Annotated in this window: 36 protein-coding genes and 1 pseudogene (2 of these 37 only partly in view); 28 read left to right on the forward strand and 9 right to left on the reverse strand. The window is 73.4% G+C overall.

Annotation, left to right across the window (positions count from 1 at the left end):
• The 7 genes and pseudogenes from AC0665_RS21300 to AC0665_RS21330 form a co-directional block, all read left to right on the forward strand.
• Nucleotides 1-3441, forward strand: the final stretch of a protein-coding gene (locus AC0665_RS21300) for a type I polyketide synthase (protein WP_478705576.1). 10245 nt of this gene lie to the left of the window's left edge; 3441 of the gene's 13686 nt are visible here — the last part of the coding sequence; its start codon lies beyond the left edge, outside the window; its stop codon occupies nt 3439-3441.
• A gap of 75 nt (nt 3442-3516) precedes the next feature.
• Nucleotides 3517-6822: pseudogene (locus tag AC0665_RS21305) on the forward strand (type I polyketide synthase); the annotation flags it as partial.
• 61 nt (nt 6823-6883) lie between these two features.
• Nucleotides 6884-13390: a thioester reductase domain-containing protein gene (locus tag AC0665_RS21310; RefSeq protein ID WP_478705577.1), complete on the forward strand. Its 6507-nt coding sequence runs from the start codon at nt 6884-6886 to the stop codon at nt 13388-13390.
• A gap of 117 nt (nt 13391-13507) precedes the next feature.
• A complete protein-coding gene (locus AC0665_RS21315) occupies nt 13508-14086 on the forward strand; it encodes a pyridoxamine 5'-phosphate oxidase family protein (RefSeq protein ID WP_478604248.1) in 579 nt (192 codons plus the stop codon).
• Between the two features lie 394 nt (nt 14087-14480).
• Entirely contained in the window at nt 14481-15542 is a 1062-nt protein-coding gene (locus tag AC0665_RS21320; RefSeq protein WP_478705578.1) for a peptidoglycan recognition protein family protein, read from the forward strand.
• A 130-nt stretch (nt 15543-15672) separates the two neighbouring features.
• Nucleotides 15673-15903, forward strand: a complete 231-nt coding sequence (locus AC0665_RS21325; protein ID WP_468402731.1) for a hypervirulence associated TUDOR domain-containing protein — start codon at nt 15673-15675, stop codon at nt 15901-15903.
• A 4-nt stretch (nt 15904-15907) separates the two neighbouring features.
• On the forward strand, nt 15908-16243 hold the full coding sequence (locus tag AC0665_RS21330; protein ID WP_478604239.1) for a DUF3140 domain-containing protein: 336 nt from the start codon (nt 15908-15910) through the stop codon (nt 16241-16243).
• Nucleotides 16244-16297: 54 nt separating this feature from the next.
• On the opposite strand, the gene AC0665_RS21335 is transcribed toward AC0665_RS21330, so the two are convergent.
• The 6 genes from AC0665_RS21335 to AC0665_RS21360 all read right to left on the reverse strand — a co-directional run bounded on the left by AC0665_RS21335 (nt 16298) and on the right by AC0665_RS21360 (nt 25960).
• A complete protein-coding gene (locus AC0665_RS21335) occupies nt 16298-16468 on the reverse strand; it encodes a hypothetical protein (RefSeq protein WP_468631520.1) in 171 nt (56 codons plus the stop codon).
• Nucleotides 16469-16714: 246 nt separating this feature from the next.
• Nucleotides 16715-16945, reverse strand: coding sequence for a hypothetical protein (locus AC0665_RS21340; RefSeq protein ID WP_363122391.1), 231 nt, complete (start codon nt 16943-16945; stop codon nt 16715-16717).
• A 387-nt stretch (nt 16946-17332) separates the two neighbouring features.
• Entirely contained in the window at nt 17333-18355 is a 1023-nt protein-coding gene (locus AC0665_RS21345; RefSeq protein ID WP_468402738.1) for a hemolysin family protein, read from the reverse strand.
• A complete protein-coding gene (locus tag AC0665_RS21350; RefSeq protein ID WP_478705579.1) occupies nt 18352-19704 on the reverse strand; it encodes a hemolysin family protein in 1353 nt (450 codons plus the stop codon). The genes AC0665_RS21345 and AC0665_RS21350 overlap by 4 nt, the downstream gene beginning before the upstream one ends.
• A gap of 385 nt (nt 19705-20089) precedes the next feature.
• Nucleotides 20090-21811 (reverse strand): hypothetical protein, encoded by a 1722-nt coding sequence (locus AC0665_RS21355; protein ID WP_478705710.1) that lies wholly within the window; start codon nt 21809-21811, stop codon nt 20090-20092.
• 123 nt (nt 21812-21934) lie between these two features.
• Complete coding sequence (locus tag AC0665_RS21360; protein ID WP_478705580.1) at nt 21935-25960, reverse strand: molybdopterin-dependent oxidoreductase; 4026 nt, start codon at nt 25958-25960, stop codon at nt 21935-21937.
• Nucleotides 25961-26153: 193 nt separating this feature from the next.
• Here AC0665_RS21360 and AC0665_RS21365 point away from each other — a divergent pair, with 193 nt between their 5' ends.
• The 4 genes from AC0665_RS21365 (at nt 26154) to AC0665_RS21380 (ending at nt 28822) form a co-directional block, all read left to right on the forward strand.
• Nucleotides 26154-26549, forward strand: a complete 396-nt coding sequence (locus AC0665_RS21365; protein ID WP_478705581.1) for a cell division protein SepF — start codon at nt 26154-26156, stop codon at nt 26547-26549.
• 118 nt (nt 26550-26667) lie between these two features.
• Nucleotides 26668-27801, forward strand: coding sequence for an AAA family ATPase (locus tag AC0665_RS21370; RefSeq protein WP_478705582.1), 1134 nt, complete (start codon nt 26668-26670; stop codon nt 27799-27801).
• Nucleotides 27794-28153, forward strand: coding sequence for a nucleotide pyrophosphohydrolase (locus AC0665_RS21375; protein ID WP_468631529.1), 360 nt, complete (start codon nt 27794-27796; stop codon nt 28151-28153). The genes AC0665_RS21370 and AC0665_RS21375 overlap by 8 nt, the downstream gene beginning before the upstream one ends.
• Before the next feature lie 198 nt (nt 28154-28351).
• Nucleotides 28352-28822: a DUF6099 family protein gene (locus AC0665_RS21380; protein ID WP_363122399.1), complete on the forward strand. Its 471-nt coding sequence runs from the start codon at nt 28352-28354 to the stop codon at nt 28820-28822.
• Between the two features lie 61 nt (nt 28823-28883).
• Here the strand turns inward: AC0665_RS21380 and AC0665_RS21385 are convergent, their stop codons facing one another.
• Nucleotides 28884-29057 (reverse strand): hypothetical protein, encoded by a 174-nt coding sequence (locus tag AC0665_RS21385; protein ID WP_350709086.1) that lies wholly within the window; start codon nt 29055-29057, stop codon nt 28884-28886.
• Between the two features lie 372 nt (nt 29058-29429).
• Between AC0665_RS21385 and AC0665_RS21390 the strand changes: the two genes are divergently transcribed.
• The 6 genes from AC0665_RS21390 (at nt 29430) to fxsT (ending at nt 41891) form a co-directional block, all read left to right on the forward strand.
• Nucleotides 29430-30350, forward strand: coding sequence for an LLM class F420-dependent oxidoreductase (locus AC0665_RS21390; protein ID WP_468402750.1), 921 nt, complete (start codon nt 29430-29432; stop codon nt 30348-30350).
• A 152-nt stretch (nt 30351-30502) separates the two neighbouring features.
• The gene (locus AC0665_RS21395; RefSeq protein WP_478705583.1) at nt 30503-31966 is read left to right on the forward strand and encodes a 3' terminal RNA ribose 2'-O-methyltransferase Hen1; all 1464 of its coding nucleotides are present in this window, start codon (nt 30503-30505) and stop codon (nt 31964-31966) included.
• Nucleotides 31963-34539: a polynucleotide kinase-phosphatase gene (locus tag AC0665_RS21400; protein ID WP_478705584.1), complete on the forward strand. Its 2577-nt coding sequence runs from the start codon at nt 31963-31965 to the stop codon at nt 34537-34539. The genes AC0665_RS21395 and AC0665_RS21400 overlap by 4 nt, the downstream gene beginning before the upstream one ends.
• A 156-nt stretch (nt 34540-34695) precedes the next feature.
• Nucleotides 34696-36246, forward strand: coding sequence for a VMAP-C domain-containing protein (locus tag AC0665_RS21405; protein WP_478604219.1), 1551 nt, complete (start codon nt 34696-34698; stop codon nt 36244-36246).
• Nucleotides 36243-37340 carry an AAA family ATPase gene (locus AC0665_RS21410; RefSeq protein WP_478604216.1) on the forward strand — a complete coding sequence of 366 codons (1098 nt, stop codon included), beginning with the start codon at nt 36243-36245 and terminating at the stop codon, nt 37338-37340. The genes AC0665_RS21405 and AC0665_RS21410 overlap by 4 nt, the downstream gene beginning before the upstream one ends.
• Complete coding sequence (gene fxsT / locus AC0665_RS21415) at nt 37341-41891, forward strand: FxSxx-COOH system tetratricopeptide repeat protein (protein WP_478604213.1); 4551 nt, start codon at nt 37341-37343, stop codon at nt 41889-41891.
• Between the two features lie 45 nt (nt 41892-41936).
• Here fxsT and AC0665_RS21420 read toward each other — a convergent pair whose 3' ends face one another.
• Nucleotides 41937-43265 carry a cation:proton antiporter gene (locus tag AC0665_RS21420; protein WP_478604210.1) on the reverse strand — a complete coding sequence of 443 codons (1329 nt, stop codon included), beginning with the start codon at nt 43263-43265 and terminating at the stop codon, nt 41937-41939.
• 220 nt (nt 43266-43485) lie between these two features.
• On the opposite strand from AC0665_RS21420, the gene AC0665_RS21425 reads away from it, so the two are divergent.
• The 7 genes from AC0665_RS21425 to AC0665_RS21455 all read left to right on the forward strand — a co-directional run bounded on the left by AC0665_RS21425 (nt 43486) and on the right by AC0665_RS21455 (nt 51784).
• Nucleotides 43486-44583, forward strand: coding sequence for a hypothetical protein (locus AC0665_RS21425; protein ID WP_478705585.1), 1098 nt, complete (start codon nt 43486-43488; stop codon nt 44581-44583).
• A complete protein-coding gene (locus AC0665_RS21430; RefSeq protein ID WP_478705586.1) occupies nt 44580-45686 on the forward strand; it encodes an effector-associated domain 2-containing protein in 1107 nt (368 codons plus the stop codon). The genes AC0665_RS21425 and AC0665_RS21430 overlap by 4 nt, the downstream gene beginning before the upstream one ends.
• 104 nt (nt 45687-45790) lie before the next feature.
• Complete coding sequence (locus tag AC0665_RS21435; protein ID WP_468402768.1) at nt 45791-46018, forward strand: hypothetical protein; 228 nt, start codon at nt 45791-45793, stop codon at nt 46016-46018.
• A gap of 85 nt (nt 46019-46103) precedes the next feature.
• Complete coding sequence (locus tag AC0665_RS21440) at nt 46104-47804, forward strand: HEXXH motif domain-containing protein (RefSeq protein ID WP_478705587.1); 1701 nt, start codon at nt 46104-46106, stop codon at nt 47802-47804.
• Between the two features lie 97 nt (nt 47805-47901).
• Nucleotides 47902-49125: an arginine deiminase gene (locus AC0665_RS21445; RefSeq protein ID WP_478604198.1), complete on the forward strand. Its 1224-nt coding sequence runs from the start codon at nt 47902-47904 to the stop codon at nt 49123-49125.
• A gap of 110 nt (nt 49126-49235) precedes the next feature.
• On the forward strand, nt 49236-50243 hold the full coding sequence (gene argF, locus AC0665_RS21450; RefSeq protein WP_478604196.1) for an ornithine carbamoyltransferase: 1008 nt from the start codon (nt 49236-49238) through the stop codon (nt 50241-50243).
• A 104-nt stretch (nt 50244-50347) separates the two neighbouring features.
• Nucleotides 50348-51784 (forward strand): amino acid permease, encoded by a 1437-nt coding sequence (locus AC0665_RS21455; protein ID WP_478604193.1) that lies wholly within the window; start codon nt 50348-50350, stop codon nt 51782-51784.
• Here AC0665_RS21455 and AC0665_RS21460 read toward each other — a convergent pair.
• A complete protein-coding gene (locus AC0665_RS21460; protein ID WP_478604190.1) occupies nt 51741-52196 on the reverse strand; it encodes an ATP-binding protein in 456 nt (151 codons plus the stop codon). The two genes, AC0665_RS21455 and AC0665_RS21460, sit on opposite strands and share 44 nt — an antisense overlap.
• Nucleotides 52197-52516: 320 nt before the next feature.
• Between AC0665_RS21460 and AC0665_RS21465 the strand changes: the two genes are divergently transcribed.
• The 4 genes from AC0665_RS21465 to AC0665_RS21480 all read left to right on the forward strand — a co-directional run.
• Nucleotides 52517-53344 (forward strand): enoyl-CoA hydratase family protein, encoded by an 828-nt coding sequence (locus AC0665_RS21465; RefSeq protein ID WP_468402778.1) that lies wholly within the window; start codon nt 52517-52519, stop codon nt 53342-53344.
• Entirely contained in the window at nt 53329-55704 is a 2376-nt protein-coding gene (locus AC0665_RS21470) for a bifunctional salicylyl-CoA 5-hydroxylase/oxidoreductase (protein WP_478705588.1), read from the forward strand. The genes AC0665_RS21465 and AC0665_RS21470 overlap by 16 nt, the downstream gene beginning before the upstream one ends.
• Before the next feature lie 10 nt (nt 55705-55714).
• Complete coding sequence (gene sigJ, locus AC0665_RS21475) at nt 55715-56665, forward strand: RNA polymerase sigma factor SigJ (protein ID WP_478604183.1); 951 nt, start codon at nt 55715-55717, stop codon at nt 56663-56665.
• A gap of 113 nt (nt 56666-56778) precedes the next feature.
• Nucleotides 56779-57671: the 5' portion of an NAD(P)/FAD-dependent oxidoreductase gene (locus AC0665_RS21480; RefSeq protein WP_478705589.1), read on the forward strand. The gene runs 325 nt beyond the window's last position; 893 of the gene's 1218 nt are visible here — the first part of the coding sequence; it begins with the start codon at nt 56779-56781; the stop codon falls past the right edge of the window.

The following is a 57671-nucleotide window of genomic DNA, read 5'->3' on the forward strand; positions in this document are numbered from 1 at the left end:
GGCGACCGCGTCGCGGTGGCCGGCGTCAACGGACCGCGCGCCACGGTCATCTCCGGCGACGCCGGCGCCGTGGACGAACTCACCGCCCGGTTCAAGAAGGACGGGGCACGGGTCAAGCGGCTCCCGGTCAGCCACGCCTTCCACTCGCCCCACATGGACGAGATCCTGGACGAGTTCCGCGCGATCGCCGCGGACCTCACCTTCCACGAACCGCGCATCCCCGTCGTCTCCAACGTCACCGGCCGACTGGCCACGGCCGAGGACCTCGCCTCGCCCGACTACTGGGCGCGCCACATCCGGCAAGCCGTCCGCTTCCTCGACGGCGTGCGTCTCCTGGAGGCGGCCGGGGTCACCGAGTGGCTGGAACTCGGTCCCGACGGGGTGCTGAGCGCCCTGGTCGCCGAGTCCCTGGAGCAGACCCCCGGGACCGTGACCCCGGCCCTGCGCAGGGGACGCCCCGAGCCGGAGGTGTTCACCGCCGCCCTCGGCACGCTGGCCGCTCGCGGCGCCGAGGTGCGCTGGGAGACCGTCTTCCCCGGCGCGCGGGGCACCGACCTCCCGCTCTACGCGTTCCAGCGGCAGCGCTACTGGCTCGACGCGCCCACGACCGTCACGGACGCCGCGGGCTTCGGACTCGTGGCGGCCGACCACCCGCTGCTCGGCGCGGCCGTCCCGCTGGCCGACCGTGACGAACACGTCCTCACCGGACGCCTGTCACGCGGCACGCACCCCTGGCTGACCGAGCACACCGTCTCCGGAACGGTGCTCGTGCCCGGCACCGGACTGCTCGAACTCGCCCTGAGGGCAGGCGAACAGCTCGGCGCGGCCACGGTCGAGGAACTCACCCTGGCGGCCCCACTGGTGCTGCCCGAGCGCGGCGGCGTGCACCTCCAGGTGTCCGTCGGCGCCGAGGACACCGACGGGACCCGCCCGGTGCGCATCCACGCCCGGCCCCACGGCGACCCCGACCACGACGGGACCTGGACCCTCCACGCCCACGGCACGCTGGGCACCGGCCCCGGCACGACCGCCGAGGCGCTCACGGTCTGGCCCCCCGCCGGAGCCCGCGAGATCGACCTCACCGGCGCCTACGAGCGGCTCGCCGAGCAGGGGTACGGCTACGGGCCCGCGTTCCGCAACCTGCGCCGCCTGTGGAGGGCCGGGGACGACCTCTGCGCCGAGGTCGCCCTCGACGAGGACCGGCGCACCGAGGCACGCCGGTTCACCCTCCACCCGGCACTGCTCGACGCCGCCCTGCACCCGCTGCTTCCGGGGGTCGCCGGTGACGAGGGCCGGCCGTTGCTGCCGTTCTCCTGGGCCGGGGTGAGCACGAGTGGCGCCGGAGCGTCCGTACTGCGCGTCCGGCTCGCCGGAGCCGCGGCACCGGCCGCCGCGAACGGCGGCTCCACGACGGTCGCGCTCACCGTGGCCGACGGGTCGGGCGCACCGGTCGCCGACGTGGCGGAGCTGACCCTGCGCCCGCTGTCCGCCCAGTCGCTGCGCGCCGCGGACACCGGCTCCGCCGACGGCCTGCTCAGGGTCGAATGGACCCGGCCGGCCGCCGAGGAGACCACGGCCGACCTCTCCACCTGGGCCGTCCTCGGCCGCGCGTCGGACCTCGGCCTGCCGGACGGCGCGGTCCGCTCCTGGACCGGCCTCGACGAGCTGGCCCGAGCCCTCGACGCGGGCGCGCCCACCCCCGCGATCGTCCTCGCTCCCCACGTCCCGGCACCCACCGGCGACCCGATGCCGGACACCGCGCGGGAGGCGGCGCACCGGGCGCTCGTCCAGGTGCGGTCCTGGCTCACGGACGACCGGTTCGCGAGCTCCCGTCTCGTCGTCGTCACCCGGGGCGCTGTCGCCACCGCGGCCGACGAGGACGTCACCGACCTGGCGCACGCCCCGCTGTGGGGCCTGCTGCGCACGGTACAGACCGAGAACCCGGGCCGCATCCAGCTCCTGGACCTTGACGCCACGGACACGACGGCCCTCACCGCCGCTGTCGCTTCGGGTGAGGCGCAGGTGGCGGTGCGGTCGGGTGGGTTGGTGGTGCCCAGGTTGCGGCGGGCTGTGCCGGGTGATGCCGGTGAGGTCGTGTGGGGTGAGGGTCCGGTGCTGGTGACCGGTGGTACCGGGGGTCTGGGTGCTGTGGTGGCTCGTCATCTCGTGGGGGTTCATGGGGTGCGGTCGCTGGTGCTGGTGAGCCGGCGTGGTGAGGCGGCTCCGGGTGCGGGGGAGTTGCGGTCGGAGTTGGAGGCCGCGGGTGCTTCGGTGACGGTGGCGGCCTGTGATGTGACGGACCGGTCGGCGCTGGCCGGACTGCTGGCCGGGGTGGGTGTGTTGTCGGGTGTGGTGCATACGGCGGGTGTGCTGGACGACGTGACGGTGGAGGGGTTGACCGCTGAGCGGTTGCACGCGGTGTTGCGTCCGAAGGTGGACGCGGCGTGGCATCTTCACGAGCTGACCCGGGGTATGGGTGTGAAGGCGTTCGTGTTGTATTCGTCGGTGTCGGGTCTGCTGGGGACGGCGGGGCAGGCGAACTACGCGGCGGGCAATGCGTTCCTGGACGCGTTGGCGGCGCATCGCCGGGCTGCCGGACTGGCCGCGACCTCCCTGGCCTGGGGCCTCTGGGAGGAGACCAGCACCATCACCGGTCACCTCGCCGAAGCGGACCTGCGCCGCCTGGCCCGCTCCGGCCTGCTGCCGCTGGCCACCGACGACGCGATGGCCCTCTTCGACGCCGCCCCGGCCACCGGTGAGAGCCTGCTCGCCGTCACCCGGCTCGACACCCGGGCGATCCGCGCCCTGGGAGACCGGGTGCCGCCCCTGCTCGCCGGGCTCGTCCGCGGACCAGGCGCCCGCCGCACGGCGACGCCGGGGGACACGTCCCCCGGCCGCCCCGAGGGCCAGGGTCTCGCCGAACGGCTCGCCGCCCTGTCCGCGACCGACCGGGAACGGGCCCTGGTGGATCTCGTGCGCGGCCGCGTGGCCGCCGTCCTCGGACACGCCGACCACACGGCCATCGACGCCGACCGGCCGGTCCAGGAGCTCGGTTTCGACTCCCTGACCGCCGTCGAGCTGCGCAACCAGCTCGCCGCCGAGACGGCACTGCGGCTGCCGACCACCCTGGTCTTCGACCAGCCCACCCCCAGGGCGCTCGCCGGCTACCTGGCCGATCGCCTCACCGTCGAGGAGACCGTGCCGGACGAGCCGGTGCTCGCGGAACTGGCCCGGCTCGAGGCCGCCATCGAGGCGGCCGCCACGGACGCCTCCGCCCACAGCCGGATCACCGCCCGCCTGCGGGAACTCCTCGACACCGCCGACAGCGCGGCCGGGGCGTCGGCCGGAACCCCGACCGGGGCATCGGGCCAGGACCCGGACGACGACCTGGACTCGGCGACCGACGACGAACTGTTCGCGCTCGTCGACGAGCTGAACTGAGCCACCGCCCCCTTCGACACCGATCACCACACGACACACGGGAGTTGACACACCATGGCGGGCGAGGACAAGCTCCGCGACTACCTCAAGAAGGCCGTCGCCGATGCCCGTGAGGCACGCCGACAGCTGCGGGACATCGAGGACAGGCGGCGCGAGCCGATCGCGATCGTGGGCATGGCCTGCCGCTACCCCGGCGGCGTGTCCTCGCCCGACGACCTCTGGCGCCTCGTGGCCGACGGCACCGACGCCGTCGGCGGCTTCCCCGGCAACCGGGGCTGGGACGTGGACGGCCTCTACGACCCCGACCCCGACCGCACGGGCACCTCGTACGCCCGCGAAGGCGGCTTCCTGTACGACGCCGACCGGTTCGACCCGGCGTTCTTCGGGATGTCGCCGCGCGAGGCCATGGCGATCGATCCGCAGCAGCGGCTGCTGCTGGAGACGGCCTGGGAGGCGTTCGAACACGCCGGCGTCGACGCGACCGCCCTGCGCGGCTCCGACACCGGCGTGTTCACCGGCCAGATGTACAACGACTACGGCTCACGCCCCCATCTGCCGCCGGAGGACTTCGAGGGGTACCTGTACAGCGGCAGTGCCGGCAGCATCGCCGTCGGCCGGCTCTCGTACACCTACGGTTTCGAGGGCCCGGCGGTCTCCGTCGACACGGCCTGCTCGTCCTCCCTGGTCGCCCTGCACCTGGCGGTGAACGCGCTGCGCAACGGCGAGTGCTCGCTCGCCCTCGCCGGCGGCGTCACGGTCATGTCGACACCGGTGGCCTTCCTGGAGTTCTCCCGCCTGCGCGGCCTTTCCCCCGACGGCCGCTGCAAGTCCTTCGCGGCGGCGGCCGACGGTGTGGCCTGGTCGGAGGGTGTGGGCCTGCTGGTCGTGGAGCGCCTGTCCGACGCGGTGCGCAACGGGCACCGGGTGCTGGCGGTCGTGCGGGGAAGCGCGGTCAATCAGGACGGTGCGTCGAACGGTCTGACGGCGCCCAACGGGCCTTCGCAGGAGCGTGTCATCCGGCAGGCGCTGCGTAACGCCCGTCTCGCGCCGGCTGACGTGGACGCGGTGGAGGCGCACGGCACGGGCACCCGGCTGGGTGACCCGATCGAGGCGCAGGCGTTGCTGGCGACGTACGGCCAGGACCGTGAACGGCCTTTGTTGCTGGGGTCGTTGAAGTCGAACATCGGGCATGCGCAGGCGGCTGCCGGTGTCGGTGGTGTGATCAAGATGGTGCAGGCGATGCGGCACGGTGTGCTGCCGCGGACGTTGCACGTGGATGAGCCGTCGCCGTTCGTGGAGTGGGACACGGGTGCGGTCGAGTTGCTGACCGAGGAGCGCGAGTGGGCCGCCCGCGAGGGCGCGCCGCGCCGTGCGGGTGTCTCCTCCTTCGGCTTCGGCGGGACGAACGCGCACGTCATCCTCGAAGAGGCCCCGGCCGCCCCGCCCGCCGAGACCACCGGCGCCCGCACCCTGCCCGCTCTGCCGTGGCTCCTGTCCGCCCGCACACCCCAGGCGCTCACCGCCCAGGCCGAACGGCTCCAGGCCTTCGCCTCGGCTCCCGGCGCCCCCGGCCCCCTGGACATCGCCTACTCCCTCGCCACCACCCGCGCCGCCCTCCCGTACCGCGCAGCGGCCGTGGGCGACGGACCCGCCGAACTCCTCGACGGCCTCCGTCACCTGACCCCGGTCAGCCCCTCGAACGGGCCGCTGGCGGTGGTGTTTTCGGGTCAGGGTGCTCAGCGGGTGGGGATGGGGCGTGAGTTGTATGGGGCGTTTCCGGTGTTCGCGGGGGCGTTGGACGAGGTGTGTGGGGTGTTGGATCCGTTGTTGGGTGGGTCGTTGAGGGAGGTGTTGTTCGCGGCTGGGGGGTCGTTGCTGTCGCAGACGGGGTGGACGCAGCCGGCGTTGTTCGCGTTCGAGGTGGCGTTGTTCCGGTTGGTGGAGTCGTGGGGGGTGCGGCCTGATGTGGTGGCGGGTCATTCGGTGGGGGAGTTGGTGGCGGCGTATGTGGCGGGGGTGATGGGGCTGGGTGATGCGGCTCGGTTGGTGGTGGCGCGTGCGGGGTTGATGCAGGCGTTGCCGGGTGGGGGTGTGATGGTCGCGGTGGAGGCCTCGGAGGGTGAGGTGCTGGCGGCGATCGGTGGGTGTGGTGGTGCGGTGGGTGTGGCGGCGGTGAATGGTCCGTCGGCGGTGGTGGTGTCGGGTGCGCGGGAGGCGGTGGAGGGGGTGCTGGGGGCTTTGCCGGGTCGGCGTGTGCGGCGGTTGGAGGTGTCGCATGCGTTTCATTCGCCGTTGATGGATCCGATGTTGGAGGAGTTCCGTTCGGTGGCGAAGGAGGTGCGTTACGAGGCGCCGGGGATGGCGGTGGTCTCGACGGTGACGGGCCGGTTGGCCGAGGGGGAGGATCTGCGGTCGGCCGATTACTGGGTGACCCAGGTACGGCAGGCGGTCCGCTACGCCGACGCCGTCACCACCCTGGAGTCCGAGGGCGTCACCACACTCCTGGAACTCGGCCCCGGCGGCGTCCTCGCCGCCCTCGCCGCCCAGGCCGTCCGCGACCCCGACGCCCTGACCGCCACCGTCGCCACCCGTGCGGGACGCCCCGAGCCGGAGACCCTGGTCGAGGCACTCACCACCCTGCACGCCCGGGGCGTGAGCGTCGACTGGGAGGCGTTCTTCGCCGGCACCGGAGCCCGCCGGGTCCCCCTGCCCACCTATGCCTTCCAGCGTCAGCGGTACTGGCTCGACGAAGTCGCCCCCGACGGCCCTCACCCGAGCCCCGTCTCACCCGTGGTGCCCGCCGCCCCGGAGGAGGCGCCCCGGGTCGTGACCCTGGCCGAGCGGCTCGGACCGCTGAGCGACCCGCAGCGGGAGCAGTACCTCCTGACCCTCGTCACGGAACTGGTCGCCAAGGTGCTCAAGCACCCCGACACCTCGGCCGTCGTGCCCCATCGCCCCTTCCAGGAGCTGGGCTTCGACTCCCTGACCGGTGTCGAACTGCGCAACCGGCTGGGTGCAGAGACCGGGCTCGCCCTGCCGGCCACCGTCGTCTTCGACCATCCGACCCCCTCCGCGCTCGCCGCTCACCTCCGGGCACAGGCCGCCGCATCCGGGGCCGGGGACGCGCCGGCTCGCTCCGCGGCCGAGGAACTGGACCGGCTGGAAGCGTCCGTGGACGCCCTGGCCACCGCGAGCCCGCCCCGGGACGAGACCCGCCTGGCACTGTCCGCGCGCCTGCGGGCGCTGGCCGACCGTCTCGCGGAACCCGCCGGCCCGGCTTCCCCCTCCACGGCCGACGCGGAGGTCACGGACCTCACCGGCGCGTCCGCGGACGAGATCTTCGACTTCATCGACACCCAGCTCGGCCGGGCCGCGGACTGACGCCGCCTGCTCGCCATCCCGCCCCACCACCCTTCCGGTACCGAGGAGAGACTGATTCCGCATGTCCGCTGACATGTCCCGCGCGCAGGACCAGGCCCAGACCAGGGAACAGAAGCTCGTCGACTACCTGAAGTGGGTCACCGCCGACCTGCGGAAGGCGCGCGAGCGCATCGAGACGCTCGAGTCGGCCGCCACGGAGCCGGTCGCCATCGTCGGCATGGCCTGCCGCTTCCCGGGCGGCGTCACCTCACCGGAGGACCTGTGGCGCCTCGCCGCCGAGGGCCGGGACGCCATCAGCCCGTTCCCGACGGACCGCGGCTGGGACCTCGACGCGCTGTACAGCACGGACCGCGACCAGCCCGGCACGTCGTACACCAAAGAGGGGGGATTCCTCGACGGAGCCGCCCTGTTCGATGCCGACTTCTTCGGCATCTCGCCCCGCGAGGCCCGCGCGATGGACCCCCAGCAGCGCGTGCTGCTGGAGACCGCGTGGGAGGCGTTCGAGGACGCCGGGATCGACCCCGCCACGCTGCGCGGAAGCCGGACCGCCGTGTTCGCCGGCGTGATAGAGCAGAGCTACCTCGGACTCGAAGGGCCCGCCGAGCTGGAGGGCCACCTCATGACCGGCAAGCTCAGCAGTGTCGCCTCCGGCCGCATCTCCTACACCTTCGGACTGGAGGGCCCGGCCGTCTCGATCGACACGGCCTGCTCGTCCTCCCTGGTCGCCCTGCACCTCGCGGTGGAGTCGGTCCGCCGCGGGGAGTCCACCCTCGCGCTCGCCGGCGGCGCGACGATCACCGCGACCCCGGGCGGATTCGTGGACTTCTCCCGCCAGGGCGGACTCGCCCCCGACGGGCGGATCAAGTCGTTCGCGGCCGCCGCCGACGGCACCTCATGGTCGGAGGGTGTCGGTCTGCTGGTGGTGGAGCGGTTGTCGGACGCGGTGCGCAACGGGCACCGGGTGCTGGCGGTGGTGCGGGGCAGTGCGGTGAACCAGGACGGTGCGTCGAACGGTCTGACGGCGCCCAACGGGCCTTCGCAGGAGCGTGTCATCCGGGAGGCGCTGCGTAACGCCCGTCTCGCGCCGGCTGACGTGGACGCGGTGGAGGCTCACGGCACGGGCACCCGGCTGGGCGACCCCATCGAGGCACAGGCGCTGCTGGCGACGTACGGCCAGGACCGCGAACAGCCCCTGCTGCTCGGCTCGTTGAAGTCCAACATCGGCCACACCGTCGCCGCCGCGGGAGTCGGCGGTGTCATCAAGATGGTGCAGGCGATGCGGCACGGCCTGCTGCCCAGGACCTTGCACGTCGACCGGCCCACCCCCATGGTCGACTGGAGCTCCGGCGCGGTCGAGCTGCTCACCGAGGCCCGCGCATGGCCCGCCCGCGGGACGGCCCCGCGCCGCGCCGCTGTCTCGGCGTTCGGCGTGAGCGGCACCAACGCCCACGTCATCCTGGAGGAGGCTCCTGAGACGGAGGACACCGGTCCCGAGCCGACCCGGACGCTCCCGGCCGTGCCCTGGATGCTCTCCGCACCCGACGAGGACGCCCTGCGCGCCCAGGCCCGACGCCTCCACGAGCACGTCGCCGCCCACCCCGAGCAGTCCGCCGCCGACCTCGCCTACTCCCTGGCCACCACCCGCACCCTCCACGACCGCCGCGCCGTCCTGACCGGAGCCGGCCGCGACGACCTGTCCGATGCCCTCCGGCAACTCGCCGAGACGCCCACGAGCTTCGCGGCACCGACCCGGCCCGGGCCGCTGGCGGTGGTGTTTTCGGGTCAGGGTGCTCAGCGGGTGGGGATGGGGCGTGAGTTGTATGGGGCGTTTCCGGTGTTCGCGGGGGCGTTGGACGAGGTGTGTGGGGTGTTGGATCCGTTGTTGGGTGGGTCGTTGAGGGAGGTGTTGTTCGCGGCTGGGGGGTCGTTGCTGTCGCAGACGGGGTGGACGCAGCCGGCGTTGTTCGCGTTCGAGGTGGCGTTGTTCCGGTTGGTGGAGTCGTGGGGGGTGCGGCCTGATGTGGTGGCGGGTCATTCGGTGGGGGAGTTGGTGGCGGCGTATGTGGCGGGGGTGATGGGGCTGGGTGATGCGGCTCGGTTGGTGGTGGCGCGTGCGGGGTTGATGCAGGCGTTGCCGGGTGGGGGTGTGATGGTCGCGGTGGAGGCCTCGGAGGGTGAGGTGCTGGCGGCGATCGGTGGGTGTGGTGGTGCGGTGGGTGTGGCGGCGGTGAATGGTCCGTCGGCGGTGGTGGTGTCGGGTGCGCGGGAGGCGGTGGAGGGGGTGCTGGGGGCTTTGCCGGGTCGGCGTGTGCGGCGGTTGGAGGTGTCGCATGCGTTTCATTCGCCGTTGATGGATCCGATGTTGGAGGAGTTCCGTTCGGTGGCGAAGGAGGTGCGTTACGAGGCGCCGGGGATGGCGGTGGTCTCGACGGTGACGGGCCGGTTGGCCGAGGGGGAGGATCTGCGGTCGGCCGATTACTGGGTGACCCAGGTACGGCAGGCGGTCCGCTACGCCGACGCCGTCACCACCCTGGCCGACCAGGGAGTGCGCACCGTGGTCGAGGTCGGACCCGGCGGCGTCCTCACCGCCCTCACCCGAACGGTGCTCGCCGACCGGGACGACATCACCGTCCAGGCCCTCCAGCGGGCCGACCGGCCCGAACCCTCCGCGCTGGCCGACGGCATCGGCACCCTGCACGCCCGGGGCGTGAGCGTCGACTGGGAGGCGTTCTTCGCCGGCACCGGGGCCCGCCGGGTCCCCCTGCCCGCCTACGCCTTCCGCCACCAGCGGTACTGGGCCGACGCGCTCGCGGCCGGACGCCGTGACGCCGGCGGGTTCGGCCTGGACAGCACCGATCACCCCCTCATCGGGGCCGCGCTGTTCCCCGGAGACCGCGACGAGGCGGTGTTCACCACACGCCTGTCGGCCCGTACGGACCACCTCCTGGCCGCCCACACCGTCGCCGGACAGACCGTCGTGCCCAGCACGGTCCTCGCCGAACTGGCCGTCCGGGCAGGGGACGAGACCGGCTGCACGACCCTGGACGAACTCGTCGTCGACACGCCCCTGGTGCTGCCGGGCGACGGAGCCCTGCACCTCCAGGTCCGCGTCGGCGAGCCGGACACCGAGGGCCGGCGCACCCTCACCGTCCACGCCCGGCCCGACGAGGGCGAAGCGTCCTGGACGCGCCACGCCCACGGCCTGCTCAGCGACGCACCGCTCGTCCCGCCGGCCGGCACCGAGCCGGCCACGGCGTGGCCGCCGGCCGGCACCGAGCCACTCCGGGACGCCGACCAGGACGACGAACTCCCGCAGGCACCGGACGAGTTCTACGAGCGCTTCGCCGCCGCCGGAGTGCACTACGGGCCCGTGTACCGGGGCCTCACCCGGATGTGGCGGCGCACCGGCGAGCTGTACGCCGAAGTGACTCTGGCCTCGGACAGCGACCAGCCCGCCGAGGGCTTCGGACTCCACCCGGCCCTGCTCGAGGCCGCCCTTCAGCCGCTGTACGCCGCCGGACCGGCCGGGCCGCCGTCCACGGCGACCCGGTGGCGCGGACTGCGGCTGTACGCCGTCGGCGCGGACGCCCTGCGCGTGCACCTCGCCCCGCTCCCCGGTGCCGGCGACAGCTACGCGGTGCGCCTCACCGACCCGGCCGGACAGGTGGTCGCGGTGGCCGACGCCGTCACCGTGGGCCCCCTGCGCGCGGAAGCGCTGCGGGCCGCCCGCTCCCGGCAGCGGGACGCCCTGCACCACGTGGAGTGGACCGCCCGGCCCCTGCCCGCCGCCTCCTTGAACTGGCTAGCCCTCGGCTCCACCGACCACCCCGACGTACCCGCCGTCGCGGCCGCCGTGGCCGGCGGGCACCACGGGGCCGTACGCCTCGACCTGACCACCCCCGACGGACACACCGCGCAGGACGCCGTCCGGGACACCGTGGGCCGGGCCCTGTCGTGGGCGCGGCAGTGGCTCGCCGAGGAGAGCCTGGCCGCGACGCCGCTGGTCGTCGTCACCCGCGGCGCCGTCGCCGTCACGGGCGACGAGGACGTCACCGACCCGGCCGCCGCTGCCGCCTGGGGCCTGCTGCGCTCGGCGCAGTCGGAGACGCCCGGACGGATCGTCCTGGTGGACGCGGACGGCGAACCCGGCCCCGAGGCGCTGTCCGCCGTGGTCGCCTCCGGCGAACCCCAGGCCGCGATCCGCGGCACCGGCCCCGGCACCGCGCCCCGGATCCACGCACCGCGCCTGCGGCGCACCCCGGTGCCGCAGCCGGCGGCCGACGGCCCCCGCACGGTGTGGGATCCGGACGGCACCGTCCTCGTCACCGGCGGTACGGGGTCGCTCGGCGCCCACTTCGCCCGCCACCTGGTCACGCGTCACGGGGTGCGCCACCTGCTGCTGGTCAGCCGGCGCGGCCCGGACGCCCCGGGCGCCACGGCGCTGCGCTCCGAACTGCGGGCGCTGGGCGCCTCGGTGACCCTGGCCGCCGCGGACGTCGCCGACCGTGCCGCCCTCGCGCAGGTACTGGCCTCGGTGCCGGCCGCGCACCCGCTGCGCGGTGTCGTCCACACCGCGGGCGTCCTCGACGACGGCGTCATCGCCGCGCAGACGCCCCAGCGGCTCGACGCCGTGCTGCGGCCCAAGGCCGACGCGGCCTGGAACCTGCACGAGCTGACCCGGGGCGCCGACCTGACGGCGTTCGTGCTCTTCTCGTCCGTGGCCGCCGCCGTCGGCGGCCCCGGCCAGTCCACCTACGCCGCGGCCAACGCCCACCTGGACGCCCTCGCCCAGCACCGCGCCGCGTCCGGCCTCCCCGCCACGTCCATCGCCTGGGGCCTGTGGGAGCAGGCGACCGGGCTGACCGGCGGACTGACCGAGACGGACCTGAAGCGGATCGCCCGCAGCGGCTTCCGCACCGTCCCGCAGGAACTCGGCACGGCCCTGTTCGACCTGGCCCTGGACACCGGCCACCCGTACCTCGTGGCCACCCCGCTCGACCTCCCCGTCCTGCGCCGCCAGCCGCAGGTCCCGGTGCTGCTGAGGTCCCTGGTGCGGGTGCCGGTCCGGGCCACGGCGCGCGGCGCGGCCGACTCCGGGCCCGCCCTCGGCGACCGGCTCGCCGGACTCGACGAGGCCGCCCAGCACACCCTCGTCCTCGACACCGTGTCCGCCGAGATCGCGCGTGTCCTCGGCCGCACCGGCACCGTCGACCCCGAACGACCCCTGCAGAACAGCGGTTTCGACTCTCTCACCTCCGTGGAACTGCGCAACCGGCTCGCCGCCGTCACCGGCCTGCGGCTGCCCGCCACCCTGGTCTTCGACCATCCGACCCCCCGGGCCCTGGCGACGTACCTGCGCGCCGAACTCCTCGCGCCCGAGGACGGCACCGAGCCGGGCCCCGCACCCGACTACGCCGCCGACCTGGACCTGCCCGCCGACATCCGCCCGGCCGACGAGGTCGTGCACACCGTCACCGACCCGTCCGACCTGCTGATCACCGGCGCGAGCGGGTTCCTCGGCGCTTTCCTGGTACGTGACTTGATGCGCACCACCACCGCCCGCCTGCACTGCCTGGTGCGCGGCGCCGACGACGCGGCGGCGTACGAGCGGCTGCGCTCCAGCCTCACCTGGTACCGGGTGTGGGACGAGGTCGACGAGAGCCGGCTGCGGGTGCTCGCCGGTGACCTGGCCGAGGAGCGACTCGGCCTGAGCGAGGGGGACTTCGACGGTCTCGCCCGCACCGTGGACGCCGTCTACCACGCGGGCGCCACCGTCCACTGGCTGCACCCCTACGAGGCGCTGCGCGCGGCCAACGTCCACGGCACCCGGGAGATCCTGCGCCTGGCGGCCCGCCACCGCACGGTCCCGGTGCACTACATCTCCACCGTCGGCGTCTTCAACGGCCCGGTCACACCCGGCGTCCCGCTGAAGGTCACCGACCCGACCGGCCCCGCCGAGGTGCTGCCCAGCGGCTACCTCCAGTCCAAGTGGGTCGCCGAACAGCTCGTCGGCCTCGCCCGGGAGCGGGGACTGCCGGTGTCGGTGCACCGCGTCGACGTCATCTCAGGCGACACCCGCAACGGCGCCTGCCAGACACGTGACTTCGTCTGGCTCAGCCTCAAGGGCCTCCTCCAGGCGCAGGCCGCCCCGGCCGGGGTCGGCGGCCGCTTCCATCTGCTGCCCGTCGACTACGTCAGTGCCGCCATCGTCGGGATCTCCCGGCGCGAACGGGCCGGCGGCACCTTCCACCTGTTCAACCGGAGCTCGCTGAGCCTCGCCGACTGCGTGTCGTACCTGCGCGGACTCGGGTACCGGCTCGACGAGACGGAATGGGAGCAGTGGAGCGCCGCGGTGCGGTCCGACCGGGACAACGCCCTGCTGCCGCTGCTGCACGCGTTCGAGATGATGACGTCCGACACCGACGGCTTCTACCCGCCCCTGGACACGGCCGAGACGGAGGCGGCGCTGACCGGCACGGGCATCGCCTGCCCGCCGCTGACGCGTGAACTCTTCGCCAGGTACGTGGAGTTCTTCGTCCAGGAAGGGCACTTCCCGCCCGCCCCGTGACCCGTGAGGTCCTCCGACCGGGCACCACGGGCCGCCCGGCCGCTCCCCCCGAGCGGCCGGGCGGCCCGGCCCTGTCCCCCTGTTCAAGCCGCCGCGTAGGGAATCCGAGGTATCGCCATGGGCGCCGCACAGGTGCGTTCCTTCTCCGAGATCGAGGCCGCCTTCGTCGAGTACGTCCAGCGGACCGTCTACTGCACGATGGTCACCGTCGACCGCCACAACCGGCCCCGGGCCCGTGTCGTCCAGCCCGTCTGGGAGACCGTCGGCGAACGCCCGGTCGGGTGGCTGGCGGTCTTCCGCACCCCGGTGAAGGCCGCCCACCTGGCGAACAACCCCCACACCACCTACGCGTACTGGCACCCCTGCCAGGACGCGGTGTTCGTCGACAGCGTCTCGGCCTGGGCGCACGACCGGGACACCAAACTCCGTGCCTGGGAGCTGTACCGCCGCAACAGTCCGCCGGGCGTCGGCTACGACCCGCACCTGTACTGGAGCGCCGGACCCGACAGCCCCGACTACCACCTGCTGCGCATCGACCCCTGGCGCGTGCAGGTCCTGCGCGGTGCGGACCTGAGCAGCCGCATCTGGACGGTCGAGGCCCCGCGGAACTCCGTGAACCGTTCGGCTCCCGGCCGCCCGCCTCCGCCCCCGGTCCCCTCGCGCGGCGATCCGGACGGAGCGGCGCCCCGGTCGTGACCCCGCGGCGGGCGTCGACCCTCGCCGGGAACCGGCAAGTCCACCCGGGGGCGGTCGGATTCAGGTCGTCCGTGACGGAGTGCACCGCCCGGGGTTCGGATCTCGTCCCGGCCGGCGGGGAGCCGGCCGTGCCGCGGACCGGCGCACACATAGGGAGGCGGCCCGCCCGCCCCGGCGCACCGGCGTCGTAATCGCGCCGATTTCACGGACCTGCCTACGGCGAGGTGAGCGAGGGGGGGAGCGGCGCGAGAATGGTGAGGGCCGGGGGCAGCGGGCTCCGGGGACCGGCACGCCGCTGCGTCACCCGGCACGCTCCGAGTTCAGGCACGCTCCCCAGATGTGATGGACCGTCTTCAGACCGGCATCCCCCCACGCCGGAACGGAGGACCGACACATGGCCACCCCGCTCACCGCCTCCCGGCTCGTCGCCGCGTTGCAGGCCGAGGGCTGCGCCGTTCGCGAAGTCAGCGGATGGCGCACCAACAACCGCAATCACAAAGGCCCTTGGGGGCCCGTGCACGGGGTGGTGATCCACCACACCGTCACCGGGCCCGGCACGGACGTCGTCAGCCTGATCTACCACGGTCACAGCGCCCTGCCCGGCCCGCTCGCCACCGGCTGCATCACCAAGGACGGCGTCGTCCATCTCACCGGCAACGGCCGGGCCAACCACGCCGGCGGCGGTGACGGCGACGTGCTGAACGCCGTCATCGGCGAGTCCTACGGCACGTATCCGCCCCCGACGCACGAGCACGACGGCTCGCCCGGCGCGGTCGACGGCAACGCCCGCTTCTACGGCTGGGAATGCGAGAACAAGGGGGACGGCAGGGACCCGTGGCCCCCCGTCCAGTACACCGCCATGGTCAAGGCCACCGCCGCGGTGTGCCGCGCCCACGGCTGGGGCCCCAAGAGCGCCATAGGGCACCTGGAATGGAGCGACTGGAAGGTCGACCCGCGCGGATTCGACATGGCCGGCTTCCGCCGCGACGTCGCCGACGCCCTGGCCCACCCGGCGGGCCGGTGGGAAGGAGAGGACCCCATGCCCCAGTACGTCAACCTCGGCGCCGCCGAGCCGTACGCCCTCGAACCCGGCACCTGGGACTCGGTCGAGTTCACCGAGGAGTGGACCGACGAGACCGGCGACCACGCCACCGGCGGGAGCGTCTTCGCCCGCGGCCCGGCCCGCTTCAGCGGCGCCCTCAGCCTCCACCTCGACGGCCTGCCCGCGGGCGCGGTCGTGCAGGCGCGCATGTCCGAGTACCAGGACGACGAGCTCCGCGCGGACCACCCGATCCACGAGATCACCGGGACGGGCGGCGGCACCTTCGTGGTCCTGCCCCTGACCAAACGGATCGCGTCGGGCCGCAGCATGCGGGTGCGGCTGCTGAACCAGGCCGCCGTCCCGGTCACCGTCGCGAGCGCCGTGCTGACCGTGCTGGTGTGGAAGGAACCGTGAGGAGACGATCACCCGCCTCGGCCTGTGCCTGACGCCGCCGGCACCCCGGCCGAGCGGGGCCGAGCTGCGCCCTGACCGCCGAGCCCGCACGCTGGGAAGACAGCACACTTCACCGCGAGGGAGCACCGGCATGGCGAAGGGCCGCAGCGGCAGCGGGAAGCCGGAGAAGGGCGACAAGGTCACCTGGAGCAGTCACGGCAACCGGGTCGAGGGCGAGGTGGAGAAGGAGATCACCGAGCGGACCGAGGCATCCGGCCGCACGGTCGACGCCTCACCGGACGACCCGCAGTACGAAGTGCGCAGCGACAAGTCCGGCCGGACCGCGGTGCACAAGCCGTCCGCGCTCAAGAAGAAGAAGTGACGGCGTGGACGCCGAGGAGCGCGAGGAGACCTGGAACGACTTCCGTGAGCTGGTGAACATGACACCGGCCGGTCTGGAGAAGTGGCTGGCCACCGACGAATCGCGAAGCGCCGGGCAGCACCAGGACGGGGGCGAGTCCACCGGGCACGCCTCCGGCCGGCGGATCGTGGAGATCCTGCGGGCCGACAAGGGCGACCTCACGGACGACGACTACCGGCACATGCGCAAGGTCGTCGGCTACGTCCGCCGTCACCTGGCCCAGCGTCCCTCCGGGGACGTACGGGACACGCGGTGGCGGCACTCCCTGATGAACTGGGGCCACGACCCGCTCGGCGGGTGACGGCCGGAGCCCGGGGAGCGTCATGCCGACAGGAGGCCGGACGGCCTCCGGGTGTCACTGCGCGTCGGTGTCCTGGGGAGCCGGGGCGACGCCGTTCAGCGCCTGGGTCAGCTGGTGCTGCGTCTCCTCGGCCACCACACGGGCCTCCTCGACGACATCGCCTCGTTCACGGATGAGGCTCTCGTAGATCGGCAGTTCTTCGGTTCGCGTCGAGTCCGCTATCACGGCTTTTTCCAATCGCTTTGCATCAGGGATCTGAAGGGTCCGAGTAAGTCTGCGTCACGGCCCGCCACCGCGTTACTCACCCCCGGGGTGTCCAGATTTCCATCACGTGCTTCGCAAATTCCACACGTGTGCGAGCCCGGCCCCGCATCCGCAGCCGCGCATGCCCCGCACCCGCAGCCGCACCTGCCGGCGCGCACACGGAAGGGCCCCGGGAAGCGCTTCCCGGGGCCCTTCGCGTGTATCGCGTCAGAGCGACGTCGTGTGCACGCCCGCGCTCGCGCCGGCGGCCGCGCCCTCCGGCGAGAGGACCGCCTGGACGGTGGCGCAGGCCTCGCCGGTCAGGGGGCCGACCAGGCCGGCGGACAGGCCGCCCACCAGGCCCGCGGAGACACCGGCGCCGCCCGCGTTGCCACCGGCGACGGCGTCCAGGTCGGCGTCGGAGAGCTCGGCGGTGTCGACCCGAGAGGTGAGGTTCATGGGGGTGTTTCCCTTCGCGTGAATGTCTCGCAGGGGCGGTGAGCGTGGGGGAAGCCGGAGTTCGGGACCGTGGTCCCGCCCCGGCCGCTTCCGCCGTGGGCAGGATGAAAGCACTCCCCGCAGATGAGAGCCAACCGCCCGGCGTCGCCGTACGGCTCCGTTCCGCGATCGTCTTCACCGCTGTGACCGCCCGGTCACGGGATGCGCCCACTCCTTCACACAGCCCGTCGCCCGGTCCGGCGCGGGAGGGTTGCGCCCCGGTTCCCGAAGCGGGCACTTCACCGCCAAGCTCCCATGCCCTCGCGCGGGCTTCGCGGCGGGCCCGGCACTTCACCGCCCCTCGGCGCGCGGTGTGCAGAAATGCTGGATGTTCGGGCCCCGGGCCCGTCAGGCCGCCGCGGCCGGCTGCATCAGACGGGCCAGCAGGTCGTCGAGGGTGACCAGGCCGGTGAGCCGGCCCGAGCCGTCGCGCACCACGGCCAGGGACGAGCGGCGGCGGCGCAGCACCTCGATCGCCTCGGCGACCGTGGCGCTCTCCGTGAGCTCGGGCACCGGCCGGGCGAGATCCCGCGCGGTCCCGGCCCGGCCCCGGGCCCGGGCCACCAGGGCGTCGCGCGCGTGCACCGAGCCGAGGACGGCGCCGTGCTCCCGGACCAGCAGCCGGGTGCGGTCGTGCTCGGCGGCGAACCGCAGCAGCGCGTCGACGTCCGCGCCGCCCTCCACCCAGGTGATCTCGGCGGCCGGGATGCGCAACGCGGCGACCGGCGTGTCCGGCTCGGTCAGCGAGCGGGTCAGCAGCTCCGAGTCGGTCGCGCTGATCAGGCCCAGCCGCTCCGACTCCTCCACCAGGTGCGTCAGCTGCTCCCGGTTGTGCACCGAGGCCAGCTCGTCGCGCGGGGCGACCCGGCACAACCGCACCAGGGCGTTGCTCACCCGGTTGAGCAGCCGGATCAGCGGCCGCACGGCCCGCACCACGGCCCGGAAGGGCGGCGACAGCAGCATCGCCGACCGCTCGGGGTGGGCGATCGCCCAGGACTTGGGCGCCATCTCGCCCACCACCATGTGCAGGAACACCACCACGACCATGGCGACGGCGAACGCCACGCCGTAGCTGACCGCACCGGGCAGGCCCAGCGCGTGCAGCAGCGGATCCAGCTCGTGGGAGATCGCCGGCTTGGACACCGAGCCCAGGCCCAGGGTGCACACGGTGATGCCGAGCTGGGCACCGGCGAGCATCAGCGACAGCTCGCGCATCCCGGCCAGGGCCGCCCCGGCACCCCGCCGCCCCTCGGCCGCCGCCTTCTCCATGCGGTGCCGCTTGGCGGCGACCAGCGCGAACTCGGCCGCCACGAAGAATCCGCTGCCGATCAGCAGCAGCACGGTCACGAAGACCGCCATCGGGAAACTCACGCCATCTCCTCGGCTTCCGCGGCTTCCTCGGCCGTCACGAGCGGGCTGATCCGGACCCGGTCGGCCACATGCCGGTCCAGGGTGCGGACGTCGATCAGGACCCGCCCGCCCCCGGGCAGCTCGACCGTGACCCGGTCGCCGACCGTCGGGAAGCGGCCGAGCCGGTCCACGACCAGTCCGGCCACCGTGTCGTAGTCGTCGCCCTCCGGCAGTCCGACACCGGTCGCCTCGGCCACCTCGTCCACCCGGCGGCCGGCGTCCACCAGCCAGCCGTCGCCGTCGGGGGCGGCGAGCACGGTGACCTTGTCGGACTCGTCGGCGATGTCACCGACCAGCTCCTCGGCGATGTCCTCGTAGGTGACGATGCCGGCCACGCCGCCGTGTTCGTCGAGGACGACCGCGAACTCGTCGTCCTGCTCCCGCATCCGTGCCACCGCGTCGGGCAGCGCGAGCGTGTCCGGCAGCAGCAGCGGCCGCCGGGCCACCTCACCGGCCCGCGCGCCCGCCAGACGGCTCGCGGGCAGCGCCATCAGCTCGCGCACGCCCAGCACGCCCACGATGTCGTCCGGGTGGTCGCCGAGCACCGGGTAGTTGGAGTGGCCGTGCCGGGCGATCAGACCGACCGCCTCCTCGGCGCCGGCGTCCTTGCGGACGAACACGGCGTCGGCGCGCGGCACCATCACCTCGTCGAGGGCGCGCTCGGAGAACTCCAGCGCGTGGTCCAGCAGCGCGGCGGTGTCCTCGGGCAGCTCGCCCCGCTCGTGGGACTCTCCGATGAGGTGCCCCAGCTCCTCCAGCGTGGCGCCGTGGTGCAGCTCCTCGACGGGCTCGATGCCGGCCTTGCGCAGCAACCGGTCGGCAGCGCTGTCGAAGATCCGTACGACAGGGCCGACGATCTTCAGGTAGGCCAGCGTCGAGGGGGCCAGCGCCTTCGCCAGCCGCTCGGGCACGGCGATGGCGAGGTTCTTCGGCGCGAGCTCGCCCAGCACCATCTGCACGACCGTGGCCAGCACGAAGGCGAGCACGACGGCGACGGTGCCGACGGCCGCCTCGGGCAGGCCGATCCCCGACAGGGCGGGCCTGAGCAGAGCGGACACCGAGGGCTCGGCGATGAAGCCGACGACCAGTCCGGTGACGGTGATGCCGAGCTGCGCGCCGGACAGCATGAACGACAGCCGCTCCAGCACCGTGAGGGCGCGGGCGGCTCGGCGGTCCCCGGCCTCGGCCTCGCGCGCGAGAGTGAGCCGGTCGGCGGAGACGTAGGCGAACTCCTGGGCGACGAAGTAGCCGGTGCCGGCGGTCAGCACGAACACGGCCAGCAGGCCCAGCAGGGCTTCGGCGGCACTCATCGAACACCACCCCGCCGTGTGCCGCGATCACGCATGTCGTGGCGGGATGGTCGGGGACTGTGCCCCGGAGGGTCCGTCGGACTGGCGGACAAGAACGCGCTCCTTAGAGGTGTGGTGTGTCTCCGGTACAACGCTCGCCGCCGCGCCGGTGTTCCCGGATTCTACGGCCGTGTAGATGAAGCCGCCCGGAGCGCGGGGCGCGGCGGTCACCGGTACCGGCCCGCTCCACCACCGAAGCGGGCAGCGCCGGCGCGTCCGGCATGATCACGCCGGGTACAGGCGTACGGGCGTGTTCGGCGGACCGCCGGTAAGACTCGCCCGTGGCCGGGCCACGGTCACCGCGACTCTCAACCCCCCCGTGCCGCCCCGCCGCCCGCCCCCGCCGTCACCTCGTCGCTCTCACGGACCCCCGCACGACGGACTCCTGCACATCCGTGCTCGACAGAGTCTGCGGCGACGCGGTGAACGCGCGCAGCCGGATCCGGGCGCCCGGCCGGGGGAGGAGGAAGCGCCCTCCGGGCGCCCGGAGTTCGTAACGGGCCGTGCCGTGAGCGGGCACGGTCCGCGGGCCCCGGACCACGCGCCAGTACGGGTCCATGCCCTGGCCCGTCGTCAGGGTGAAGTGCGGGGCGAGGGCCGTGTCGCCGGTGTTGGCCACCTGGAGGGTGAGCCTGGACACGGCCCCCGGGGAGGGGTGCCGGGCCTGCGTGACCCGCATGCGCAGGGGCGGTGTGCCCGTCGCCGCCACCGCCGCACAGGCCAGCGCCGGCGCGAGCAGCAGGGCCGTCGCCGCGATCCGGGCCGGGCGGCGGTGCGGCCCGGACAGCGGGCGGATACGGGGCTGCCAGGCCCGGGCGAAGGCCGACGCCGGAGCGGTCACCGCGGCCGCCAGCCACAGCGGCGTCATCAGCAGGTAGTAGCCGTCCTGCGACCGGGTCGCCAGATAGAAGGCGCACCAGGGCAGCACGGTCGCGGCCGGGCCGAGCCGCCGCACGAACAGCACCAGCAGCACGAGGAGACCGGCGAGGAGCAGCAGGCTCGCGCGGGAGTACCAGACGATCCGGTCGCTGCCGTCGGTCAGGTACAGCGAGATGCCGACCACGCCCTGGCCGTGCAGCACCGCCCCCTGCGTCAGCGGCAGGGCGACCCCCTGCAGCCAGCGTCCCGGCTCGCTCACGACGAAGTACGCGTTGATCAGCAGCCACACCCCGGCCGCTGTCCCGGCGTACCCGAGCACGACCGGCGCCGCCCGCCCGCCCGGCTCACAGCGCCGCACCGCGTAGATCCCCACCAGCAGGAACGGCGCCAGGAACCACGGGAGCTGCTGCGCCGCGCACGCCGCACCCAGACACGCGGCCCGTGCCAGACCTCCCGCACCGAGCCGCCCGCCCGCACCGGTGCGGGTCCAGCGCACCACCACCGGCACCAGCAGCGCCAGGGCCACGATCGCCGGGTAGCCGAGCCGTCCGTACGACGGCAGCATGCCGAAGCCCAGACACACCAGCGTCGCCGCCGGCCGCCACGGCGCCGGCAGCATCCGCCACAGCGCGACCGTCCCGGCGATCAGCGCGCCCGTGCTCACCGCCGTCGCGGGGGCGCCGCCGTGCCCCAGCCACAGGAAGGGCACGGTCAGCAGCGGCGCCAGCGGCGGATAACCGTAGGTGAGGTCGTAGCCGCCGGTCACCGTCGGGGTGAGGGCCACGCCGTGGCCGAAGAGCCAGGGCCACGGCTGCCCGTACACCGGGTGCCCCGCGGCCAGCTCGCGTGCCGCCTGGGTGGTGAGAAGGGCCTCGTCGGAGCCGTTGTGGAGCATGATCCAGGCGCACAGGGTGAGCGTCACGCCCGTCACCAGCACGCACAGGTCCACCCGGGCCAGCGACCGGGCCCGGCGGACGACCAGGGCCAGCACCCCGCACACCAGGATCGAGGCGTAGCACAGCGAGATCACCGCGGCCACCGGCGGACGGTGGCCGGCCGCCGACGTCCACACCGCACGCGTGCCGATCATCAGACCGATGTCGGCGAGCAGGGTCAGGACGCGGTGCCACTGGGCCGGGGAAGCCGGCGGCGCGGATCCCGCCGACTGCGTGCGCGGGCCGGGCACCACCAGCGTGGTTTCTGCCGAGTACACGCCGCAGGACGCTAATCGCCTCCGGTGAGCGGGGCCCGGACGGAGGTGAAGATTCCGGTGTGGACCCGGTAAGCGGCCCGTCGGCTGCCCGGCGGCGGGTCAGTACACGTCCCGCACGTACCGCTTCTCCGCCGCCAGCTGCTTCACGAACACCGCCGCCTCCGTCTCGCCCAGCCCGCCGTGCGTCATCGCGATCTCCCGCAGCGCACGGTCCACGTCCTTCGCCATCCGGGAGGCGTCGCCGCAGACGTAGAAGCGGGCCCCGTCGCGCAGCCAGTGCCACAGCTCCGGCCCGTGCTCGCGCATCCGGTCCTGCACGTACACCTTGTTGCGCTGGTCCCGGGAGAACGCGGTGTCCAGCCGGGTGAGGGTGCCCTCGGCGAGCAGCGCCGTCAGTTCGTCCTCGTAGTAGAAGTCCGTCGCCCGGTGCTGCTCGCCGAAGAACAGCCAGTTGGGGGCCCGGTGGCCGAGCGCCCGCCGCTCCTGGAGGAAGCCGACGAAGGGCGCCACGCCGGTGCCGGGGCCGACCATGATCATCGGTGTGGAGGCGTCGGCCGGGGGACGGAAATGCGGCGAGCGCTGCACGAACACCGGCACCTGCGTGTCCGGTTCGGCGTCCGCGAGGAACGGCGAGCAGACCCCGCCGCGCGCCCGGCCGTGCCGGTTCTCGTACCGCACCACGGACACCGTCAACGACACCCGGTGGGGGTCGGCCAGCGGGCTGGACGATATGGAGTACAGCCGCGGCTGGAGCCTGCGCAGCACCCCGGCCCACTCCTCGGCGCTCGCCCGCACCGCGTACTCGGCGAGCACGTCCACGGCCTGCCGCCCCCAGCTCCACTGCGCCAGCCCGTCCTTGTTGTCGGGCCGCAGCAGCCTGCGCAACTCATGCCGGTCCCGGGCGCGTTCGGCCACGAAGCGCAGCAGGTCGGGGGTGATCCGGGTGATGTCGAGATGCCGGTGCAGCGCCTCCCCGAACGGCACCTCCCCGACCCCGTCGACCGGTACGGCCGCCCCGGCGTCCACGCCGGTCACCGCGAGCCACTCCTCCACGAGCGCGGGCGCGTTGACCGGCCGCACCCCGAGCGCGTCACCGGCCTCGTAGGACAGGTCCGTCCCGCTCGTGTCGAAGGTGAACCGCCGGACCTCCTTGCCCGCTCCGGCCCCGCTGAGCAGCCGGTTGCCGACGAGCCGGGCCGTGGTGAGGGGTTTCGGCCTGGCCCTGGGTTCGGCCGCGGGTGCGGCAGCCGTGCCGCCGAGCGCCGAGAGGACCTGGTCGAGCCACTGCCCGGCGGACGGCTCGAAGTCCGGCTCGCAGTCCGTGCGCGGGGCCAGCCGCACCCCGCCCAGCTCGTCGAGGCGCGCGTCCAGCCGCCGCCCGTGCCCGCAGAAGTCGTCGTACGAGGAGTCGCCGAGGGCCAGCACCGCGTACCGCACCCCGTCCAGCCGCGGGGCCCGCTCGCCGCTGAGCGCGTCCCAGAAGCCCGAGCCGTTGTCGGGCGCGTCGCCGTCGCCGAAGGTGCTCGTGATGAACAGCAGGTCCGCCGTGCGGGCGAGCGTCGTGACGTCGGCGTCGTCCATGCCGAGCAGCGTCGTACGGTGCCCGGTCGAGGTCAGCCGCTCGGCGGCGGCGGTGGCGAACTCCTCCGCGTTCCCGGTCTGCGAGGCCCACAGCACGACGACCTCACGTCCGGGCCTCTCCTGCGGCGCCGCCGTCCCCGTCCGCGAGTACATGCCGGCCAGGACGCCGTTCACCCACAGCGCGTGCTCCGGGGAGAAGGGCGCGTCCGGCGGCAGCACCGGCACCCCGGGGGCGCCCGCGCCGAGCCCGGCGAGGAAGCCGGTGAGGTACCGGCGCTCCTGGGCGGAGAGCACCGGGGGAGGGGAGGGTTCGAGGCCGAAGGGGTCCGCGGTGCCCGGCGCCACCGCCGTGGGCGTCAGGACCGGGGCCTGCGGCGCGGGCGCCGCGGACGCCACTTTCGCCAGCGACACCGCGCACACCTTGAACTCCGGCTGGAACGACAGCGGATCCACCGCGTCGTTCGTCACCGCGTTGACGCTCAGGTACTCGCCGAACAGGTCGTTCCAGTGGAACGGCGCGAAACAGCACCCGGGCCGCACCCGGTCCGTGACCACCGCGGGCAGCACCGCCCGCCCGCGCCGCGAGGCCACCTCGACGAGGTCACCCTCGGCGACGCCGAGCGCCGAGGCGTCCCCGGGATGCAGCTCCACGAACGGCCCGGGATTCAGCTTGGTGAGCTTGGCGACCTTCCCGGTCTTGGTGAGCGTGTGCCACTGGTGCTGCACCCGCCCGGTGTTGAGCACGAACGGGTAGTCGTCGTCGGGCAGTTCGGCGGCGGGCAGATGCGGCCGCGCGAAGAACACCGCCCGCCCCGACGCCGTCGGGAAGCGCAGCCCCTCCTCACCGACGTACCGGATCGGATTGCGCGCCGGTCCGTCCTCCCGCGCCGCGGGCCACTGCACGGGCGTCTCGCGCAGCCGCTCGTAGGTGACCCCGCTCAGATCCCACCCGGTCCGGGGGTTCCGGAACCGCCGGATCTCCTCGAAGACCTGCTCGGCACTGTCGTACGAGAACCCCTTCTCGTACCCCATGGCGCACGCCACCTCCGCGATGATCCGCCAGTCGGCCATCGCCTCCCCGGGCGGGTCCACGGCGGCCCGGGTCAGGGTGAGGTTGCGCTCGCTGTTGACGAAGACACCCTCCGCCTCGGTCCACATCGCGCCGGGCAGGACGACATCGGCGTACGCGTTGGTCTCGGTGTCGGCGAACACGTCCTGCGTGACGACGAACTCGGCGGCCTCCAGGCCCTCGATCACCGTACGGCGGTTGGCGACCGAGGCGACCGGGTTGGTGCAGATGATCCAGCAGGCCTTGATCTCCCCGTCGGCCATCCGCCGGAACATGTCGACGGTGCCCTGTCCGGCCCCGTCGGACCGCAGCGTCCCCGGCGGCAGCTCCCACACCTCCTCGGTGAACGCCCGCTCCTCGTCGACGAGCACCGAGCGCTGCCCCGGCAGCCCCGGTCCCATGTACCCCATCTCGCGCCCGCCCATGGCGTTGGGCTGCCCGGTCAGGGAGAACGGCCCGGCCCCGGGGCGGCAGATCGCTCCCGTGGCCAGATGCAGGTTGACCAGGGCGTTGGTGTTCCAGGTGCCGTGGGTGGACTGGTTCAGGCCCATGGTCCAGCAGCTCATCCACCGCCCGCCCGCCGCGCCGATGATCCGGGCCGCCTCGCGCAGGTCGTCCTCGGCGACGCCGGTGATCCGGGCGACGGTGGCCGGGTCGTAGTCGGCGAGGAACGCGGGCAGGGACTCCCAGCCCTCGGTGTGCGCGGCGACGAACTCCTCGTCCACATGGCCGCCGTCGTACAGCAGGCGCAGCAGGCCGTTCAGCAACGCGAGATCGGTCCCCGGCCGGACCTGGAGGAACACATCGGCTTTCGCGGCGGTCGCGGTCCGCCGCGGATCGACGACGATCAGCTTGGCGCCGGCCTTCACCCGTTCCGTCATGCGCAGGTAGAGGATCGGATGGCAGTCGGCCATGTTCGACCCGATCACGAGGAAGGCGTCCGCCCGGTCGAAGTCCTCGTACGACCCGGGCGGCCCGTCCGCGCCCAGCGACAGCTTGTAGCCGGTGCCCGCGCTCGCCATGCACAGCCGCGAGTTGGACTCGATCAGGTTCGTCCCCACGAACCCCTTGGCCAGCTTGTTCGCCAGGTACTGCGCCTCGAGACTCATCTGCCCGGAGACATAGAAGGCGACCGCGTCCGGCCCGTGCTCGTCGACGATCGAGCGCAGCCGCGCCGCCGTCCCGGCGATCGCGTCGGCCACCGGCACCGGGACCGGCTCCTCGCCCCGGTCGTCGCGCACCAGCGCGCCGGTCAGCCGGCCGGGCGCGGCCAGCATGTCCGCCGTCGTCGCGCCCTTGGTGCACAGCCGCCCCGCGTTCGCCGGATGCGCCTTGTCGCCGGAGGCCTTCAGCACCGTCCGCCGCCCGTCCGGGCCCGCCCCCACGTCGAGCACGAGACCGCAGCCGACACCGCAGTACGAGCAGACGGTGCGCACCTGCCGCGTGTCCGGCCGGCTCCCGGGGGTCGTGGTCATGCCCCGACGGTACGAATCGCCCGTTACGCCTGCGTCACACGGCTTGATCACCAGGGGTTACGCCCGTCACACAGCCGCCTTCCGGCCGTTGTGAGGTGCATCGAGGTGGCGGAGCGTGTCGCTGTTGGGCCGAACGGGTGACTCTGCGCAAGAATTGCCCGATGCAGACAGCGAGCGCGACCCAGGACGGAGCATGCCGGTGAGCAGCCACGATGTCACCGACGAACAGTGGGAGGGGCTCGCCCAGGTCGTACCGCTGCGAGGCCGGGACACCTGGCCGTCCTCCGTCGGCCACCGGTCCATACCCGAGGCCGAGACGCAGACCCGCCGCCGTTTCGTCGTCCTGCGCGTCAACGTCTTCGCCGACGCGCGGGACGTCGCCGAGCGGTTGATGGCGGGCGTCCCGGTCCTCCTCGACCTCACCGGCGCGGAGACGGAGGTCGCCAAGCGGGTCCTCGACTTCAGCACCGGCGTCGTCTTCGGCCTGGCGAGCGGTATGCACCGGGTGGATCGCAACGTCTTCCTGCTGACGCCGGCGGGGACCGAGGTGACCGGGCTGATGGAGGGGGCGGGGCTTCCCGGGATGTGACCGCCGGATGACCGCAAGAGTGATCGCGCAGATGATCCCTGGGCGGGCCGTAGCCCGATCGTAGGAAGCCTCGGAGACGGAACGGTTCGTCCTGCCGGTGGAGCCCTACCGTCCGGGCATGACCCAGCCCGCCCTCCCCGGCCGCCCCCGCATCACCGAACTGCGTCTGGCCGCCTTCACCACCCACCGTCGCGCCGCGTTCCCGCTCGGGCCCCTCACCCTGCTGGCCGGTCCCAGCGGCTGCGGCAAGACCAGCGCGCTGCGGGCGTACGAGGCCCTGGCCCGGCTCGGGGGCGGCGCCGTGCTCGGCGCGGTGTTCCCCGACCCCGTCGCCTGCGTACCGGAACGGGCCCGGCCCGACGCCCAGCGCCGCCGGGGCTTTCGCATCGGCTGCACGGCCGACGGCCCCGCCGGACCGGTCCGGCTCGACGTGGCCGTGCAGGCCGAGCCCGAACTGCGCGTCGTGGGCGAGCGGTTGTCGGCGGACGGGCAGGTCCTGCTGGAGACCGCCCTGCGCGACCCGGGCAAGCGCGCCGTGCAGGCCGCCTGGCACACGGCCGGACCGGCACCGGTGACCCGCGGGCCGCTCCCGGACGACCGGCTCGGCACGCCCCTGCTGCCGCTGCGCGTCGCGGGCGGGACACCCGGGCAGCGCAGGGTGCTGGCCGCCGCCGAGCAGATGGTCGTCGCCCTGCGCTCGGCGTTCGCCTGCGACCCCGAACCCGCCCGCATGCGCGGCCCGGTGGCGTCCGGATCCGGCCGGCTGCTGGGCGGCTGCGGCAACCTCGCCGACGTGCTGTGGCGCACCCGCGCCGAGTGCGGACGGCGGCACGCGCAGTTCGTGGCGGCGGTGCGGGCGGGGTGCGCGGGACCGGTGGCGGACGTGCTGGCCCGGCTCGACGGGACCGGGTCCGTCACCGCCGCCGTCGACCGGGGCAACGGCTTCCGCACGGATCTGGGGCGGCTCGGCCGTGGCGAACTGCGCTACCTCGCGCTCGCGTTGGTGCTCTTCACCGGACCGGGAGTGCTGGAGGTCGACCCGGCCGGCGAGGTGCCCGCCGCGCTCCAGACGCTCACCGTGCTCGCCGACGGTTTCGACCGGGATCTGGACCCACGCCAGCGACGGGAACTGCTGGACGTGGCGGCCCGGATGTGCGCACGGGGGCACATCCGGCTGGTCGGAGCGGTCAGCGACCCCTCCTGGGCCGCCGGGACGGACGGGGTCACGGTGGTACACCTGGACCGTGACTGATCCACTCGACGCACCGCAGCCCGGCCCCCGCGACGAACCCCTGGACGTGGCGGCATTGCAACGCCGGCTGGCCGAGTTCGCCGCCGCGCGGAACTGGCAGCCGTACCACACCCCCAAGAACCTGGCCGCCGCCCTCAGTGTGGAGGCGTCCGAACTGGTCGAGATCTTCCAGTGGTTGACGCCCGAGGAGTCGGCCCGGGTCATGGCCGACCCGGACACCGCGCACCGCGTCAACGACGAGGTCGCCGACGTGCTCGCGTATCTGCTCCAGCTGTGCGAGGTGCTCGGCGTCGATCCGCTGGCCGCCCTGGCCGCGAAGATCGACCGGAACGAACGGAGGTTCCCGCTCTAGCCCCTCGGCCCCGCCGCATGGAGCCACACACTCCACTTGTACGCTGAGTAACCGAAATGCCGTCCGAATCCGAATTGTTGTCCGCAGATTTCCGTCTTCCTCTGGCTTTTCGTCTCACGCCCTCTCACTCTGGGTAGTGAACTAGGGAGTGCGGGCAGACGGACGCGCGCGGCGCGTCGGACAAGACGGGGGCAGCGCATGGACGCGGTGCGGCTCATCGTGACGAGCAGGCGGTCCCTGGCGGCGGGCGGCGACGCGCGGGAGACCCTGGCCGAGGTGTGGCAGGCGCAGGCCCTCGCGCAGGCGATAGGAAGCCGCCTCGCGGTCGCCGGACCGCCCGAACTGCGGGGCGAGGCACTGGGGTTGACGGAGCTGGCGGGCCGGGGCTGCGGTGTCCTCGACCCGCCGGAACTGGCCCCCGGCGAGCTGCGGGCGGGCCAGCTCACCGAACTGGGCGAGGCCCGTCACACCCTGATGTACCTCGGCGGCCTCCTCGGCGAGGTCGGCATCGCGCTGGTCGCCCTGGCCAGCGCCGCCGCCGACGAGGGCACGTACTGGCAGTGCATGGAGGCCATCGACGCGGCGGACGAGTCCCGCGACCGCGTCCTGGAAATGCTCCGCAAACTCGCCGACCGGGAACAGACCCTGCCGGAGCGCGAAGCGGGGTAGGGAGGCGTCCTGGGGGCGTACCGGGCGGGGCGCGGCGCGGGCAGGGTCCGGCGCGGCCCTTCTATCCCGCCTGCCCCTCCTCTACGACCCCGCGCTCGGCGTCCCCCGCCGCCTGGAGATCGGCGTCCAGCGCCGACAGGTCCGCGTTCAACGCCGCCATCAGCTCCTCCATCTGCTGCAACAGCCCTTTCGGCTGCCCGGTCCCGCCCTGCTGCGGCACGGTCTCTTCGGACATGACGGCCTCCTCGGCCCCCGGCCCCCGGGGAGGCCGACGCGGGTGACGCTCCGGCGGTCCACCCCCCGGTGCGGAAGCCGGGGGCTCCGGCTCCGCCCGAGCCAACGATCACCGCCGGGGCCGGTCACTGGCCCGGTCAGCCGCCTCCGGCGGTATGGACGTAATTTCACCCGACCGGGGAGCGCCCGGTCGGCGGGAGACGGCCGCCCGATCGCGCACCCCAGGGTGACCGGCCCGCGGGAAGTGGCCTCCTGATCGCGCGCCCCGGGGCGGCCGGTCCGGAGGCGGCGGCCTGCTGATCCCGTACCCCGGGGCGGCCGGTCCGGGGGAGGCGACCTCCTGATCGCGCACCCCGGCGTGCAGGATGGACGTATGGATCTGCGCATCTTCACCGAGCCCCAGCAGGGGGCCACCTACGACACTCTGCTCACCGTCGCCAAGGCCACCGAGGACCTCGGCTTCGACGCCTTCTTCCGCTCCGACCACTACCTCCGCATGGGCAACGTGGACGGCCTGCCCGGCCCCACCGACGCCTGGATCACCCTGGCCGGACTCGCCCGCGAGACCAAGCGCATCCGGCTCGGCACCCTGATGACCGCGGGTACCTTCCGGCTGCCCGGCGTGCTCGCCATCCAGGTCGCCCAGGTCGACCAGATGTCCGGCGGCCGGGTCGAACTCGGCCTCGGCGCGGGCTGGTTCGAGGAGGAGCACAAGGCCTACGGCATCCCCTTCCCCAAGGAGAAGTTCGCCCGGCTCGAAGAGCAGCTGGAGATCGTCACCGGCCTGTGGGGCACGGCCCCCGGCAAGACCTTCGACTTCCACGGCGCCCACTACGACCTCACGGACTCTCCCGCGCTGCCCAAGCCGGCCCAGGAGAAGATCCCGGTGCTCGTCGGCGGCCACGGGCCCACCCGCACCCCGCGGCTGGCCGCCAAGTACGCCGACGAGTTCAACATGCCGTTCGCCTCCGTCGAGGACAGCGAGCGCCAGTTCGCCCGCGTGCGCGCCGCCGCCGAGGAAGCCGGCCGCGGCGACGAGCTGACCTACTCCAACGCCCTCGTCGTCTGCGTCGGCCGGGACGAGGCGGAGGTCGCCCGCCGGGCCGCCGCGATCGGCCGCGAGGTCGACGAGCTGAGGCTCAACGGCCTGGCCGGCTCCCCGGCCGAGGTCGTCGACAAGATCGGCCGCTACGCCGAGATCGGTGCGAGCCGTATCTACCTCCAGGTCCTCGACCTCGACGACCTCGACCACCTGGAGCTCATCTCCGCGCAGGTGCAGTCGCAGCTCTCCTAGCGGCCCCGGGCGCCCTCGATAAACGAAGGCGCTGGTGGGCACGGGTGTGCGAAGCTGTGGGCGTCGTCCTGCCGGGCCCCCGGGATCACCGTCCCGGGGGCCCGCGCACGCACGGCGGCGAAACCGTCCACCCAGCCGGAGAGGCCCTCCGCATGTTCCTGACGATCACGACCACCGGCACCCCGGAACGCCCCGCCACCGACCTCGGCTACCTGCTGCACAAGCATCCCGACAAGGCGCAGGCGTTCTCCACCTCCTACGGCACGGCCCACGTCCTCTACCCCGAGGCGGAAGCCCAGCGCTGCACGGCGGCGCTGCTGCTGGAGGTCGACGCGGTGGCACTGGTCAGGCGCGGCAAGGGCAAGGGCCGCGGCGGCGCCCCGGACGCGGCCCTGGCGCAGTACGTCAACGACCGCCCCTACGCGGCCTCCTCCCTGCTCGCCGTGGCGCTGAGCAGCGTCCTCTCCAGCGCCATGAAGGGCGTCTGCCACGCCAGGCCGGAGCTCCCGGGCCAGGCCAGGCCGCTGCGCGTCGAGGTGCCCGCCCTGCCCGCCCGGGGCGGCCCCGACCTGGTGCGGGCGCTCTTCGAGCCGCTCGGCTGGACCGCCGCCGTCGAACCCGTGCCGCTGGACACCGCGTTCCCCGAGTGGGGCGACTCGCGCTACGTGAGCCTCGTCCTGGAAGCGGACACGCTCACCCTCGCCGAGGCCCTGCGCCACCTCTACGTCCTGCTCCCTGTCCTCGACGACGCCAAGCACTACTGGGTCGCCCCCGACGAGGTCGACAAACTGCTGCGCGCCGGCGAGGGCTGGCTGCCCGGCCACCCCGAGCAGCGGCTGATCACCAGCCGCTACCTCTCGCGCCGCTGGTCGCTGACCCGGCAGGCCACCGAGCGTCTGGAACTGGTGCGGCTCGCCGAGGCCGACGACAGCGCGGTCGAGGAGATCGACAACGCCGTCGAGGCGGAGACCGAGACCGAGGAGAAGCCGACGCCGCTGGCCGTACAGCGCCGCGAGGCGATCGTCACGGCGCTCCGCACGTCCGGTGCCGCCCGGGTCCTCGATCTGGGCTGCGGGCAGGGCCAGTTGGTGCAGACCCTGCTCGAGGACCCGGCCTTCACCGAGATCGTCGGTGTGGACGTCTCGATGCGCGCGCTCACCATCGCCTCCCGGCGCCTCAAGCTGGACCGCATGGGCGAGCGGCAGGCCTCCCGTGTCCAGCTCTTCCAGGGCTCCCTGGCGTACACCGACGCCCGGCTCAAGGGCTACGACGCCGCCGTGCTCAGCGAGGTGATCGAGCACCTCGACCTGCCGCGGCTGCCCGCCCTGGAGTACGCGGTGTTCGGCTCCGCGCGCCCGCGCACGGTCCTCGTGACCACCCCGAACGTCGAGTACAACGTGCGCTGGGAGTCCCTCCCGGCCGGCCACGTCCGGCACGGCGACCACCGCTTCGAGTGGACCCGCGAGGAGTTCCGCGCCTGGGCGGAGGTGGTCGCAGAACGGCACGGCTACGGCGTCGAGTTCGTCGCCGTTGGCCCCGACGACCCGGAGGTGGGGCCGCCCACCCAGATGGCCGTGTTCACGATGACCAGCCCGAAGGAGGCGAAGGCGGCATGACCGACACACAGCGAGGGCGCGTGCTGCCCGTCACCGACCTGTCCCTGGTGGTGCTGATCGGCGCCACCGGCTCCGGCAAGTCCACCTTCGCCCGCAAGCACTTCAAGCCCACCGAGGTCGTCTCGTCCGACTTCTGCCGCGGCCTGGTCTCGGACGACGAGAACGACCAGAGCGCCACCAAGGACGCCTTCGACGTCCTGCACTACATCGCGGGCAAACGCCTGGCCGCCGGCCGCCGCACCGTCGTGGACGCGACCAGCGTGCAGTCCGACGCCCGCCGTCAGCTGATCGACCTGGCCAAGCGGTACGACGTGCTGCCGATAGCCATCGTGCTCGACGTGCCCGAGGAGGTGTGCGCCGAGCGCAACGCGGCCCGCACCGACCGCGCCGACATGCCCCGCCGGGTCATCGGCCGCCACACCCGCGAACTGCGCCGCTCCCTGAGGCACCTGGAGCGCGAGGGCTTCCGCAAGGTGCACGTCCTGCGCGGCGTCGACGAGATCGAGCACGCCACGGTCGTCACCGAGAAGCGCTTCAACGACCTGACCCACCTCACCGGCCCGTTCGACATCATCGGCGACATCCACGGCTGCTCCGCCGAACTGGAGGCGCTGCTGGCCAAGCTGGGCTACGTCGACGGCGTCCACCCCGAGGGCCGCACGGCCGTCTTCGTCGGCGACCTGGTCGACCGCGGCCCGGACAGCCCCGGCGTGCTGCGCCGCGTGATGGCCATGGTGAAGTCCGGCAACGCCCTGTGCGTGCCCGGCAACCACGAGAACAAGTACGGCCGCTACCTGCGCGGCCGCAACGTCCAGCACACCCACGGCCTCGCCGAGACCATCGAGCAGATGGCGGGCGAGAGCGAGGAGTTCGTCGCCGAGGTACGGCAGTTCCTCGACGGACTCGTCAGCCACTACGTCCTCGACGGCGGCCGGCTGGTCGTCTGCCACGCCGGTCTGCCCGAGAAGTACCACGGCCGCACCTCCGGCCGGGTCCGCAGCCACGCCCTGTACGGCGACACCACCGGGGAGACCGACGAGTTCGGCCTGCCGGTGCGCTACCCCTGGGCGGAGGACTACCGGGGCCGGGCCGCCGTCGTCTACGGCCACACCCCGGTGCCGGAGGCGACCTGGCTCAACAACACCATCTGCCTGGACACCGGTGCCGTCTTCGGCGGCAAGCTCACCGCGCTGCGCTGGCCGGAGCGCGAGCTGGCCGACGTACCGGCGGAGCGGGTCTGGTACGAGCCGGCGAAGCCGCTGCTCACCGAGGCGCCCGGCGGGCAGGACGGCCGGCCGCTGGACCTGGCGGACGTGCGGGGCCGCAGGGCCGTCGAGACCCGGCACCAGGGCCGCGTCACCATCCGCGAGGAGAACGCCGCGGCGGCCCTGGAGGTCATGAGCCGCTTCGCGGTCGACCCGCGGCTGCTGCCGTACCTGCCGCCGACCATGGCCCCGACGGCCACCTCGCACGTGGAGGGCTACCTGGAGCACCCCGAGGAGGCCTTCGCCCAGTACAAGGAGGACGGTGTCGCACGGGTCGTGTGCGAGGAGAAGCACATGGGCTCGCGGGCGGTGGCCCTGGTGTGCCGCGACGCGGACGCGGCGCGCAGGCGCTTCGGCGTTGGGGGCACCTCCCGTTCGAGCGCAGCCGAGAGTGGGGGAGGCCCGACCGGGTCGCTCTACACCCGCACCGGCCGCCCCTTCCTCGACGACGAGGCGCTCACCGAGGAGATCCTCGGCCGGGTACGCGCGGCGATCGACGAGGCGGGCCTGTGGGACGAGCTGGAGACGGACTGGCTGCTGCTGGACGCCGAGCTGATGCCCTGGTCGCTGAAGGCGTCCGGGCTGCTGCGGTCGCAGTACGCCGCCGTGGGCGCCGCGTCCGGCGCGGTGCTCCCGCGGGCGCTGGGCGCCCTGCGCGGCGCGGCGGAACGCGGCGTGGACGTGACCGGCCTGCTCTCCCGCACGGGTGAACGCGCCGCCGACGCCGCCGCGTTCACCGAGGCCTACCGCCGCTACTGCTGGACCACGGACGGCCTGGACGGTGTGCGCCTGGCACCGTTCCAGATCCTCGCGGTCCAGGGCCGCAGTCTCACCGCCCTGCCGCACGACGAGCAGCTCGCCCTGCTCGACCGGCTCGTCGAGCACGACGGCAGCGGCCTGCTGCAGACCACCCGGCGGCTCTACGTCGACACCGCCGACCCGGAGTCGGTGCGGGCCGGTGTCGACTGGTGGCTGGAGATGACCGGCCGCGGCGGCGAGGGCATGGTCGTCAAGCCGGTCGGCGCGGTGGTCCGGGACGGCCAGGGCCGCCTGGTGCAGCCCGGCATCAAGTGCCGCGGCCGCGAGTACCTGCGGATCATCTACGGCCCGGAGTACACGCGCCCGGAGAACCTCGCCCGGCTGCGCTCACGGTTCCTCAACCACAAGCGGTCCCTGGCCATCCGCGAATACGCCCTGGGCCTGGAGGCCCTGGACCGGCTGGCCGAGGGCGAACCGCTGTGGCGGGTGCACGAGGCGGTGTTCGGGGTGCTGGCACTGGAATCGGAGCCGGTCGACCCGAGACTCTGACCTCGGACACGAATGATTCCGGCCAGGCTTGTCCCGCCTGGGGCGCTCCTGGCCGGACCTCGCCCTTCCGTTCCCATTCGTCCCTGGTTAACCGCTGGTTGCCGTGCTAACTTCGCTGGTCGGTCAGGCGGGTGTACCGGCTCAGGGGGAAAGTCGGTGGAGACACAGGCGGGGTTCGGCGAGCCCGATGGCGGATCCGGGCGTGCGGACGGCTTACGGCTGCTGCTGGGGCTGACCAACGCCCTGTGCGGCCTCGGCTGCATGGAGGACGCCCAGGGGCGACTGCACTTCGGTGTCGTCCTCGGAGACCTGCTGGGACGTCAGATCGACCTGCGCGGCGTCAAGTTGCGCGAGGACGTGGTGCTGCTGGTGCGCGCCGCGCTGAACATGCCGGGCGGCGAGCGCGTACTGGTCGAGGTGGTGCGGATCCTCGAGGGCGACCCGGCGGGCGACGAGCTCGACCAGCTGCTCGCCCAGTGGCTCGCCCCCGCCCCGCCCCCCGCCCTGCACGGCCCCCTCACCCGAGACGACGAGACCGGCGCCCGCGCCCTCCTCGCCCAGGGCGACCTGCCCGCGGCCCGGCTGCGCGACGCCCTCGTCGAGGAACTCAACGGGCTCGACCTGCCCGCCGGACTCACCCCGGAGCAGCTCCTCGCCCACGTCCTGGACTTCAACGTCCAGCCGGACGGGCTGCCCCCGGCCGTCCTCCTGGTCGATCACGCCGCCCGGCTCGCCGCAGGCCCCGCGCATCGCGCCGCCCTGGCCGGCTGGGCCGAGGACTGGGCCCGGCGCGCCGGTCTGACCGGGGCGATGGAGGAACGGCGTCGGGCGCGTGCCGCGGTGACGAGCGATCCGGACATCCCGCGCTGCCTGGTCGTCGCCGTGGAGCCGACCCGGGACGGCACCGGTGAGATCGTCGTCCGCCCCTGGCTCAACACCGTCCCCGGTCACTGGAACCCCCAGCCCGGCGAACCCGCCACGACCACGCTCGACGAACTCGGCACGGCCGTCCAGCGCGCCTTACGGCAGGGCGCCCGCCTCTGGTCGGCGCCCCGCGACGCCGATCCCCGTGGACGCCGGCAGCCGCCGCCGTACATCGAGTTCGTCCTCCCGTACGACCTCCTCAACCACGATGTGGCGGGTCTGACCTTCCGGATCGGCGACGGCCAGCCGCTCCCGCTCAGTCTGAAGTACGGGGTGCATCTGCGCAGTCTGGAGCGGATGCGCACGGACGACGCCCTGGTGCGGGACCAGTGGCGGGAACGCTGGCGAATCCTGCGCGAGGACGGCGTCCTGGTGCACGGGTGGCGCGAACCGGACGGCCGCCGGCTCGGCGCGTGGCAATCCGGCCTCGCCGGGGAACCACGGCATACGGCGGTGGTGCTCGACGCCCCGACCGACGTTCTGGCCCTGGAGGCCCTCAAGGCCGCCATAGCGGAAGGGATAGGGATCGCCGTCTGGGACCGCAGAGGTGTCTTCCGTGAAGAACGCCGCGAGGTGGTGACCGCCCTGTTCGCCGCGGCGCCCACCCCGGCGAGAATCCCGGTCGCCGTGCACCTGCTGCGCCGGAACGCCGAGAGCGAGGGCCGGGGGCCCGGAGAGCTCCTCGGTAGACACATCGGGTTTTTCTGGGACGATCCGACGCGTCCCGTCGACTTCCAGCCCACCGACCCAGGCGATCTCGCCAGCGAGGAGGCACCGGCATGAGCGCGCAGGAGCAGACGGCCCCGAACGGCTGGCGGATCTTCCACGGCACGGGCAGTGCCCCCGCCGAACCACCGGCCCTGCCCGCGCCGCCGCCCTGGCGCCGGTTCGGCGGCGGACCGCCCCGGCCCGTGCCGCCGGCCGACCCGCAGGCCGCGCTGCGCCGCATGGGCCCGGGCGACGTCACCCCGCAGCTGGGCGAGGAAGAGATCGACATCGTCAACGCGGCCCTGCTGCTGCGCCGGCCGCTGCTGATCACCGGCCCGCCCGGCGTCGGCAAGTCCACCCTCGCCTACCTCATCTCCCGTGAGCTGGGCCTGGGCCGGGTCCTGGAGTGGAACATCGTCAGCCGCACCACCCTGCGCGACGGCCTCTACGCCCACGACGCCATGGGCCGGGCCCAGGCCATCGCCGCCTGGCGGGCCGGGCTGCGGCACGCGACGGCCTGGGAGCCGGACCCGGACGACGCCGGTGCCGACGCGGGCGTCAACACGGCGCTTTCTCAAAAACCTCGTCAACTTCCCCCGCGTTTGGGGGACTTCATCACGCTGGGTCCCCTGGGGACCGCGCTGCTGCCCTACGATCGTCCCCGGGTGCTTCTCGTCGACGAGCTCGACAAGAGCGACATCGACCTGCCGAACGACTTGCTGCACGTCCTGGAGAACGGAAGCTATGACGTCCCCGAGCTGGTGCGCGACGCCGCGGACACCGCGAGCGTCCACACCAGTGACCCCGGAGGCCGGGCCGAGGTGGGCGACGGGCGGGTCGAGTGCCGGGAGTTCCCGGTCGTGGTGATCACCAGCAACGGGGAACGCGAATTCCCCGCGGCCTTCCGCCGGCGGTGTCTGCCGCTGGAGATGCGCACCCCCACCCGGGAGCAGCTGCTGGCCATGGTCGAGGGGCACCTCGGAACGCGCCCCCCGGGCACGGAAAGCCTGGTCGACCTGTTCGTCCGGAGTGTCCGGTCCGGTGGCACCCACTCCCTGGACCAGCTACTCAGCGCTGTCCATATGACTACCACGGGTGGTTTCCAGGCGGACGGGGACGGGCGTAAGCTCGTGGAAATGCTCCTGCGCGACCTCGCGAAGGGCCGCTGAATGAAGGGTTATCCCAGGGAGCACGCATCCGGGCTCGGCGACGGATTTCCCGTTTCGGGGTCGTCGCCCCCGTCGGCGTTCCCCGAGTCCGCCGACCAGGCGGCAGAGCACGGAGCGACGGTACCGGACACCCCCGAGGCGCCCGCCCCGCGCTGGCAGGACATCGCCGACGCGGTCTGGCTCGCCGCGCACTGGAACCGCCACGGCGGCCCCGCCCCCTCCGCCCCGGGTCTCGTGCCGGACCGGGAGGCGGCGTCCCGCGCCCAGCCTCCCGTGCCCGAAGGGGACGCGGAGGACCCGGACCGGGCGGAGGCGCCGGACTCGCCCCGGGCCGCCGGGCGCGACCCCGCCGGTACGCCTCCCGACGCCGCACACCCGCCCGCCGCCCCGGCTGCTCCGGACGGTCCCGGAGAGCGCCCGTGGGCCGCCGGATGGGCCCCTCCCGCGGAACCGATGGGCGCGGCCCGCCTGTTACCGGACGCCGAGGGCCGCTTCACCCTGCGCCTCGGACGGCCCCTGCTGCCCGCCGAGGACCACTCCGGGCAGGCCCCGGGTCGCACCACCGCCCTGTACGCCCGTGCCCTGCACCGGCTGGCCCGGCGCGTTCCCACCCGCGAGGCGCTGGAACTCGACGAGGAGACCACCGCCGAACAGGGGGTCGTGGACGGCCTGTGGATGCCGTTCCTCAGGCCCGCCCGGACGGCCGCCTTCGACCTGGTCGTGCTCGTCGACGACGCCCCGACCCTGCGCATCTGGGACGAGTCCACCGCCCGCCTCACCCGGGCAGCCGAGCACAGCGGCGCCTTCCGGGCCGTCCGGACGGTCCGGGTGCAGCTGCCGCGCACCGGGACCGCCACCCTGCGCTGGACCACCGGGCGGGCCGCCGCCGACCCGGCCGAACTGCTCGACGGGCGCGGCGACCGCGTCTTCCTCGTCGTCACCGACGGTCTCGCCCACGGCTGGGCCGCGCCCGCCGCCGACGACCTGCTCGGCCGGCTCGCGCACGCCGGTCCCACCGCCCTGGTCCACCTCCTGCCCCCGCACCTGCGGCACCGCACCTCGCTCTACCCCCACCCGGCCGTTCTGGAAGCGGGCGGATTCGGTGTCGCCAACGACGGACTCGAGCACTGGGCGCCGCCCGGCGGACCCGACCCGCTGCGGCCGCTGCCCGACGCGGGTGACGGTTCCGTGCCCGTGCCGGTGCTCTCCCTGAAGCCCGGCTCGCTCTCCGCCTGGGCCGATCTCGTCACCGGGGAGCGCGGGGTGCGCCGCGCCCTGCCGGTCGTGCTGGCCGGCACCCTCACCAAGGGTTCGCCCGCGCCCGGGCTGCGTGCCCCGCGCTTCCCGCGCGCCGCCAAGGCCGCCGTGCGCCGCTTCTTCACCCTCGCCACCCCGGCCGCACGGCGACTGGCCACCCAACTCGCCGCCATTCCCTTCGAGTTCGACCTCGTGGAGCAGTTGCGGCGGCGCACCATGCCGGAGACCGGCCCTGACCACCTCGCCGAGATCCTGATGGGCGGGCTGATCGACTGGGACGGCGACGGCGAGGGGCGCCCCGAGTTCGCCGACGGGGTGCGCGAGGAACTGCTCGCCACCACCACCCGCAGCCAACTCGCGCACACCGTCAGCGTGGTGGGCGAACTGCCCGCCGCCGGCGCCCGGGGGGTCGCGCTGCGCGCCGCCCTGCGCGACCCGATGGGCGCGACGCTGCCCGACGCGGCCGAGCAGGGCTGGGTGCGCAGCGAGCTGGCCGTGATGCGCGCGCTCTCGGGACCGTACTCCGAGCGGGCCCGCCGCATCGAGCCCGGACCGGCCCGGGCCCGCGGACCCGGTGCCACCGAACGAGTGAGTCCGGGAATGTCCGAGCCTGCACTCTCTGAGGTGAACCGAGCGGATCATGGGGGATTGTCCGACGGATCGGGAAGTCTGCCACCGTCGAACACCCCCAACGAACCTGGAGAACCTCCCGTGCCACCCCTGGTATCCGACGTCACCTCACAAGAACCTCCGGAGGCTGAGCCCCCCATGCCGAGCACCATGACGACCTCGTCAGCGCCCGCCCTCCTGGTGAACGTTCCTCTGCGGAACACCTCGTTCGTCGGCCGGCAGGCGCTGCTGAGTGCCGTCGAGGAGCAGCTGGGGGCGCAGGACACCGCGGCGGTGCTGCCCAACGCCCTGCACGGACTCGGCGGCGTCGGCAAGTCACAGCTGGCACTGGAGTACGTCTACACCCACCAGCACGACTACCGGGTGATCTGCTGGATCCCCGCCGAGCGCGAGAGCCTCATCCTCGCCGCGCTGGCCCAGCTGGCGGCACAGCTGGGCGTCGCCCCCACCGGGCAGGACCTCGGAGCGCCCGCCGCCAACACCGCCGTGCCGGCCGTACTGGAGGCCCTGCGCAGCGGGTCGCCCTACGACAACTGGCTGCTGGTCTTCGACAACGCCGAAGACGTCGAGGCGGTGCGTCAGTTCTTCCCGACCAACGGCCCGGGCAAGGTCATCGTCACGTCCCGGAACCGCGCGTGGGAGAGGGTGGCCACCTCGTTGCCCGTCAACGTGTTCGAGCGAGAGGAATCGGTCGAACTGCTCCAGAAGCGGTCGCCCGACCTGTCCACCGAGGACGCCGACCGGCTCGCGGAGGCGCTGGGCGACCTGCCGCTGGCGGTCGAGCAGGCCGGAGCCTGGCGGGCGGTCACCGGCATGCAGGTCGACGAGTACCTGGACCTGCTGGCGCAGCGCAGCCCCGAGATCCTCGAACTCGACCCGGCCCCCGACTACCCGGTCTCCGTCGCGGCCGCCTGGGACATCTCGCTGGAGCGGATCAAGGAGAACAACCCGGGCGCGCGGCAGCTGCTCGACATCTGCGCCAGCATGGCGCCCGAGCCCATTCCCCGGTCGATGCTGCGCGGCAGCCGCGGCGTCAATGTGACGCCCGAGGTCGACCCCCTGCTGCGCGAGTCGATCAAACTGAACCGCGCCGTCCGCGACCTCAGCCAGTTCTCCCTGGTCAAGGTCGACCCACGCTCCGACACCCTCCAGATGCACCGTCTGCTCCAGACCGTGCTCCTGGCCAAACTGAGCACCGAGGAGCGGGAGCGGATGCGGGACGCCGCCCATCAGCTCCTGTCCGCCGCCAAGCCGGGCCCCTACGGCTCGTCGCTCGAATGGCGCGCGTACCAGGCGCTGTTGCCGCACGTGCTCACCTCCCAGGCCGTGACCAGCACCGACACCTATGTGCGGGAGCTGGTCTTCGACACCGTCTGGTTCCTCTACTACTGGGGCGACCACGTCGGCGCCGCCGACTTCGCCCGCCAGGCCTGGAGCGCCTGGATCGCGGCGTCGGGCGAGGAGGACGTCCACGTCCTGCGGATGATGAAGAGCCTCGGGTTCCTGCTGCGGCAGATCGGCCAGGTCCCCGAGTCCATTCCGCTCACCGAGAAGGCGCTGGAGATCTCCCGCAGGACGGACATCGACCCGGAGAACCTCATCGACTCGCTCTGCGAGATGGCCGACGCCCGCGGCTACCAGGGCCGGTTCGAGGAAGCCCGGGCCCTGACGCAGGAGGCCACCGAGCTGGCCCGGTCCCTGTTCGGACCGGACGACCCGATGACCCTGCGCGCCACCCACGCCTGGGGCGTGGCCCTGCGGCTGTGCGGCCGGTTCAAGGACGCGCTGCCGCTCGACCAGGAGAACGCCCAGCAGCGTGAACTGCTGTTCGGCCCGGCCAGTTTCTTCACCCTCAACACCCTCAACGCGCTCTCCATCGACATGCGCGAGAGCGGGGACTACCCCGGCGCCCGCGACTTCCAGGAGGACGCCTACCGCAGGGCGCGCAGCGAACTCGGCGAGGAGCATCCGCTGACCCTGCGCGTCGCCAGAAACCTCGCGGTGTGCCGGCGCCGTGACGGGGCGCACGCGGAGGCGGCCAAACTCGCGGAGGAGACGCTGCGGCGCTTCATCGCCCGCTACGGCCCGGACCACTTCGACGCCATGTCGTCGGCCACCAACGTCTCCGTCGACCAGCGGCTCGCCGGTGACCTCGAGGGCTCCCGCCAGCTGGCGGAGGTGACGCTGCGGCGCTTCGAGCAGCGCCTCGGCGCGAACCACGCGTACACCTTGCTGACCAAGGCCAACCTGGCCGCGACCCTGCGCGCGCAGGGGGCCTTGGAGCAGGCCCAGGAGCTGGAGGACGACGCCGCGAGCCGGCTGGCGGACGGGGTGGGTGCCCAGCACGTCACCACCCTGACGGTGGCCATCGGGCAGGCCAATACGGCCTATGCGCGCGTCGACTTCGAACGGGCGCACGAGATCGATCAATCCAATCTGGAGCTGCTCACCGAGATCGCCGGCGAGGAGCATCCGCTGACACTCGCCTGCATGGCCAACCTCGGACTCGACCTGCGGGGCCTGGGGCGCGGCGCGGAGGCCGACGAGCTCCAGCGCCGGGCGACGGACGGGTTCGCCCGGGTGGTGCGCGCCGATCACCCGTGGCTGCTCGCGGCCCGTCAGCGCCGTCGGATCGAGTGCGACATGGCGCCGATGCCGCTGTAGCGGGCGACCCCGGCCGGGGTGGCGCTCGGGCCACCCCGGGGCCGGTCAGCCCGCGTCCACCACCGGCGTGCTGGACGCGCCGTCGGCCGGGCGCGGGTCGTGCGCGGGGATCGCCTCCGGGCGCCCCGGGGCGCGGGTCGGCTCGTGGTCCGACAGGCGGCGGACCAGGTTCAGCAGGGGCTGGGTGAGCAGCGTCGTGGCCAGGGCCATGAAGACCAGCACGGTGTAGAGCGGCCTGCTCACCAGCCCTGCCTGGAAACCGGCGTTGAGCGCGATCAGCTCCGTCAGGCCGCGGGCGCTCAGCAGGACTCCCACGGTGCGCGCGTCGTCGCGGTCCAGTCCGCCCAGCCGGGCCGCCACCGCGCCGCTGCCGACCTTCGTGACCACCGCGAGCACCGTCACCACCAGCAGGGTGAGCCACCCGGTGGCGTTCATGTTGTTCAGCGTGACGGACTGCCCGGAGAAGACGAAGAAGTACGGCACCAGCAGCGAGCTGACGACGTGCAGGGGCCGCAGCAGATCCGGGTCGAGGGTGCCGTCGTCCTCGCGCGGGCAGACGATCCCGGCGAGCAGCGCACCGCAGATGGCGTGCAGCCCGAGGAACTGGGTGACGGATGCCGACGCGCAGGCGAAGCCGATGAGCAGCGCCAGCCGCAGGGACGGCTCCGTACGGGTGCGCCACAGCAGCCTGCGCAGCGCCGGGCGGGCCACCAGCAGCATCAGCACGGCGAACCCGGCCGCGATCAGCGCCCGCCCCCGCCAGTCCAGCGCGTGCTCCCCGCTGTCGCCGTCCAGCATCGTCCCGGCCAGCACCGTCCAGCCGATCACATCGAGCAGTCCGGCCGCGGACACCGCGAGGATCCCCGGCACCGTGTCGGCGAGGTCGTTCTCCCGCACGATGGCCGTCAGCACGGGTACGGCCGTTATGGACAGGGCGACCCCGGCGAACAGCACCATGCCGACCGTCAGCCCGGGCATGTCCAGCTCGCGCAACTGCTCCCGGAACAGCAGCGCACAGCCACTGCCCACCACCATCGGCACCACGAACGACGCCAGCGCCACCGTCACCACCGTGCGCGCCCGGTCGCCGAGGATCTTCAGGTCCAGCTCGTAGCCGACCGCGAAGAGGAAGACCACCAGGGCGAACTGCGCGAGCCCGGTCAGCGCGGTGCCGATCTCCCGGGGGAACAGCACGGTGTAGGCATCCGGTGCCGCACTGCCGAGCAGCGAGGGGCCGAGGGCGATGCCCGCCGCCAGCTGGCCGACGATGTAGGGCTGCCTCAGCCGCTGGGCCAGCCAGCCGGCGCCATGGCCGACCGCCAGAATCAGGGCGGAGGCGAACAGGAAATGCGTGACCACCGTTTCAGGGCTCACCGTGTCCCCCCGTGTCCAGTCGTCGAGGCCCGCACCGCGGCCGTGGACGCGTCGCCACACCTCTGATCGACCCCAACCTCCCTATGATAGAGGTAACTTGACGGCGTATCGGCAGTCGTACACAACACTGCACCGGTGTCACGGGGGGCACATGGCGACGGTCGTATTCATCCATGGGACAGGGGTGCGCGAACCAGGCTTCTCGAAGCTTGCGGGGCGCGTGGCGGCCGGACTGACCGCCCTGCGCGAGGGGCTTCGCATCGTGCCGTACTACTGGGGCGACACGCACGGCGCCACGCTCGCGGCGGGCGGCGCCAGTCTTCCCGCCGCGCCGGGCGGCACGTCCCGGGGCCCGGCCGGACCGGACCCCGAGGAGGAGACGGCCGCCTGCTGGGCCGCCCTCTACGCCGACCCGTACGCGGAGCTCACCCTCGCTGCGGCCGGCGCCACGCAGGGCGCGGAGCGGCCCCCCGGCACCCTGCCGCCGGACCAGGCGATACGCGCACGGCTGGCCGCACTCGCGGCGCAGGGCGACGAAGGGGCCGAGGAGTTGGGGCCCGGCCTCGGCCGCGCCGCCACCGACCTCGCCGCCCACCACCTGCTCGGGCCCGCCGCGCAGGCTCTCACCCCCGACGACCTCGCTCACCTCGCCGCCCGCAGCCTCACCGCCCGGGTCATCGCGGACGCCCTGGACGGCGACGCCCCCCTGGTGCCGGGCGGCGACAGCCGTGACGCCGTCGCCGAGCGGCTGGCCGTGGCACTCGGCGCGGCGCCCCGGGGCACGGAACGCGGGGTGCGCTCGCTGATGCTGCGGACGGCGGGCTCGATGGCATCGCGTGCCGTCCTGCGCCGCCGGCGCGCCCTCACCGAGGCCGCCCACCCGGCCGCCGCCGACATCCTGCGCTACCTCAGCCGAGGCGAGGCGGTCCGCACCGACCTGCGCGAGCTGGTCGCGGGCCTGGAACCGCCCGTCACCCTCGTCGGCCACAGTCTGGGCGGCATCATCGCCCTGGACACCCTGATCACCACCCCGCTGCCCCAGGTCCGGCTCCTGGTGACAGCGGGCTCCCAGGGCCCCTTCCTCTACGAGTCCGGATCCCTGCCCTCCCTCGAACACCCCGCGCCGCTCCCGCCGCACCTGCCCGACTGGCTGAACCTCTACGACCCGCGCGACCTGCTCTCCTACCTCGGCGCGGGTCTCTTCCCCGGCCGCGTCACGGACGTCCGGGTCGACAGCCGTCAGCCCTTCCCCGCCTCCCACAGCGCCTACTGGACCAACCCCGAGGTGTACCGGCACATCGTGGACCGGCTGCCGTGAACCCCGCCCGCGTGCACGCGCTGATCGTCGGCATCGAGCGCTACGACGCCGGACCCGGCTGGGACCTGCCCGGCCCGGCCCGCGACGCGGTCGCCTTCCACCGGCTGCTGCGGGAGGCCGGGGTGCCGCAGGAACAACTCCGGCTGCATCTGGCGCCCTTGGCGGCCCACGCCCCCGGGGTGGCCCACGAGCCCGCCGACCACGCCACCCTGCGCCGCGTCCTGGTCCGGGAACTGCCCCGGGAGCGGGGCGACGTCCTGTGGGTCTGGTGGGGCGGGCACGGGGTGCTCGACCGGGCCGGGCACCTGCGGCTGTTCTGCTCCGATGCCAGCACCGCCGACAAGCTGGGCATCGACCTCGACAGCGCGCTCGACCGGTACGCCGGGGACGCCGTACCGGCCTTCGGGGAGCAGCTGTGGATCGTGGACGCCTGCGAGACGTTCGAGGAAGACCTCGCCTTCCTGGAGCAACTGCCCCCGGACGCCCTGCCGGTGGGGCGGCGCAACCACGCCCATCGGCAGACCCTGTTGCAGGCCGCCGGGCGCGGGCGGGCCGCGGCCAACGACCCCGAGCGCGGGACGGGCCTGTTCTCCGAGATCCTGCTCGCGCTGCTGGCCGACCGGGCCGCCGTCCTGCCCGCACCGCCCGATCCGGAGGGACTGTTTCCGGCCGTACGGGCACGTATCGCGGCCCTCAGGGAAGCGGGACGTACTCTGCAGTATCCGGAGATTCGGCTGCGGAGCCCGGAGCGCACCGAGATCATGGCACCGGCGGAGCAGGGCGCCGAGGGCCGGCCGGCCTCACCGCTGCAGCGGGCGGTGAACGCGCTCCTCGCCTATCCGCTGATGCAGGACCCCACCGAACGCCAAGCGCTCGTCGGCTCGTTGGACCCGGGTGTCACGGGCACGCTCGCCCGCCACAGCAAGGCACGCACCGATGTCGTCAGCATCCTCAACGGAATGGCCCGGAGGCGGCCGGAGGCGCTGTGGGAGCTGTTCGACGCCGTGGTCGCGCTGGACGAGGCACCCGATCTCCAGGCCGAACTGGGCGCGGCACTGACCGAGTTCGCGGCCTCGACGCGACGCCCGGGTGATCGGAAATGATCGGGTGGCGTGATCGTACGGTTTTCGACCCGGGCCGGAATGGCCATGATGGAAAAGGACGGGCACGGGGCATCGCGTGCCACCGTGCGAGAAGGGGGAGCATCTTGGACCAGCAGCCCGCTCTGTGCCACGCCGAAGTCGCCGTCCGCGAGCCGGCCGCGGCTGCTGCTACCGCCGTCTGGGAGTCGGATCTCGCCGATCTGACGGAGCTGCCCCTGACCGCGGTGGACGGTCTCGCCCCTCTGCGGCCCTCCGCCCGTCTGCTCGGCGAGGTCCTGCGGGCCCGCGGCAGCATCAGAGGGGGCAGCGAGGGGAGCGCCCGGGCCGAATAGGTCTGCAGCCCCCCGGCAGGCGGCCCGCCCGTGGCCTCGACGCTGTGCCGGGGCCCACGCCCGCACCCGCGACCGGAGGTCCCGCATGCCCAGCGAGCCGCGCCACCCCCCGTTCCGCATGCCCGAGCGGATCCTGGCGGAACTGGCGGCGGGGGGCGGCTCCGCGGAGGCCGTCGCCTTCCTCGAACGCGCGGAGCGGGCCAGGCGGCTGCTGCTCCTGCGGACCCTGCTGGACCGGCTCAGCGCCCTGAGCACCCCGCTGAGCTCCGCCGCCGAGGCCTGGGGTGTCCTCAAGGAGGCCGCCGCGGCGGCGCCCGGACCGGTCGACCGGCTGCTGCTCGCACCGGCGACCGGGGGATGGATCGCCCATCTCCTGCGCCGGCTGCACGGCACCGCGTCAGGACCACCGCTGTGGGCCGAGGCCGGGCATCTGTGCGCCCTGGCCGTCGCGGCCTCCCTGCGCGCCGGCACCCGGGCGGAGCTCCGGGTGCCCCTCACCGACGGCGCGCTGCCGGTGCCCGGGCTGGGACTGGCCCGGCTCCCCGGGGCGAAGGAGGGGCTGACGACCGGCCGGGCCCGGACGAACGGGGGCGAGCTGACGCTGTCCGGCCCGGGCCGTGACGGCACCCCCCTGTCGTCGACGGTCCGCCCGGCGACGCGGCCGCTGCCCGCACCGGCGGCCGACACCCCCGCCTGGCTGCCCCTGCGCACCCTCACCCACCGCACGCCCGGCGGCCCGGTCGGCATCCCCCTCGAAGACCTCGACCCCTACCGCGACCTGGACGATCCCCTCCCGCCGGCCCGGCTCGACCCCGACGAGGCCGCGTCCTGGCAGCGGCTGTTCGAGGAGGCCGCGGCCCTCCTCGCCACACCGGGCGGCGACGGACCCGGCCGGTTCGACCCCCGTGACATCCGGGCCGTGGTGCCCTGGGGACGCACCGCCTCGCTGCCGCCCGCCCCGCCCACCGTGTCGGTGTCGGCCACCAGCGGCGACTCCTTCGGGGCCATGGTGATCGCCCGCCCGTCCTGCGGTACGGCGCTCGCCGAGACCCTGGTCCACGAGTTCCAGCACAGCAAGCTGGCCGCCCTCCTGCACCTCTTCCCGTTGCTCGACGACGACCGGGAGGAGCGCTACTACGCCCCCTGGCGACCGGATCCGCGCCACCTCACCGGTCTGCTGCACGGCGCCTACGCGTTCACCGGTGTCGCCGGGTTCTGGCGGGACCGGCTGGCCGTGGCCGGCGACGCCCGGGCGGCCGACACGGCCGGGTACCACTTCGCGCTGCGCCGCCTGCAGAGCAGGCTCGTGGTGCGCACGCTGCTGACGGAGGGCCGTCTCACCCCGCAGGGCCGGGTCCTGGTGACGGGACTGGCCCGCACGCTCGACGGCTGGCTGCGCGAGCCGGTCCCGTACGCCGCCCTCACCCGGGCGCGCACCGCCGCCGTGCTCCACCGCACCGAATGGCGCCTGCGCAACGTCGTGCCCGCCCGGGCCGCCGGGCCCGCGGACCTCCGCTTCCGCCCGGGCCGCACCTCCTGGCCGGACCTGCGCACCCATGCCTTCGCCACCCGTCCGGCCGCCCCCCGCACCGCCGACGAGCACCTCGCCGCCGGGGACGCGTCCACCGCGCTCGCCCGGTACACCGACCTCCTGGCCGACGCCCCGGCCGAACCGCACGCGCTCGCGGGCTGGATCGTGGCCCGGACGATCCTCGAACCGACAAGGGCCGCCCGCCGGACGCTGGCCCGGCCGGAGGAGCTGCTGGAGCCGTCGCCCCGGGTGTGACCCCGCCCTGCGCGTCCGTCGTCGGCGTGACAAACCGGCGTTCACGGAAACCGCCGAGAAGCGCGTCAACCCCGGCCCCGGCGGTCAGGATGAAGGCATGGCATACCACGTCCACTCCGAGGCCGGGCGGCTGCGCCGCGTCATCCTGCACCGGCCCGACCTCGAGCTCAAAAGGCTCACCCCGAGCAACAAGACCTCACTCCTCTTCGACGACGTGCTGTGGGTGCGCAGGGCCCGCGCCGAGCACGACGGGTTCGCCGACGTGCTGCGCGACCGGGGCGTCGCCGTCCACCTCTTCGGCGACCTGCTGGCCGAGACGCTCGAGGTTCCGGCGGCCAGATCCCTCGTCCTGGAGCGGGTCTTCGACGAGAAGGAGTACGGCCCGCTGGCCACCGACCCGCTCAGAGCGGCCTTCGAGAACCTGCCCCCGCGGGAGCTGGCCGAGGTCCTGATCGGCGGCATGACCAAACGCGAGTTCCTCGACGTGCACCCGGAGCCGACCTCGGTCCGCTTCCACGTCATGGAACTGGACGACTTCCTGCTGGGCCCGCTGCCCAACCACCTCTTCACCCGGGACACCTCCGCCTGGATCTACGACGGCGTCTCCATCAACGCCATGCGCTGGCCCGCCCGGCAGCGCGAGACCGTGCACTTCGAGGCGATCTACCGGCACCACCCGCTGTTCCGGGAGGAAGCGTTCCACGTGTGGTCGGAGGGGCAGGCCGACTATCCGTCCACCATCGAGGGCGGCGACGTGCTGGTCATCGGCAACGGGGCGGTGCTCATCGGCATGAGCGAGCGCACCACCCCGCAGGCCGTCGAGATGCTCGCGCACAAGCTGTTCGCCGCCGGGTCCGCCGAGACGATCGTGGCCCTCGACATGCCCAAGCGGCGTGCCTTCATGCATCTCGACACCGTGATGACGATGGTCGACGGTGACACCTTCACCCAGTACGCGGGCCTCGGCATGCTCCGCTCGTACACCATCGAGCCGGGCGTCGGCGAGAAGGAACTGAAGGTCACCGACCACCCGCCGGAGCACATGCACCGCGCGATCGCCGCCGCGCTGGGCCTCAACGAGATCCGCGTGCTGACCGCCACCCAGGACGTGCACGCGGCCGAGCGCGAGCAGTGGGACGACGGCTGCAACGTGCTGGCCGTCGAACCCGGGGTCGTGGTCGCCTACGAGCGGAACGCCACCACCAACACGCACCTGCGCAAGCAGGGCATCGAGGTGATAGAGATCCCCGGCAGCGAACTGGGCCGGGGCAGGGGCGGACCGCGGTGCATGAGCTGCCCGGTGGAGCGGGACCCCGTGTAGGGGCCGGGGAGGAGGCGGGGAAGGGGTCCGCGGCCACCGTTCCGTATAGGCATGCTGAAGTTCGTATAGTATTCCAGACGTCTGTGTCCCCGCACTCCTGGAGCGCCCCCATGGCGACTGTCCCGACCGCCCTCGCCGGCCGCCACCTCCTCAAGGAGCTGGACCTCACCGCGGAGGAGTTCCGCGCTCTGGTCGAGCTGGCCGCCGAGCTGAAGGCCGCCAAGAAGGCCGGGGCCGAGACCCAGTACCTGCGGGGCCGGAACATCGCGCTGATCTTCGAGAAGACGTCCACCCGCACCCGCTGCGCGTTCGAGGTCGCGGCCGCCGACCAGGGCGCCTCGACCACCTACCTCGACCCCTCCGGCTCCCAGATCGGGCACAAGGAGTCGGTCAAGGACACCGCGCGGGTGCTGGGCCGGATGTTCGACGCGATCGAGTACCGGGGGGACAGCCAGCAGAAGGTGGAGGAGATGGCGGCGCACGCCGGCGTCCCCGTCTACAACGGGCTCACCGACGACTGGCACCCCACCCAGATGCTCGCCGACGTGCTGACCATGACCGAGCACTGCGCCAAGCCCCTGAACGAGGTCGCTTTCGCCTACCTGGGCGACGCCCGCTTCAACATGGGCAACTCCTACCTGGTCACCGGCGCCCTGCTCGGCATGGACGTCCGGCTGGTCGCGCCGAAGGAGTACTGGCCGGCCGAGGAGGTCGTCGAGCGGGCCCGGGCCCTCGCCGAGAGCAGCGGCGCCCGCGTCACGCTCACCGAGACCGTGGAGGAGGGCGTCCGGGGCGCCGACTTCGTCGCCACGGACGTCTGGGTGTCCATGGGCGAGCCGAAGGAGGTCTGGGCCGAGCGCATCACCGCCCTCGCCCCCTACGCCGTGACCACGGACGTGCTGCGCGCCACCGGCAACCCGGACGTGAGGTTCCTGCACTGCCTGCCCGCCTTCCACGACCTCGGCACCAAGGTCGGCCGGGAGATCCACGCCGCGCACGGCCTGGAGTACCTGGAGGTCTCCGACGAGGTCTTCGAGTCGGCCCACTCGGTCGTCTTCGACGAGGCGGAGAACCGGATGCACACCATCAAGGCGGTCTTGGTGGCGACCCTCGCCTGAACAGGCCTTATGCTGACCGGCGGCCCGGAACCACCCCTTCTTCGCGGCCGCCGCGCGACGAACCCGTCGCACTCCCCGCACCACCAGAAACGAGCACCACCCGCATGCCCGCTCCCCGGATCAAGTCCCCCGCCCTTCTCGTGGCGGAATCGGGCGCCGACCGTGAAGGCCACGGCCTGAAGCGCACGATGGGCCTTTTCCAGCTCATCTGCTTCGGCGTCGGCGCCATCGTCGGCACCGGCATCTTCGTCGGCCTGTCCGACTCGGTCGCCCAGGCCGGCCCGGCCGTCGTCGTCTCCTTCCTCCTCGCCGCGATCACCTGCGTCTTCACCGCGTTCGCCTTCGCCGAGCTGGGCGGCGCGATCCCGGTCTCCGGCTCCTCGTACTCCTTCGCCTACGCCGGTCTCGGCGAGGGCACGGCCTTCCTCGTCGGCTGGTGCCTGCTGCTGGAGTACGGCGTGTCCGTGTCCGCGGTGGCGGTCGGCTGGAGCCAGTACGTCAACGAGCTCCTCGACAGCGTCATCGGAGTGCACCTGCCCGCGGCCCTGTCGGCCGGTCCGGGCGACGGCGGGGTGGTGAACCTCCCGGCCGTGATCGTCATCGCCCTGGCCGCCGTCCTGCTGGTCCGCGGGGTGCGCGAGAGCGCCCGGGCCACGGCCGCGATGGCCGTGCTGAAGCTCGCCGTCCTGGTCGCCTTCCTGGCGATCGGCTTCACCGCCTTCGAGGACGGCAACCTCACGCCGTTCTCGCCGACCGGCCTCGCCGGCATCGGCGCGGGCACCACCGCCGCGTTCTTCTCGTACATCGGCTTCGACGCGATCACCACCGCCGGTGAGGAGGCGAAGAACCCCCGCCGGGACATCCCGGTCGCGATCCTCGTCTGCATCGGCCTGGTCACGCTGCTCTACTGCGCGGTCGCGCTCGCCGCGATCGGTGCCATCGGCGGCGACGCGGTCGGCGGCCGTCCGGCGGCCCTCTCCTACGTCGTCGACCGGGTCACCGGCTCCGGCGTAGGCGGCGCGGTGATCGCCTTCGGCGCGGTCGTCGCCATTGCCTCGGTCGTGCTCGCCGTGATGTACGGCCAGACCCGGATCCTGATGTCCATGTCCCGCGACGGACTCGTCCCGCGCGTCTTCGAGAAGGTGTCGCCGAGGACGTCCACGCCGGTCGCCGGCACGCTGATCGTGGCGGTCGTCTTCGCGATCCCCGCGGCCTTCGCCCCGCTGGACGCGGTGGTCAACCTGTGCACCATCGGCACCCTCGCCACCATGGCCGTCGTCAACATCGCGGTCATCGCCCTGCGCCGCCGCGAGCCCGGCCTCGCCCGCAGCTTCCGGGTGCCGCTGTACCCCGTCACCCCGCTGCTCGGCGTCGGTTTCTGCCTGTACCTGATGTACGAGACGGGCGCGACGACCTGGATCCAGTTCGCGGGCTTCCTGGCGGTCGGGGTCGCCCTGTACCTGCTCTACGGGCGGCGCAACTCGCGGCTCGCCCGGGTCACGCCGACGGACGCCGCTGAGCCGGTACCGCAGACAGTCTGAACCAGACGGCCTTGCCGGACTCGGTCGGGCGGTGCCCGCAGGAGGAGCTCAGGGCGCGGATCAGCAGCAGCCCGCGCCCGTGCTCCTGCCAGGGGTCGGGCGGGCCGCCGGCCGGACGCGTGAGGTCGCCGGGCGGGGCCGGGTCGGTGTCGTGCACCTCGACCTGGCAGCCCGACGGCATCAGCTCCACGACCAGCTCTATCGGCGTCTCGCCCGTGGTGTGCTCCACGGCGTTGGCCACCAGCTCCGCGGTGAGCAGCTCCGCGGTGTCGCAGTCCGCCGTGTGCTCCAGCTCGGCCAGCGCCGTACGGACCAGGGCGCGTGCCGCGGGCACCGCCGCTGTGGTGTGCGGCAGCGCGATGCGCCAGGAGGCGGGGGCTGAGGGGAGTTCGTACACGGCGGGTCCGTTCATGGAGCAGGACGTCCTGCTTTCAACCTTGTGAATGGTACGGCGCCGCTCTCCGCGCGCGTTCGAGGGGCACCGCCGGAGGCGCCTTTGCCTCCTTGCCGACGGCTTACCCAGGTGAACGCGGCGCCGCGCACAGCTGCTCCCGCCGTTACGCCGGTGTGGACGATCTGTGACGGATGTGACCGGCGCGGGTCACATCCGGCTCCACACCGGATTCCTACCCGGACGGTCTATCGCGCACTCATGACGACAGTCACGGATGAGTGATAGCTTCGTGGGGTAGAGCTCAGTGAGGCAGTGCCCGCCCGAGGAGGCCGCACGTCATGAGTCCCTTCACCGGCTCCGCCGCCCGCACCCCCGGCTGGGAGCATCTGCGTCTGGACGTCGCCGACGGCGTCGCGACCGTCACCCTGGCCCGCCCCGAGAAGCTCAACGCGCTCACCTTCGGCGCCTACGCCGACCTGCGCGACCTGCTCGCCGAGCTGTCCCGGGAGCGGTCCGTGCGGGCCCTGGTGCTGACCGGGGAGGGCCGTGGCTTCTGCTCGGGCGGTGACGTCGACGAGATCATCGGCGCCACCCTCGGCATGGACACCGCCCGGCTCCTGGACTTCAACCGGATGACCGGCCAGGTGGTCCGCGCGATCCGGGAGTGCCCGTTCCCCGTGATCGCGTCGCTGCACGGGGTGGCCGCGGGCGCCGGAGCGGTCCTCGCCCTGGCCGCGGACTTCCGCGTCGCCGACCCCACCGCCCGTTTCGCCTTCCTCTTCACCCGCGTCGGGCTCTCCGGCGGCGACATGGGCGCGGCCTACCTCCTGCCCCGCGTGGTCGGCCTCGGCCACGCCACCCGCCTGCTGATGCTGGGCGACCCGGTCCGCGCCGCCGAGGCCGAGCGCATCGGCCTGATCAGCGAACTGACGGAGGAGGGCCGGGCGGACGAGACCTCCCGGCGACTGGCCCACCGCCTGGCCCAGGGGCCGGCCCTCGCGTACGCCCAGACCAAGGCCCTGCTCACCTCCGAACTGGACATGCCCCTGGCGGCCTCGATCGAACTCGACGCCTCGACGCAGGCGTTGTTGATGAACGGCGAGGACTACGCCGAGTTCCATGCGGCGTTCACGGAGAAGCGCCCCCCGAAATGGAGCGGACGATAGTGGGCGTCCCTGAAGGGGCGCGGGGAACCGCGCGACAAGCCACAACGCACCCGCAGCCGCACCACGACACCAGCCACCCCCTCCGCGTGGCGATCATCGGCGGCGGCCCCGGCGGCCTCTACGCCGCCGCCCTCCTCAAACGCCTCGATCCGCAACGGCATATCACCGTCTGGGAACGCAACGCCCCCGACGACACCTTCGGCTTCGGCGTCGTCCTCTCCGACGAGACCCTCGGCGGCATCGAACACGCCGACCCGCAGGTCTACGAGGCCCTCCAGCAGCACTTCACCCGCTGGGACGACATCGACATCGTCCACCGCGGGGTGCACCACACCTCAGGCGGCCACGGATTCGCCGCCCTGGGCCGCAAGCGACTGCTCGACATCCTCCACACCCGCTGCCGTGACCTGGGCGTCGACCTCCGCTTCCGCACCGAGGCCCCGCGGGACCTGCCGCACACCCACGACCTGGTCATCGCGGCGGACGGTGTCCACAGCACCACCCGCGAGCGGCACGCGGACGTCTTCCGCCCCCATGTGACGACCCACCGCTGCCGCTACATCTGGCTCGCCGCGGACTTCCCCTTCGACTCCTTCCGCTTCGAGATCGCCGAGACCGAACACGGCGTGATGCAGCTCCACGGCTACCCCTACGCGCCCGACGCCTCCACGGTGATCGTCGAGATGCGCGAAGAGGTCTGGCGCGCGGCCGGCTTCGACGAACTCGACGAGGCGGAGTCGATCGAGCGCTGCGCCAAGGTCTTCGCCGAGGCGCTCCACGGCCGCCCCCTGAGGTCGAACAACTCCACCTGGACGACGTTCCGCACGGTCGTCAACGACCGCTGGTCCCACGGCAACGTCGTCCTCCTCGGGGACGCCGCCCACACCGCCCACTTCTCCATCGGCTCCGGCACCAAGCTCGCCGTCGAGGACGCGCTCGCCCTGGCCGCCTGCCTGGAGGAGCGGGGCTCGCTGCCCGAGGCCCTGACCGCCTACGAGGCGGAGCGGCGCCCCGTCGTCGCCTCCACGCAGCGCGCGGCCCGGGCCAGCCTGGAGTGGTTCGAGAACCTCGCCCTGTACCTGGACCAGCCGCCCCGCCAGTTCGCCTTCAACCTGCTCACCCGCAGCCGCCGCGTCACCCACGACAACCTGCGGCTGCGCGACGCCCGCTTCACCGAGAGCGTGGAGCGCGAGTTCGGCTGCCCGCCCGGCACGCCCCCGATGTTCACACCGCTGCGGCTGCGCGGCCTGACCCTGCGCAACCGCGTCGTCGTCTCGCCCATGGACATGTACTCGGCCGTCGACGGCGTGCCCGGCGACTTCCACCTCGTCCACCTGGGCGCGCGGGCGCTGGGCGGGGCCGCCCTGGTGATGACCGAGATGGTGTGCGTCAGCGCGGAGGGCCGGATCACGCCGGGCTGCGCCGGCCTCTACACCGGACGTCAGGCCGAGGCCTGGAAACGCGTCACCGGCTTCGTGCACGCCCAGGCCCCCGGCACGGCGATCGGCGTGCAGCTCGGCCACAGCGGCCGCAAGGGCTCCACCAAGGTGATGTGGGAGGGCATGGACGAGCCGCTGGAGGAGGGCAACTGGCCGCTCGTGGCCCCCTCGGCGCTGCCGTACAAGGAGTCCGGCCAGACACCCCGCGAGCTGTCCCGCGCCCAGCTCACCGACATCCGCGAACAGTTCACGGCGGCGGCCGTCCGCGCCGCCCGGGCCGGCTTCGACCTGCTGGAACTGCACTGCGCGCACGGCTATCTGCTGTCCGGGTTCCTCTCCCCGCTGACCAACCGGCGCACCGACGCCTACGGCGGCTCCCTGGACAAGCGGCTGCGCTTCCCGCTGGAGGTCTTCGACGCCGTACGGAACGTGTGGCCGGGGGAGCGGCCCATGACCGTGCGCATCTCCGCCACCGACTGGGCCGAGGGCGGCACGAGCGCCGAGGACGCCGTCGAGATCGCCCGGGCCTTCGCCGCGCACGGCGCCGACGCGATCGACGTGTCGACGGGGCAGGTCGTGGCGGACGAGCGGCCGGAGTTCGGACGGTCCTACCAGACGCCGTTCGCGGACCGGATCCGCCACACCACCGGCCTCCCGGTGATCGCGGTCGGGGCGATCTCCTCCTGGGACGACGTCAACTCCCTGATCCTGGCGGGCCGCGCCGACCTCTGCGCGCTCGCCCGCCCCCACCTCTACGACCCCCACTGGACCCTGCACGCGGCGGCCGAGCAGGGCTACGCGGGCCCGGGCGTGTCCTGGCCGGCCCCGTACCGCGCGGGCAGCCGGCGCCCCCGGACCGGCCGCCTGGACGCCCCCAAACCGCGCCTGAGCCTGGGAGGCGCCGACGCCCGGGAGCGTTAGGATCCCTGGCATGGCCCTGACCATGAACGACGTGGACCGGTTCGAAGCCTTCAGGCCGCGCCTGGAGGCGGTGGCCTATCGCCTGCTCGGGTCGGCGAGCGAGGCCGAGGACGCCGTGCAGGAGACGTTCCTGCGCTGGCAGGGCGCCGACCCCGACCGCATCGAGGTCCCCGAGGCGTGGCTGACTAAGGTCCTCACCAACCTGTGTCTGAACCAGCTCACCTCGGCGCGTGCGCGGCGCGAGACCTATGTGGGCCAGTGGCTGCCCGAGCCGCTGCTCGCCGGGGATCCGATGCTCGGGCCCGCCGACACCGCCGAGCAGCGGGAATCGGTGTCGTACGCGGTGCTCGTCCTGCTGGAGCGGCTCGCCCCGAAGGAGCGGGCGGTGTACGTGCTGCGGGAGGCCTTCGACTATCCGCACCGGGAGATCGCCGACATCCTCGACATCACCGAGGTCGCCAGCCAGCAGATCCTGCACCGTGCGAAGAAGCACGTGGCGGAGGGCAGGGCCCGCACCCGCACCGAGATCGACGACGCCACCGCGCGCCGGATCATCGACGAGTTCCTCGCGGCCGCCGCGAGCGGGCAGACCGAACCCCTGGTGCGGCTGCTCACCCAGGACGCCGTCGCGATCGGCGACGGCGGCGGCAAGGTCCCGGCCCGCGCCAGGGCGTTCGAGGGCGCGCTCGCGGTCGCCAAGTTCATGCGCGGCCTGTTCAAGCCCTCCAAGGCCAAGCGTGACCTGGTCGGCGGCTCTCCCACGGCGTACGCGTCGACCGCCAACGGCGACCCGGCCGTCGTGGTGGTCGTCGACGGCCGGGTCATCGGCGTCATGTGCCTGGAGGTCGGCGCCGACGGCATCGCCGCGTTCCGCAACCAGGTCAACCCCGACAAGCTCGACCGCGCGACCCGGCTGTGGGCCGCCGACGACCACGGCGAACCCCTGCTCAGGATCTTCTGACCCGGCCTCCGGCGATGTGACGTGGATCACATCACGCTCCTGTCAGGAAACGGCGGGCCGCCCGGTTCAAGGGGTGAATCGCTGGAAACAGCCGTCATGACAGGAGCTACGCCATGCAGCACCGCATCGTCGTCCTCGGAGCCGGCTACACGGGAGCCACCGCCGCCGGGCGCCTCGCCAAGCGGCTGCACCTGCACCGCGAGGACGTCGCCATCACCCTCGTCAACGCAGAGCCCGACTTCGTCGAGCGCGTCCGGATGCACCAGCTCGCCGCCGGCCAGGACCTCGCGCCCCGGCCCTTCGACGAGATGTTCGAGGGCACCGGCGTCACGCTGAAGCAGGGCAAGGTCACCGCCGTCGACGTGGACCGCAAGGCCGTCACCGTCGCCGCCCTCGCGGACGGCACCGGGGAGTCCCGGGACGAGGAACTGGCGTACGACACCCTCGTGTACGCCCTCGGCAGCGGCTGGAACGACCAGGGCGTGCCGGGGACCGCCGAGTACGCCCACGAGGTCGCCGGCCGCGCCGGAGCGCTCCGGCTGCGCGAGCGTCTGGCCGGCCTGGCCGCGGGAGAGTCCGTGGTCGTGGTCGGTGGCGGCCTCACCGGCCTGGAGGCCGTGACCGAGATCGCCGAGACCCGCCCGGACCTCGACGTCGCCCTCGCCGCCCGCGGCGGCCTCGGCGACTGGCTCTCGGCCAAGGGCAGCGGGCACCTGCGGAAGGTCCTCGACCGGCTCGGCATCACCGTCCACGAGCACACCGCCGTCACCGCCGTCGAGGCCGACCGCGTCACCACCGCCGACGGCACGAGCATCCCGGCCGCGGTCACCGTGTGGACCACGGGCTTCGCCGTCCACCCGATCGCCCGGGCCACCACCCTGGAGGTCTCCGGAACCGGCCAGATCGTGGTCGACCGGACCATGCGCTCGGTGTCGCACCCGGACGTGTACGCCGTCGGCGACGCGGCGCTGGCGATGGGCCCCGGCGACAAGCCCCTGCGGATGTC

This window comes from Streptomyces sp. NPDC043685 (assembly GCF_056436585.1).

Coding starts and splice junctions, on each gene's coding strand:
- AC0665_RS21310 (WP_478705577.1), top strand. CDS start 6,884: ATGTCCGCTGACATGTCCCGCGCGCAGGACCAGGCCCAGACCAGGGAA.
- AC0665_RS21315 (WP_478604248.1), top strand. CDS start 13,508: ATGGGCGCCGCACAGGTGCGTTCCTTCTCCGAGATCGAGGCCGCCTTC.
- AC0665_RS21320 (WP_478705578.1), top strand. CDS start 14,481: ATGGCCACCCCGCTCACCGCCTCCCGGCTCGTCGCCGCGTTGCAGGCC.
- AC0665_RS21325 (WP_468402731.1), top strand. CDS start 15,673: ATGGCGAAGGGCCGCAGCGGCAGCGGGAAGCCGGAGAAGGGCGACAAG.
- AC0665_RS21340 (WP_363122391.1), bottom strand. CDS start 16,945: ATGAACCTCACCTCTCGGGTCGACACCGCCGAGCTCTCCGACGCCGAC.
- AC0665_RS21350 (WP_478705579.1), bottom strand. CDS start 19,704: ATGAGTGCCGCCGAAGCCCTGCTGGGCCTGCTGGCCGTGTTCGTGCTG.
- AC0665_RS21360 (WP_478705580.1), bottom strand. CDS start 25,960: ATGACCACGACCCCCGGGAGCCGGCCGGACACGCGGCAGGTGCGCACC.
- AC0665_RS21365 (WP_478705581.1), top strand. CDS start 26,154: ATGCCGGTGAGCAGCCACGATGTCACCGACGAACAGTGGGAGGGGCTC.
- AC0665_RS21370 (WP_478705582.1), top strand. CDS start 26,668: ATGACCCAGCCCGCCCTCCCCGGCCGCCCCCGCATCACCGAACTGCGT.
- AC0665_RS21380 (WP_363122399.1), top strand. CDS start 28,352: ATGGACGCGGTGCGGCTCATCGTGACGAGCAGGCGGTCCCTGGCGGCG.
- AC0665_RS21385 (WP_350709086.1), bottom strand. CDS start 29,057: ATGTCCGAAGAGACCGTGCCGCAGCAGGGCGGGACCGGGCAGCCGAAA.
- AC0665_RS21390 (WP_468402750.1), top strand. CDS start 29,430: ATGGATCTGCGCATCTTCACCGAGCCCCAGCAGGGGGCCACCTACGAC.
- AC0665_RS21395 (WP_478705583.1), top strand. CDS start 30,503: ATGTTCCTGACGATCACGACCACCGGCACCCCGGAACGCCCCGCCACC.
- AC0665_RS21400 (WP_478705584.1), top strand. CDS start 31,963: ATGACCGACACACAGCGAGGGCGCGTGCTGCCCGTCACCGACCTGTCC.
- AC0665_RS21410 (WP_478604216.1), top strand. CDS start 36,243: ATGAGCGCGCAGGAGCAGACGGCCCCGAACGGCTGGCGGATCTTCCAC.
- fxsT (WP_478604213.1), top strand. CDS start 37,341: ATGAAGGGTTATCCCAGGGAGCACGCATCCGGGCTCGGCGACGGATTT.
- AC0665_RS21440 (WP_478705587.1), top strand. CDS start 46,104: ATGCCCAGCGAGCCGCGCCACCCCCCGTTCCGCATGCCCGAGCGGATC.
- AC0665_RS21445 (WP_478604198.1), top strand. CDS start 47,902: ATGGCATACCACGTCCACTCCGAGGCCGGGCGGCTGCGCCGCGTCATC.
- argF (WP_478604196.1), top strand. CDS start 49,236: ATGGCGACTGTCCCGACCGCCCTCGCCGGCCGCCACCTCCTCAAGGAG.
- AC0665_RS21455 (WP_478604193.1), top strand. CDS start 50,348: ATGCCCGCTCCCCGGATCAAGTCCCCCGCCCTTCTCGTGGCGGAATCG.
- AC0665_RS21460 (WP_478604190.1), bottom strand. CDS start 52,196: ATGAACGGACCCGCCGTGTACGAACTCCCCTCAGCCCCCGCCTCCTGG.
- AC0665_RS21465 (WP_468402778.1), top strand. CDS start 52,517: ATGAGTCCCTTCACCGGCTCCGCCGCCCGCACCCCCGGCTGGGAGCAT.
- AC0665_RS21470 (WP_478705588.1), top strand. CDS start 53,329: ATGGAGCGGACGATAGTGGGCGTCCCTGAAGGGGCGCGGGGAACCGCG.
- sigJ (WP_478604183.1), top strand. CDS start 55,715: ATGGCCCTGACCATGAACGACGTGGACCGGTTCGAAGCCTTCAGGCCG.